Genomic DNA, 57,671 nt, shown 5'->3' with positions numbered 1-57,671 from the left:
TATGTCGGGCACGCCGAGCAGTTGCGCGCGGCGGGCATCGACGAAATCTGGTGCGTGTCCGTCAACGACGCGTTCGTAATGGGCGCGTGGGGACGCGATCAGCACGCCTCGGGCAAGGTGCGCATGATGGCGGACGGCAGCGCGGCTTTCACTCGGGCGCTTGGTCTTGAGCAGGATTTGTCGGCGCGCGGCATGGGAATCCGTTCCCAGCGCTACGCGATGGTGGTCGACGACGGCGTGGTCAAGACGTTGAACGTCGAGGCTGCCGGCAAATTCGAGGTTAGCGATGCAGGGAGTATCCTCGCAACGTTGAGCTAGTTACGCGGCGTCCCGACCTTCGCCCCGAGCGCATGTTGTGGCAGGGCAACGGTCGATAAGACGCTTTTGTGACAGGCCGTTACGCGGGCCGATGACCGGAAACGCCTCCGTTCCGGATATCGGCCCGTCACGCTTTCCCTGATTGGCGCCCCCGGGGTAATGCAGCGAAACAGATTGATACGTTCCGCGCAAAGACGCTCCATAGGGTATTGGAGTATAATTCGTGCTATGGAACAAAAAGTCCCGATTGGGATTTTCAATCGAATAGAAGATCACCATGCTGAAGCAGCGCACTATTAAACAGATCGTTAAGACCGTCGGCATCGGCGTGCATTCCGGCCGCAAGGTCGAATTGACGCTTCGCCCGGCGGCGGCAGACACCGGCATTGTGTTTTCACGCGTGGATTTGCCCACGCCGGTGGACATTCCCGCGTCGGCTTTGTCGATCGGCGATACGCGTCTGGCTTCGGTGTTGCAGAAAGACGGCGCGCGCGTTTCGACGATCGAACATTTGATGTCCGCCTGCGCCGGTCTTGGCATCGACAATCTTTACGTCGACGTCACCGCTGAAGAAATCCCGATCATGGACGGCAGCGCCGGTTCATTCGTGTTTCTGATCCAGTCGGCGGGGATTGAAGAGCAGAACGCGGCGAAGAAATTCATCAAGGTCACCAAGCCGGTCGAAATTCGTGACGGCGATAAATTCGCGCGTCTCGATCCGTACTTTGGTTTCAAGCTCAAATTCACGATCGACTTCCGTCATCCGGCGGTGGATAAAACTGGCCAGTCGCTGGAAGTGGATTTCGCCAATACGTCGTATGTGCGCGAAATCGCTCGTGCGCGTACGTTCGGCTTTGCGCATGAAGTGGAAATGATGCGTGAACTCGGCCTGGCGCGCGGCGGCAGCATGGACAACGCGATCGTGCTCGACGAATACCGCATTCTGAACAACGACGGTTTGCGCTACGACGACGAGTTCGTAAAGCACAAGATGCTCGACGCGATCGGCGATCTGTATGTGATCGGCCATCCGTTGCTGGCTTCGTACGACGCGTACAAGTCGGGCCACGGCCTGAACAACGCGCTGCTGCGCGAGTTGCTCGCGCATGAAGACGCGTACGAAATCGTCACCTTCGACGACACGCAGAAGGCGCCGCGCGGCTTCGCGTATGAAACGCAGACGGCGTTTGCATAACGCATTCCTTCGGGCCTTCGAGCCCGCAGCAGCAACGAAAAAGCGGCCCAGTGGGCCGCTTTTTTCATTTCAGCGATTTCTCCGATGCCGCGCCGCCATTTTCGCCAGTGCTTCCTGCAACGGCGACGGCGCCAGCGATTCGCTCAACGCGTGCAACGCGTCGGCGCCGACCGGCGTCATGCGCGCCTGCTTGGCCGGCGGCGGCTCCTTGGCCGGCTGCGGCCGCACGCGAATCCGCAACGCGTTGACGTGCCAGCCGCGCTGCTGCAAATCCGACAACAGCCGCGGTTCGAGATGCCGCAACCGCGCCGCAAGCGCGTTGTGCCCGGCGAACAGCGCCAGCACGCCGTCTTTGATAAAGCCCGGTTCCACGCTGGTGGCCAGATAGTCTGGCAGCAACGCGCGCAGATCCTTCTCCAGCGCCGCGATCTGCTCGACGCCCGCGCGCAGGGCCGCGAACGCATCGGTGCGATTCAGCACCTCGGCGACGGGCTGCGGACGGCGCGCCTTGAACTGCTGCGGCGGCGGCCTTGAAAAGGACGGAAAACGGCTCATGTTCGACAGTAACGGTGTGTTCGCGCCCCATGCGCGTTCACGCCGCGATTGTACCGCGCGGGATGCACGCGAGCCCGCCTCAGTGCGTACGGTCGGAGGTCGGCGCGGCGGGGCTGGAATGCCATGCCGCCGTCTCACCGCTGACACAGGCGCGGCCGGGGGCGCGTGCTAAAATGCCCGATTCGAATTCACTCTTGGACTAAGCCGCCGAGGCCCCTCCGACCCCGGAGCGCACGTGCACGAATCACGCACGGCGCGAACCAGCCGAAGCCGCGACGCAGACACCGATCCGATGACCACCGGTTTTCTACAGAAGATTTTTGGCAGCCGCAACCAGCGTCTAGTCAAGCAATATCAAAAGACCGTCACGGCGATCAATGCGCTCGAACCGCAGATCGAGCAATTGACGGACGATCAACTGCGCGCCAAAACGGGTGAATTCCGCCAGCGCGTCGCGAGCGGCGAGGCGCTCGACAAGCTCCTGCCGGAAGCATTCGCGGTTTGCCGCGAGGCCAGCAAGCGGGTGCTGAAAATGCGCCACTTCGACGTCCAGTTGATCGGCGGCATGGTCCTGCACTACGGCAAGATCGGCGAAATGCGCACCGGTGAGGGCAAGACCCTCGTCGCTACGCTGCCGGTTTACCTGAATGCGTTGTCGGGCCGCGGCGTCCACGTTGTCACGGTGAACGACTACCTGGCCCAGCGCGACGCCGAATGGATGGCGCGCCTGTACAACTTTCTCGGTCTGTCGGTCGGCATCAACCTGTCGCAGATGGATCACGACGCGAAGCAGGAAGCCTACGCGGCTGACATCACGTACGGCACCAACAACGAATTCGGCTTCGACTACCTGCGCGACAACATGGTCTACGAGACCGACGCGCGCGTGCAGCGAGCCCTGAATTTCGCGGTGGTCGACGAGGTCGACTCGATCCTGATCGACGAAGCCCGCACCCCGCTGATCATCTCCGGCCAGGCCGAAGATCACACCGAACTGTACGTGCGCATGAACGCGCTGCCGCCGCTGCTCGAGCGCCAGATCGGCGAAGAGAAAGCCGACGGCACCGGCGTCGAAAAGCCGGGTGACTACACGCTGGACGAGAAAGGCCGTCAGGTGTTCCTGACGGAATCGGGCCATGAAAAGGCCGAGCGTCTGCTCGCCGAGTGGGGCCTGATCGGAGAGGGCGAAAGCCTGTACGCGCCGCAAAACATCACGCTGATGCACCACGTGTACGCCGCGCTGCGCGCACACACGCTGTTCTTCAAGGATCAGCACTACGTGGTGCAGAACAACGAAGTGGTGATCGTCGACGAATTCACCGGCCGTCTGATGTCGGGCCGCCGCTGGTCCGACGGTCTGCATCAGGCTGTCGAGGCGAAGGAACACGTCAAGATCCAGAGCGAGAACCAGACGCTCGCGTCGATCACGTTCCAGAACTACTTCCGTATGTACGCGAAGCTGTCCGGCATGACCGGTACGGCAGACACGGAAGCGTACGAATTCAACGAGATTTACGGTCTCGAAACGGTCGTGATCCCGACCAATCGTCCGCCCAAGCGGATCGACAAGCAGGATCAGATCTACAAGACCGCCAAGGAGCGCTACGACGCGGTGATCCGCGACATTCGCGATTGCTACGAGCGCGGTCAGCCGGTGCTGGTCGGCACCACGTCGATCGAAAACTCCGAGTTGCTGTCGCATCTGCTGAAGCAGGCCGGCTTGCCGCACGAAGTGCTGAACGCCAAGCAGCACGCGCGTGAAGCCGAGATCGTCGCTGAAGCGGGCCGTCCGAAGCGCGTCACGATCGCCACGAACATGGCCGGTCGCGGTACCGACATCGTGCTCGGCGGCAACGCTGAAAAGCAGGCGTCGTTCCTCGAACTGGACGAAACGCTTTCGGACGCGGAGAAGCAAAGCCGCATCCAGAAGCTGCACGACGAATGGCAAGCGCTGCACGATCAGGTGAAGGCCGCGGGCGGCCTGCACATCATCGGCACCGAGCGTCACGAATCGCGCCGGATCGACAATCAGCTGCGCGGCCGTGCCGGCCGTCAGGGCGACCCGGGTTCGTCGCGCTTCTATCTGTCGCTGGAAGATCCGCTGCTGCGCATTTTCGCCGGCGATCGCGTACGTGCGATCATGGACCGTCTGAAAATGCCGGAAGGCGAAGCGATCGAAGCAGGCATCGTGTCGCGTTCGATCGAATCGGCGCAGCGCAAAGTGGAAGCGCGCAACTTCGACGTTCGCAAGCAATTGCTCGAATACGACGATGTGTCGAATGATCAGCGCAAGGTGATCTATCAGCAGCGCAATGAATTGCTCGAAGCGAACGACATCACCGAAACCATTGGCGCGATGCGTCAGGGCGTGATCGGCGATATCGTCCATCAGTTCGTGCCGGCCGGCAGCATCGAAGAGCAGTGGGACGTGCCCGAGCTGGAGGAAGTGCTGCGCAACGAATGGCAGCTTGACCTCGCGATCCAGGAAATGATCAACGAGTCGAACACGATCAGCGCGGACGAAATCCTCGAAGCGGTCGAAGCCGCTGCAGACGAAGCGTACGAAGCGAAGGTCGCACTGGTCGGCCGCGAGTCGTTCAGCGCGTTCGAGCGCTCGATCATGCTGCAAACGCTGGACCGTAGCTGGCGCGAACATCTGGCCGCGCTCGACCACCTGCGTCAGGGCATCCATCTGCGCGGCTATGCGCAGAAGAACCCCAAGCAGGAATACAAGCGCGAAGCGTTCGAACTGTTCGCCGCGATGCTCGACGCCGTGAAGCTCGAAGTCACCCGCGTGGTGATGAACGTGCAGATCCAGTCGCCGGAACAGTTGGAACAGGCCGCTGAGCAGATGGAAGAGCAGGGTGGCCATCTGGAAAACGTCGAGTTTCGTCATGCCGAATTCGCCGAAGCGGCGTCGGCCGCGCCGGTTGCCGCCGAAGCCGCCACCGCCGCGATGATCGGCGACGCGATGAGCCACGGCTCATCGTCGCCGGCAGCGCCGAACGTGAACCCGGACGAGGTGCCGAAGGTCGGCCGCAACGATCCGTGCCCGTGCGGTAGCGGCAAGAAGTACAAGCAGTGCCACGGCAAGATTGCCTGATGCCGAAAGCGGCGCGCTTCTGAGCGCGCCGCGTCGTTTTATGCGGGCGCTTTGTCGCTCCGTCTGGTGGTTGCGCTTCATCCAGCGCATTGTTGTAGCGAGCTTCAGAGGCGCGTTCGCTAGCGCTTTTCAGTAGCGCGTTTTAGTCGATTCCGCGGTGGTTCGGCCCTCTGCCCGAGCCATCAGTTTGCTATCCCCGATGCCGGCGCCTGCCGGCATTTTCTTCGACAGGTCGCGACCATGGCTGTCAATTTCCCCTCGATCGATCCCGCTCAACTCCATCCCATCGCCGGCGTCACGCTGGGCTGGGCGGAGGCGAATATCCGCAAGCCGAACCGCAAGGACGTGCTCGTCATTTCCGTGGGCGAAGGTGCCACGGTCGGCGGCGTGTTCACGCAGAACCGCTTTTGCGCGGCCCCTGTCACGGTGTGCCGTGAGAATCTGGAGCGCGTGCGCGCCGGCGGCAAGCCGATCCGCGCGCTGGTGATCAACACCGGCAACGCCAACGCGGGCACCGGCGAGCCGGGTATGGTGGCGGCGCGCGAAACCTGCGCGGAACTCGCGCGTCTGGCGGACATTTCGCCGGAGCAGGTGCTGCCGTTTTCGACGGGCGTGATTCTGGAACCGCTGCCGGTCGATCGTCTGAAGGCCGGCCTGCCGGCGGCGCTCGCGAACCGCAAGGAAGCGCACTGGTTCGACGCCGCGCAGGCGATCATGACTACGGACACGCTGCCCAAGGCCACTTCGCGCCAAGTCACGATCGACGGCCACACGGTCACGCTCACCGGCATCAGCAAGGGCGCCGGCATGATCAAGCCGAACATGGCGACCATGCTCGGTTTCCTCGCGTTCGACGCCGCCGTCGCCCAACCGGTGCTCGACGCGCTGGTCAGGCACGTGGCGGACCGCTCGTTCAACTGCATCACGATCGACGGCGATACGTCGACCAACGATTCGTTCATCCTGATCGCGTCGGGCCAATCGAGCCTGCCGGCGATCACCTCCACCGACTCGCCCGCTTACGCAGCGCTGCGCGACGCGGTGACCGAGGTCGCCCAGACCCTCGCGCAACTGATCGTGCGCGACGGCGAAGGCGCGACCAAATTCATGACCGTGCAGGTTGAAGGCGGCTCGAGCGTCGGCGAATGCCGCCAGATCGCGTATGCGATCGGCCACTCGCCGCTCGTGAAGACGGCCTTCTATGCATCGGACCCGAACCTTGGCCGCATTCTGGCCGCCATCGGTTATGCCGGCGTGGACGATCTCGACGTCGGCAAGATCGATCTGTATCTGGACGACGTGCTCGTCGCGACCGCCGGCGGCCGCAATCCGGCCTACCGTGAAGAAGACGGCCAGCGCGTCATGAAAAAGAGCGAGATCGGCATTCGTGTCGTACTCGGCCGCGGCAATGCGCAAGCCACGATCTGGACTTGCGATCTGTCACACGACTACGTGAGCATCAATGCCGACTATCGTTCGTAACCAGGTTCAATCAAGTTAATGATGCGGCTTCGCGGCCGCTAACTTCACAGCCATGGACAAACTCGAACAGTTTCTGACCCGCGCCGAAGCCGTACTCGGCCGCCTGGAAGCGATGCTTCCGCCCGCTGCACCCGACATCGACTGGTCGGCCGCGGTGGCGTTCCGCTGGCGCAAGCGCCAGGGGCGCGGTTACCTGCAGCCCGTGCCGGCCATTTCGGCGATCACGCTCGACGACCTGCAAAACATCGAACGCCAGAAAGGTTTGATCGAGCAGAACACGCGTCAATTCGTGCATAAGCAACCGGCCAACAACGTGCTGCTGACCGGCGCGCGCGGCACCGGCAAGTCGTCGCTGATCAAGGCCTGCCTGAACGCCTATGCGAAAGACGGCCTGCGTCTGATCGAAGTGGACAAGGACGATCTGCACGATCTCGGCGATATCGTCGACCTGATCGCGCTGCGGCCGGAGCGCTTCGTGGTGTTTTGCGACGACCTGTCGTTCGAAGACGGCGAGTCGGGCTACAAGGCGCTGAAGGTCGCGCTCGACGGCTCGATCGCCGCGCAGTCGGACAACGTGCTGATTTACGCGACGTCGAACCGCCGCCATCTGTTGCCCGAATACATGAGCGACAACGAGACGTACAAGCACACGTCCGACGGTGAGATTCACCCTGGCGAACTGGTCGAAGAAAAGATCTCGCTGTCCGAGCGTTTCGGGCTGTGGGTCAGCTTCTATCCGTTCAAACAGGACGACTACCTGTCGATCATCGGCCACTGGCTGCGGCACTTCGGTTGCGACGACGCCGAAGTCGAGGCGGCGCGCGGCGATGCGTTGGTGTGGGCGCTCGAACGCGGCTCGCGCTCGGGGCGGGTGGCGTGGCAGTTCGCGCGCGACTGGTCCGGCCGGAAGAACCCGGCATGAGCGACGCTGGCACGAACGCCGCCGGCCGCAAGGTGACGGAAGTTGCCGTTGGCGTGCTGATTCAGCCGGATGGGCGCTATCTGCTGGCGCAGCGCCCGGTCGGCAAACCGTACGAAGGCTACTGGGAGTTTCCGGGCGGCAAGCTGGAAGCGGGCGAATCGGTCGAGGCCGCGCTCGCGCGCGAGTTGCATGAGGAACTGGGGATCGACGTGAAGGCGTGCCACCTGTGGCATACGCTGGAACACGACTACCCGCATGCTTACGTGCGGCTGTTTTTCTGCAAGGTGACGCAGTGGGCCGGCGAGCCGCACGGCCGCGAAGGTCAGGCTTTTGTCTGGCAAACGCTGCCGGCGGACGTCGCGCCGTTGTTGCCGGCGACCATTCCGGTGCTGGAATGGCTCGCGGCGGAGAAGAGCTCCAGCTAGTCAGCAGGGAAAACGCTCGCGAAAGCCGGCGCTCGTAAAAAAACGCCACGACCTGAAAGTCGTGGCGTTTTTTTGTGCGCTGGCGGTGGCCGGCTCTTGCCGGCCGGGCTCAATGTGAGCTGGCGTCCCCGCCGGGCGATTCATCTGATACAGCATCCTGGTCGGTGCCGCCGATCTTGTACTTCTCAGCGGCCCAGGCGCCGAGATCGACCTGCTTGCAACGGTCCGAGCAGAACGGGCGGAAGCGGTTTTCAGAGGTCCAGAGGACGTCCTTTCCGCAAGTGGGGCATTTGACGAAAGTTGGCATACGGTCAGACGGTCAATCGTAAACGGAACAAGTAACGAATATAGGGGCTTTTCTCGCCGCTTTAAAGGCGTGCCCCCGCGGGTCGAACGGACGTTCGACTTACCCGGCGAACATTACAGGCTGCAGAGCGTGAGCTGGAACGGTACGTCAATATCCACTGCGCGCGGACGCAGATCGCCGTCCTGCACCGTGAAACGCACCCAGAGCATGTACTTGTTCGCACTGGCCTCCGGGATCACACGCAACTCGGGTACCACGCGCACCTGCATCAATTGATACGAACGACCCGACAGCATCTGCTGATAGCTGCCTTGCATGGCCATGACCTTCGATGCCTGACCGGATTCGCGCGCGAGTCGCAGCACGATGGTAGCTGCGTCACGCAGCGGCAGCAGCGGCGTGACCCATTTGGCGATGTCCTGGCGACGCTGATCCGGATGAATTTGTTGCCACGCGTAGTAAGACGGCAGGTCGAATTTGCAGGTGCCGCCCGGAATGATCGCGCGACTGCGGATGCTGGCGAGCCACTCGTTGTCGGCCAGATGCTGGCCGGTTTTGCCCTGCATCTGCGAGAGGCCCGAGAGGGTCTGTTCGATTTCGCCGAGTACCGCTTCCAGCGCGTTCTGCTCGATGCCAGGATTGCCGCGGAACGGCGCGAGCGTTTGACGCTGGCGTTCGAGTTCCTTCATCAGATCAGACTTCAGATCCGCGCGACCGGCGACCTCGGAGATTTCGAACAACGTTGTCAACGCGACGTGATGTTCCCTGGCGTCTTCCTGAGTCAGAAAGAACGTGAAGCGCTCGAACAGATCTTCGAGGCGCAATAGCGTCCGGATTCGCTCGTTGAAGGGATACTCGTAAAGGATCAAGCGGGCTCGCCTCGGGCGTGGTCGGTGACGGGAATGCAGAACATTCTAATGCCGTGAGACTACCCTAGCAATCTCGCACTTTTCCTGACAGCTTGCGCAATTTTTTTGACGTGTTCTGGGCAGTTTTCTGCGTCATTCGGCTCGCGCGATGCCGCAAAGTTCAATGGGCTTTGCGGCGGGCGTCATGCCGGGGTCATGAGGTTTTCATCTGCTGGGCCAATGCGCGCACAGGATGGGCGCTCGTTGGCATAGCTGAGCGTAGCCGCTCGGTGCCCGCGTTACGAGTCCGTGTCATCGGCTTTATCCGGCTGCGCGGCGGCGAGCGACAGATACACGCGATGCTGCGCGTCGACCTCCGTTCGCAGACTGTCGAGCGATGCGCCGTCGTTACCGATCACGTCGTCGGCTGCGGCGAGGCGTGCTTCGCGCGTGGCCTGGCGGGCGATGATCGCCAGCACCTGATCGCGGCTGAAGCCGTTGCGGGTCATCACGCGCGAGATTTGCGTCTCGACGCTGCAATCCACGCTCAGCACGCGGTTCACGCGGGTCTTCCAGCTACCTGACTCGACCAGCAGCGGCACGACGACGATCACATAAGGCCCGCGTGCCTCGCGCTGCCCGCGTTCGGTCTCGGCGCGAATCAACGGATGGGTGATGCCTTCGAGCCGCTTGCGCGCGCTGTCGTCGCTGAATACCAGCGTGCGCATGCGGGCGCGGTCGAGCGAGCCGTCCGCCGCGACGAACTCCGCGCCGAACTCAGCCGCGATTTGCGGCATCGCGATGCCGTGCGGCGCGGTGATGCGATGCGCGATCAGATCGGTATCGACGAGCGGCACGCCGTGCGCGGCGAACAGGTCCGCCACGGTCGATTTGCCACTGCCGATACCGCCAGTCAGTCCCACGACGAACATGTTTCAGCCCCCCAGCGCGAGATAGAGCGGCGTGCCCACAAACAGCGTAACAGCGCCGCCCGCCGCGAGAAACGGCCCGAACGGCAACGGTTCCTGGAAGCGCATGCGGCCGAGCCACGTGGCGGCGAGGCCGACCACCGCACCGCTGACCGCGGCGATCAACACGATCTGCGGTAGAGCCGCCCAGCCGAACCAGGCGCCGAGCGCGGCCAGCAGTTTGAAATCGCCATAGCCCATGCCTTCGACACCGCGCACCAGCTTGAACAGCCAGTGCACGGCCCACAGCGCCAGATAGCCGAAGATCGCGCCCAGCACCGCATCGTGAAGACTGGCGAACATGCCGTTGAAATTGACGATCAGGCCGGCCCACAAAAGCGGCAGCGTCATCGAATCCGGCAGCAGGTGCGTGTCGATGTCGATCGCGCTCATGGCCAGCAACGCTGCGCACAGACCGAACGCCGCGAGCGTCGTGGCGGTCGGGCCGTACAGCGCAAGCGTGCCGGCCGCGCAGGCGGCGCTGGCGATTTCGATCAGTGGATAGCGCGGACTAACGCGCGCTTTGCAGGCCGAGCAGCGTCCGCGTAACAGCAGATAGCTCAGCACCGGCAGGTTCTCCCACGCGCTGAGCACATGGCCGCAGTGCGGGCACGCGCTGCGGGGCACCCACAGGTTGTAGCGGGCGGGCAGGGTATCGTCCTCGAGCGGCGTGCCGGTCGCTTCGTGCACTTCCTCTTGCCATGCACGCTCCAGCATGATCGGCACACGATGCACGACCACGTTGAGGAAGCTGCCGATCACGAGGCCGAACACGACCGCGAAAACAAACTGCAAGCCGGTCGGCAAGCTGCCGAACGCGAAGCCCAGATCGGCGGCAAAGTGCCCGGGCAGCAAGCCCGCGAGCAAGCTGGAAGAGGTGTCTGACACGGGTGGAGGAATAGCCTGCATGGCGAGAGAGTGGATTCGGCTGCGATGCTACACCACGTTGCCGAGTTGAATAATGGGAAGATACATGGCGATGACGAGGCCGCCGACCAGCGCCCCCAGCACGACAATGACAAGCGGCTCGCACAGGCTCGCCAGCGTGGCGATCTTTTCGTCAACCTGACGATCGCTGAGCGACGCCACGTCGATCAGCATGGTGTCGAGCGTGCCCGATTCCTCGGCGACTGCGACCGGCTGCACGATCTCCGGCGCAAAACAGCGTGCCGAGCGCATGGCCGCCGCGAGCCGTTCACCGCGCCGCAGCCGCGCAGCGATATCGACGGTGGCGCGGTCGAAGAAGGCGTTGCCGGTGGCGTGCGTCAAGGAGTCGAAAGCGTCGGCGAGTGGCGTGCCGGCCGACAGCAGTGTGCCGAGCGCACGACTCCAGCGGGCTGCGCACAGGCTGCTCAACAGCGGACCGGCGACCGGTATTCTCAGCGCCACGCGTGCGAAGCGTATGCGCGCCGCTTCGGAACGTCGCATCAGAAACGTCACAGCCCAGCCCAGGGCGAACACCATGAGGACGGCCGGCACGCTCCAGCGCGTGGCACCCGCCGAGAGCGCTAGTACGAATTGGGTCGGCGCGGGCAGCTTCGCGCCGAAACCGTCGAAGATCTGTTTGAACGTCGGCACGACCCACACCAGCAGCGCAGTGGTGATTGCCATGGCCAGCAGCAGGATCGCTCCCGGATAGGTCAACGCGGCACGCACCTTGGCGCGCTGCGCGGCGGCGCGTTCGCGGTCGTCGGCGAGGCGGGCCAGCACCGCGGCTAACGCGCCGGCTGCTTCGCCCACCTCGACGAGCTGGCAATAGAACGCGCTGAACTGAGCCGGGTGCCGTTGCAGCGCCGCGGAAAACCGCAGTCCGCTCGTAATGTCGCGTGCCAGCGCGCCGACGATACGCGGCATGCCTTGCTGGCGCACGTTACCAGTTTGCGCCAGCAGATCGAGCGCGGGCGCGAGCGGCAACCCGGCGCGCAGCAGACTGGCGAGCTGGCGCGTGAACAGCGTGACGTCGGCGGCGCGGGTTTTGGGGCGGGGCGCCGCTCCATGCGCTTTGAGTTCGATGATGAACAGGTTGTCGCGCTTGTTGAGCAGCGCCCGCGCGGCGCTGGCGTCCGGTGCGATCAGCGCGCCGCGTTTGTGCGTGCCCTGCGCGTTGACGCCGTGCCACCTGAAGCGCAGTTCCGTTGCCGCTGGCCGAACCAGCACGGCGGTATTCACGCGACCTCCGTGGCGGCCAGCGCTTCTGCGAGACTCGTCGTGCCGTCGCGCACACGCGCCAATGCGGCGTCACGCAACGTGAGGACTTGCTCCGCCTGAGCGAGCCGCGCGAGTTCATGCGTGCCTGCGCTCGCCACGATCAGTTCGCGCATCGGCTCGGACACCGGCATCACCTGATGCACGCCGATCCGGCCACGGTAGCCGATGCCGTGGCACTTCGCGCAACCGGCGGCGGCGTAGGGCTGCCAGCCGTCGAGTTGAGCGTCGGCGAAACCCGCGGCTCGTAGCGCGGCGGCCGAGTGTGGCGAAGGCGTTCGGCATGCCACGCACAGTCGGCGCACCAGCCGTTGCGCCGTCACCATCCGAAGAGCTGCCGCCAGGTTGTACGGCTCGACGCCAATGTCGATCAGACGTGCGATTGCCGCGGGGGCGTCGTTCGTATGCAGCGTCGACAGCACGAGGTGACCGGTTTGCGCGGCCTTCACGGCGACGTCGGCGGTTTCGTCGTCGCGGATTTCACCGACCATGATCACGTCCGGGTCCTGCCGCAAAAACGCCCGCAGCGCCACGGCGAAGGTGAGGCCCGCCTTCTCGCGCACGCTGACCTGGTTGATGCCCGCTAGCTGGATTTCGGCCGGATCTTCAACTGAGCACAGATTGCGCGACGCGTCGTTGAGCAATTGCAGGAAGCAATACAGCGACAGCGTCTTGCCGCTGCCGGTCGGACCGGTGACCAGCATGAGGCCGTGCGGCGCACGGATCGCGGCGTCGACAGTGGCGCGCTGTTGTGGATCGAGGCCGAGCGAGTCGAGCGACAGATCCGCGGGCAATGCGTCGAGCCGGCGCAGCACCAGCTTTTCGCCGAACAGTGTAGGCAGCGAATTGACGCGATAGTCTTCGGTCCGTCCGGGCGACGTGGCGATCCGCAGCCGGCCATCTTGCGGCACGCGCCGCTCGGCGATGTCCATGCGCGCCAGCACCTTCACGCGGGTGATGAACGCGTCGCGTAGATGCGCGGGCGGCTGCGGCGTCTCATGCAGCACGCCGTCGATGCGCAAGCGTACGCGCCAGCCATGCTCCGACGGTTCGATATGCAGATCCGACGCGTTGCGGCGCGTGGCTTCCTGCAGCGTTTCGGTGAGGAGGCGAACGGCCGGCGCGGTGTCGATATCGCCGAGATTGGCGGCGGGATCGACCGCGAAGTTTGCGGGCCTGGCTTTGGCCGCGGTTTCGCTATTGAACGCTGACTGCCCTGGAGCGGGCGCAGCGGGATGACTGGATGCTTGCATGAGAGACCGGTGACGAGCCGCCTGTAGAACGTGACGGCTGCATCATCGGTCATGGCATCGCCCTAACGCCACTCGGCCATTCGGCTAATGGCGCGCGCGGCGCCGCTGTGCGAAGCTCTGTTTCGGCTTCAGATGCGCGTGGCTTTGGCGGCCTTGGCCGCACCGCGCACCGGCGGCTTGAACAGCTTGACGGTGCGGATCGCCTGATCGTCGCTGCGCATTACTTCGAGCTTGGTGTCGCCGATCTGCACGCAGACGTCGCCGTCCGGAATGTCTTCGAGGATTTCGAGGATCAGGCCGTTGAGCGTTTTGGGGCCGTCGGTGGGCAGCGTCAGTTGGAGCCAGCGGTTCAGTTCGCGCAGCGGCATGCTGCCCGCCACGATGCATTCGCCGCTCTCGTTCCAGCCGCCGCGCGTATTGGCGCTACGCGGAATCGACGTGGTGAATTCGCCGATCAGCTCTTCGATGATGTCTTCCGGCGTGACGAGGCCTTGCAGCTCGCCATACTCGTTGACGACCAGCGCGGTGCGGTGGCGGCTTTCCTGGAAGAACTGCAATTGCTGGAACACGGGCGTACCGCTCGGCACGAAGTACGGCTCGGCGAGCAATTCGCGCAGCGTCTCGCGCTCGAGCTCCTGGTTGTGCAGCGCGGCCAGGGTCTTGCGCACGTGCAGCACACCGAGCACGCGGTCAATGTCGCCTTGATAGACGATCAGCTTGTTGTGATAGCAGGTCTCGAGCTGATGCAGGATCTGTTCGAACGGCGCGTCGAAATCCAGCGCTTCGATACGGCGGCGCGGGATCATCACGTCGTCGACGGAGATGTTCTCGAGGTCGAACAGGTTCAGCAGAATGCTGCGGTGCTTGGTGGGCATGAAGCTGCCCGATTCGAGCACGATGGTGCGCAGTTCTTCGGTGGTCAGGCGTTGATCCCGCCCGCCCTTGGTGTTGATGTGCAGCACCCGCAGGATCGCGTTGGCGAACAGATTGACGAACCAGACGAGCGGCTTCGCGACGCGCATCATCGGCGCGATCAGCAGGCTGGCGGGCAGCGCGATTTTTTCCGGAAAGGTCGCGCCGACGATCTTCGGCGTGATCTCCGCGAACACGATGATCAGGAACGCGACAATGCCGGTCGCGATCGAGAGCACGACGTTGTTGCGGCCGAACGTGTGCAGCGCGATCGAGGTGGTCAGCACCGGAATGATCGTATTGAACAGGTTGTTGCCGATCAGCACCACGCTTAACAACTGGTCGGTACGCGCGAGCAGGCCTTGCGTGGTCTTTGCGCCGAGCACGTTCTGATTGGCCAGGTGCTTCAGGCGATGACGGTTGAGCGCCATCATCGCCGTTTCAGAAATGGAAAAGAAACTGGAGCAGACGAGCAGCAGACAAACTGCGCCGATCTGCGCCCATAGGGGAAGTTGTTCCACGCGTCGTGAAGGAGAGGGACAGGATGGAGAGAATATAGCAGAGGGGGCCGCCGCGGCTCTCCGCGGGATGGCCGGGCGGGATGCCGAGGGGACGGGCACCGCGAGCTTGGGAGGGATAGTTTTGGTTATGCGGCGCGCCGACCCTGATCGAGTGGGTAGTTGTTAGTTTTGGCCGGTAGGTTGTTTGAGTGTGCGGACCAGTGTTCCTAGCGTGTGCATGAATTCTGGGGTGAAGCCGGCCTCGGCTGCTGCGTCGCAGGGGACGCCGGCACCATCGAGAAAGGCGTGGGCGAGCAGGGCGGCGGATTCGATGGTTTTGCCCGCGTCGATCGGTGCCTTGTGTGGTGGGTCGTTCCTTGCATGAGTTTTACCGCCGTAATTCGGCACGGCGACACGCACGACGCAGGCCGATGCGTCGTATAAGCGGCCAAACGCGTCGGCGTAGTCGGTTCGCTGGGTGATAGCGTTATGCCGCGTCGTCTCCTCTATCGGCGTGGCGATCTTTAGCCGCAGATGGCCGTCGAATTCCGCCACATGGTCGCGGATCGTACGACCGGGCGCGTTGTCCGTACGCGATGCGTCGAACGCGCCGGGTGGTGCGGCGGCGAGGTCGGCGAACAGGTCGGGAACGTTCGCTTCGTTCCATCGGGTGTTCGACCATCTCGTAGCCGGTGGCTCGAATAGCGCGAGCGGATCGAGCGGCGTATCGAGCAGATCGTGTAACGAAGTCGAGGTTCCGGGACTGAACGGCCGGTCTTCGGAAAGGCCATACGGTCGTGGTGTTACGTAAAGCGGATTCGCTGCTGCGTTTTCGGCGGAGTCAGCCGCAGGACCGGCGCCAACGCCAGAGCCAGAGCCAGCGGCGGAACGCGCGTCGGTCAGCGTGGACCCGTCCGTCAGATTCCAGACCGGCAACTCGGGGCACGCCGCCGCCCGCAGCACATAGGCGCCGATATTGACGATATCGCCCGCGTGCAGCTCGATCTGTCCGCGCGGCTCGATCAGCTTGCCATTAACGGCGATCGCCGCATGCTCGCTGGTATTGAGCAACTGCCAGCCGTCGCCGTGCGCGCTGATCGACGCATGGCGACGCGCCACCGCGCTGCCGCCGTCATCGTCGTCGGGCAGCACCAGCGTGTTGTCCGGCGCGCGGCCGATCGAGCCGCCGGCGGCGTCGAAGACCGCGCCCGGGTCGTTCGGTAGCGCCTTGCCGTGGCAGGCGACGATCATCAACTGAAGGCGAAAAGAGGGCATGGAGCAAACGTCCTGATCTGATAGCGAGCGGCTTTACGACGGACACGAAAACGCGTCCATTTGCGGCAACCTGAACGGGTTGTAGCTGCTGTTGGCGATGACCCGCAAAGACAGCTTGCGGCCGTTGAAGTCGAAGGTGGCAACGAAGTGCTCGGGCGTCGCGCCCGGTGTAATGCGCGCCTTGTCGAGCAAACGGTGCAGCGCCCACGGTCCCTGCGTTTGCAGACCGTCGGCGCCGCCGGGTGTGCTGATCTGCAAGCTGACCTGACCGCCGCCGCCGGGGCCCGGCCATTTCACTGTGGTGGGCAGTTGCGGGCCATGGGCGTAGCGGATCGTTTGGCCGTCGACATCCAGCGTGTACTGCGCGATCCCCGGGTCCAGTTCGAGCGGTGTCAGCTCGACCTGCAGCGCCGGCGTCGTCGCATTGCCGGAGAAAAACGCGGTGCGGATGATGTCGGCATTCTGGAACGAGCCGGCCAGACGGGCATCGCCCGAGGCGGCGCCGGTCGCGTCGCGCCTGAAGCGCCAGCGGCTGCCGCTGACGTCGATTTGCGACGCCAGATTTTTTTGAAAAAAGCTGTCCATCAAGCCGCCCGTCGCGAACAGCTTCGAAAAATCGTCGAGCGCGACATCGCGGGTGGCGTTGCGCACGAATGGATAGCGCCCGTCGATCATGTGGCGGCACAGTCGGCCTATGCCGCCTTGGGCGTCTTGCGCGAGATTGGCGCGCAGCGCGCCGCCGATCTGCGCCGAACCGTTCTGCGACAGGTCGCCGAACATCTTGCGCAAGGGCATCGGCATACGTCCGGCATCGGCCTGCAGTTTGTCGAACACGCCGGTTGGCGGCGGCGCATTGCCGCTGTTGAGTGCCGCGCTCGCCGACGTCAGGTAGCTGTACAACTCGTCGACCACGCGCAGGTTGCCGTCGAACGGCGCCGTGCCGGCGGCGCCTCCGTCGGACGAGGCGACGAGGCGGCGCAGTGGTTCGAAATGCGCGTCGACGACGGCCTCGGGTCGGTCTTCGCTGGCCGCTTGCGGCACTGCGGGCGCGGCGTTGCCGAACATCGCCGCGAGCGATTGCCGCGCTTCGCCGAGGCGCTGCTGCATGCGATCCGCCGCGGGGCGCTGCTCGGACGAGGAGGCGGTTCGCGACAGATTCGTCTCACGGGCGGCGGCTTGCAGAAATTGTCTGAGCGGCGAATCCGGCGCCGATAGCGTGCGCGCGATTCGCGTGCTTTGCGCAATCGACTTGCTATCGATCAGCGTCAAGTCGTTGAGATAGGCATCCCAGACTTCGATGTAGTCGTTGAAGTACGCGCGTCGGACTTCAAGCGCGAGGCGCGCGGTGTCGCCAGTGGGCGCGGCGTCGATGCCCAGCACCCATGGTTCTTCGCTGCGCAGTTGCGCGGTGGCGTTGGCGACGCGTTTGTCGAAGATGTCCCAATAGCCTCGATACGTATACAGGCTGTCGATGCCGTCGCTGAGCGGTTTGCCGCTGATGCGCCGGAACACGAGCGCGGCCTGCGGGCCACCCGCGCTGACGACGGTGAGCGGCGCGGCGTGCGGCATGCGCAGCAGTTCGCGGCGCAACTGATGGTAAGCACGCTGAGCGAACGAATCGCGTGCGAGCCGCTCACGCACGCGGCTCACCAGGGCTGCGTTGAGCGCGAACGGCGACGCGACCGCGCGCGCTTCGAAGAGCCGCGTGAGGTGCGCTTCCAGATGTGCGCGTTGGTCGAGCGTGGTGCTCGATGGCAACGACGTCTGCGTGTCGAGGATCAGCCATGCGGCGACAAAACCGCCGTCGTAGTGAGCGGCGTCGTGAAGCATCAGATAGGCCTTGAGCGCGTCGTACGTATATTCCGGATCGTCGAGCGGGGCGTTGGACAGCAGCGCTTCAAGACGTGCGGCGGTCTGCGGCAGCAGTTTGTCGTCAAGCGCGCGGCGATAGATCGTCTCGCCGGCTTCGCCGATTTTTGCACCGGCGTAAAGACCGAGTCCGTAGCGCAAGGCCGGCGGGGCATCGATCTCGAAGTGCTCGCTGCGGGGCAGGCCTCGCACTGTGTCGAGCATCGGCGCGAGCGGCGCCAACGCAGCGGCGGGCAACGCGATCGGCGGGCGCGCGTGCAGGTTGAACGCGGCGACGTGCGCGCCGACTTCGTCGAGATAGGCACGGTTGTTCGAATAGCTGATCGTCCAGCCGGCTAGCAGTGTCAGCAACAGGGCACCGCTCGTCACCGCGAGCGCCGTGTGCGCGATCAGACGGCGCCGCAGCGACGCGCGACTCGTGCCGGCGAGGCCGGCATCGGCAAAGACGGCCTCGTGCAGCAGTTGCTTGAGAAAATAGCTTTGGCCGACGCGACTGGTTACGGGTGCCGGTGACGGCATTACGCTGTGCAACTGTTGTCTGACCGGCGTCAGTATCCGGTCGATCGTCGGCCCGCTCTGCAAGGCGCTAGTGAAGTAGATGCCGCGCGCGACCAGGTTGGCTTCCAGATGCGACGTCTGAAACAGCGTCGAACAGAAGCCGTCGAGCACCTCGCGCAGACTCGCGAACTGCTGCGGGAATAGATAGGCGAGCGCCCGGCTATCGAGATCGGGGTCGGCGCCCACGACGTCGCGCAAGCCGTCGCTCAGGCGTTGCGCGAGTTTGTCGAATGCGACGGTGAATGCGGTGGTGGCGTTGTTGCGTGCTGCGGCGTTTTCATCGAGTGGGAATGTCGCGCCCCAAACCTGCTCGCGGCCCTCGCGGTTCAGCGCGGAAAAATACTCGACGAAGCCGCTGAGGCGATCCATTCGGGTGAAACATAAGTAGATCGGGACCTGCATGTCGAGCGCCGCCCGCATCGATTGCAGCGGTTTGCGCAGACGCATCGCGTAGGCCGTGCGGTCGGCTTCGTTTAGCGCGAGCAGCGAGTCGATCGCGACTGTCAGTAGCACGCCGTTGAGCGGCTGGCGCGGCCGATGTTTGCGAAGCAGCGCGAGCAGGACGCGCCGCTCGGTGCCGCGCCGCTGGGTGTCGTCGGCGGCTTCCAGAAAGTGGCCCGGCGTATCGACGAGCACCGCGTGGTTACTGAACCACCAGTCGCATTGCTGGGTCGCCTCGACACGGCCGGCGGCAGCGCGCGCCGCTTGCTTGGCGGTCGACAGTTCGAGTCCGCCGTGGACGAGTACAGCGGTCTTGCCCGAGCCGCTGCTGCCGACCACCAAATACCACGGCGATCGATACGCGTACTGACCGGTGGCGGCATCGAGCCATGCCGTGAATTTGCCTGTGGTCGGGGTTGCGCGGCGCAGCAGATAGAGCGCATCGCGAAAACGGGCGCGTAGTTCGGCAACCAGCGCGCCGTTTTGTGTGCGGATACTTGCGCCGGTGCTTTCCGCTGTTTTTAAGGAGCTCGAATTCGACCGGTGTTCACGCCAACGCGCGACCATGCCCGCACCCGCACCCGCACCCGCACCCGCACCCGCACCCGCACCCGCACCCGCACCGCTCGCACTTCCCCGCATCCGCCAAACCAGCCGCATGCATCCGGCCAGCAGCACGAGCGCAATCAACCACGCTCGCACCGCCGCACTTTCCAACGGACGCGTCGCGCCGATCGCCAGCAGCGGCCCCACGCTCCAGATCAACGCGACGACCAGCGCGATTTCGACGCATAGCCACACACACAGCCACCACTCCCGGGACAACATCAGCTTCACTACCCGTGTTACGAACTTCATTGATCGGTCGCCTGCGAAATGCCTTGTCTGTCTGGGGGAAGCGGGACCAGTACGATCTCCACGCGGCGGTTTTGCGCGCGACCATCGGCTGTCTGATTGGTGGCCACCGGCTGTTCGTCGCCACGCCCCGTCACGGTGATGCTGCGGTTCGCGTCGAGGCCGGCCGCCAGCAGCCATTGCCTGACCGCGCTGGCACGGGCTTGCGACAGCGCGAGGTTCGACTCGAAGCGGTGATCTCGAATCGGCTGATTGTCCGTATGACCGGTAATCGCGATTTCGCCGCTCACCCGGTTCAGCACACCGGCGAGATGCACGAGCACCGGCAGATAAGCCGGATTCGCGGTGGCCGAACCGGAGTTGAACAGGCCGTCGCCGCGCATCGCGATCACGCTGCGGTCCGCCTCTTCGCGCAGCGCGAGCAGGCCGCTTTGCAGATCCGCGTCGAGCGCTTGCCGCAGCCTGTTCGACGGCGGCGCGTCGCTCGCGTGGGTGTTTAGCTCGGGCAGATGAAGCGTGACGATCGCCGCATAGACTCGATCGGCGTGCGCGGTAGTCGCCAGCAGAAACGCGGTGAAACTCGCGCTACCGCTCACACCGACGAACAGCAACCACGCCCACAACGGCAGCCCGCGGCGCACTCGCCGCACCGGCGTCCGGTCCGCGGCGCGCCATTCGGGCGACAACGGCAGCGCGTATCCGCCGCCCGTTTCATGCAGCAATTTGTGCAGCCGACGCATCAGCGTTTCGCGTTGCGCGGCACCGTTGTCGATCACGCGGTAGCGTCCCTGGAAACCGAGTATCAGGCAGAAGTACTGCAGCTCGATCATGTCGCGATGCGCGTGCGCGCTCACCGACAGGCGCGCCAGCAACTGGAAGAACTTTTCGCCGCCCCAGGTCTCGTTGTGAAAAGCCACCAGCAGACTGTGCGTCGACCACGCGCCACCGCCGCTCCACGGCGCGAGCGCTGCCGCTTCGTCGAGCGCGGTGCACAGGCAATAGCGCGCGGCGACGATCGTCTCGACGGGAATGGCCGCACGTTGCGCGCGCGCCTGAAACTGCCGGATCTGATCGAGCAGATATTCGCGCAGCTGCTGCGGCGCGAGGTCCGTGCTGGTGCGGATCGGCGCGAGCAGGTCGAGCAGCGGGTTGGCAGCGACGACAAGCGCGTTGCGGGCGTCTGATCGATGCTGCATCACCCGCGAATCGCCCAGCATTCCATCGTCAGACCCGGCAGATCGCCCGCGACGTGCAGCGCGAGTCCGCTGGATTTTTCCAGTTGCTTCCAAAGCTCGGCGCCGGTATCAAGTTCGAAGTAGTGATAGCTCGCGTGATACGGAATCTGTCGAGGCGCAACCGGCAGCGTGCGCAACGCGATGCCGGGCAGATGCAGATTCACCAGATCGGCGAGCCGCTCGGCCGGCCCGATCTTGATCTGTGCGGGAAAGCGTGCGCGCACGGTCTCGGCGGGCAGATCGGCGTGCACGGCGAGCACGAAGCCGGCGCTATGCAGCAACTCAGGGCTCGGAATCCGCGCCACCCACACGCGGTGCGCGCGTTCCTGCAACTCAATCGCGACCGCGTTCTGTTCGAGTACCGTCGACAACGCGCGCCGCAACTCGGCCATCAGCGGCGAAAAGCTGCCTTGCAGATCGTCGTGCCGGTACGCTGGACGAACCGTCGGCCGGCGCTCGTGGTTGGTGTAAGTGGCGAGGTCGAACGCGAGCCTCAACCACTGCTGAAACAGCGACTCGGGATGCACCTCGCCGAGTTCGTGTTCGTGCGAAGTATCGGCCTGCGCGCGATTGATCAGCGCGAGCAGCAGGAAGTCCGCGACTTCGGCGACGCCGCCGCGTCCCGGCCGCGACAGCCGGTTCGCCAACGCATCGCCGCGTTGCTCGAGCAGGCCGTGCAACTCGCGGATGTAGCCGGCGAGCAGCGGATGCTGGCCGGCGATCAGCATCGGCGGAATGTAGAGTTTGTCGAGCACCAGATGGTTGTCGCTACGCCGCTCGACCACGCGTAGCAGGCCGATGGCCTGCCATTCGCTGCCCAGTTCGGACGCCGGCACCAGACGCAGTCGCGCGCGGGCGATCTGCACGCTGGCCGGTCCCAGGGCGACCGCATTGCCGTCCGCGATTTCGCGGACATAGGCGCTATAGCGCGCGAGCGAATCGGCGCGTTCCTCGAAGATCGTGTCTTCGCCGCCCGGCCGCCTGAGCGGCAACGCGAGCAGCACGAGCTGATCTTTTGCGTCGACGGGAATGTCGAGCGGCGCGGGCAGTTCGTCGGGGCTCGTCAGCAGAAAGGGGGTGCCGTCAGGAAACACGCCTTGCGCCATGGTCAGCGAAACTTTCCCCAAGGCTAGCGCGTCATGATCGATTTCGACGCTCGTGAAGCCCCAGAACGCGCGCTGCAAGCCGCGACAACGCAATTGCACATAGCTCTCGACGTAACGTTCGAACTGCTGGAAATGCTGCGGGCGCAGATACATGCCTTCCGACCAGACGACCTTGCTGCGGGACGCGCCCGAGTCTTTCAACGGTAAATTCAACGGCGCGGTGGAATGCTTCATCAAGGGTTCCGATTCAGGGTTCGGACGACGATGCCGCTGTCGTCCAGTTTCACTTGCACTTGCACGACGGGTCGCTGCGGTTCGAACGGCCAGAACGAGGGGAGGCTGGACTCTTCGGCGACGGGTAACGCGATGGCGACGCGCCAGACGTGTCGGTTCAATTCGCGGTAACCGGCGACGATGCCCAGCGAGCGCATCCGCGTATTGCCTGTCCGTTCGATCGTCCGTTGTTCGCCGGGCCGCAGAATGAGCTGGTCGAACCCGACGAGGTCGTCACCCAGACTTGCCTTCGCGTGGTCCTGTAACGGCGCGAAGCCGCTCGCGGTGAAAGCGGCGGTCGATTTCAGGTCGTAGAGGCCGACGAGAATCGGCGCGGGACGTCCGAGGCTGTCTGGATTGACGGTTGGGCTGGCGTCGAGAGAGAGCGTGAAAGCGGTGTCTGCGGGTGGGCGTGTTGTTGCGCAGCCGGTGAGCAGCGTGAGCAGGATCAACTGGGGCAGCAGAGCCAGCAGCATTTGCCGCGTTAGGGGAGACGCCGTCGTCGGAAACCGCGCGCGCCATTGCATCGGGATCATGCGCGGTTCAACTCGCCAGATTAAGAATGTGCGTCTGACTGGGCGAGGTGCCCGTGCCCATCGCGTTGGTCGCATTCTGTTGCGTGGGGTCGGTCATCCGGGTAGTCGGCATGCCGTGCAGCAGTACCGTGTTGGCGCCGTTGATATGGCGCGAACTCGCGCAGACGGTGCCGGAACTGACGCCACCCATCGAGCCCGGCGCGTCGCCGGTGGTGACCGGAATGATGGTCGCGAGATTGTGAGCAGGCGCGCAGGCGACCAGGATATTGCTGACGTTCGGAATTGCCTGCACGCGTTGGGCGTTGTTGTCGTAAGCGACCGGCACGCCCAACGGCGGGGTCTTGTTGACGCTGATGGCGTCGTTGGCGCCGGCCGCGCTTGAATTGACCATGACCATGGATGCTCCTAGCCGAGGTGGATTTGTTGGGCGTCGAGTTTCGCCAGACGCTCGGCGGTCAGCAACGTGTGCTTGCCATGCAGACGTACGGCCTCCGATGCGGCGTAGTCGAGATGAGCGCAACGCAGATGATCGACCGTCTCGACCGTGCGAAAACTGGTCTTTGCGATATGCACGACGCGCTCGAAGACGCTCGCCAGGCTTTTACCGATCAACCGCAGCACACCGGTGTGGCCTTCGAACTCGGCGCAGGTGATCGATGCTTTACGCGCGACGAGCGTCGCGTTGTCCGCGTCGAGTGCGAGGTGCTTGCCGTGCAACGCCAGGTCGTTGTCCGCGTGCAGTTGAAGGCCCTGTTCGGCGCGAATATGGATACGGCTCGCCGATTCGATCAGTAGATCGCCGTCGATGCGAATGCATGCGCTGCGCCCGTGAGGCCGGTTGAGGATAGCCAACACATGGGGGCGCTGCGGCTCGACGTGGCTCACGATGACGCGGTCGCCGATCTCTGGCGCGATCAGGCAACTGAATGCGCGTCGGCACCGTAGCCGGGTGCCCGCGCAGACTACTAGCAACATGTCGTCTTGCAGCAACGCAAGTACGGTGCCGGCGGTTTCAGCGGGCGTGGTCGGCAGCGTTCTAGATTTGGCTACGGTTGATGTCATAGAGATTCAGAGGTGGAAGGCGGTGCCGCGCGATCGTTCCGACGTGCCGACCAGGCGCGCGCGGCTTGCAGTGCGGTGTCGCTGGCGGCTACGCCGGGACGGTCTTGCCAGAGGATGGGAGGGGGTTTGCAGCCGAGGTGGACGCGTGCGTCGCCAGCATGGAGTCGTGCGTCGCCGGCGTGGACGTGTTTGCCAACGACATGGGCATGTGCGCCGTCGGCGTAGGCGCAGGCGCGTGTCTCGCTGGCATGAATGCGCTCGCAGTCATCATCAACGCGCGCCCCATCAAAGCGCGTTCGCGCAAACAGCGCATCGCGAAAATCCGCCCCGTGCAGCAACGCCGACGAAAAATCCGCACTGTCGAGTCGCGTCTGCACAAAAAGCGCGCCGCTCGCATCGGCGCGATGAAACACCGCGCCGGAAAAATCCGCACCGCTGAAATCGGCGCTTGCCGCGCGAGCGTCGACCCAGATGCTGTTCGGCAGGCGCCCGCCACGGCACTGCGCGTGGTTCACGCGCGCCTCGAAGAAGTTGGCGAAGGGCGCGCCCACGTCGTCCAGCACCGCGTGGTCGAGTTCGGCGCCCTGAAAATTGCAGCACGGCAGCCGCGCCGATGTGAAGTCCACGCCCCGGAGTTCGGCGCGAATGAACTGGCATTGGTCGAATGTCTGTCCGCGAAACGTTTGTCCCGTCAGATTCGATTCGCTAAAAATGACGCGGTCGAAGCGGCTCTGCGCGAAACGCACATCGCGCAAATCCAGTCGATAGAAAAGGCTCTGGCGAATTGCGGCGGCCGACCAGTCCGCGCCATCCATTGGCGTTTCGTCAAAACAGGCGAAGTCGATTCGCGCCGAGTCGAACTGGCATCCGCTCAGCTCGCACTTAAGAAAGGCAACGTGAGTGGCGCGCGCTCGCGTGAAGCGTGTGCCGCTTGCGTGCGTGCCGGTGAAGCGGCAGTCGTCGAGCGTGCTGTCGGTGAGGTCCGTGCGCATCCACTCGCCGTTCACGATGACGCTTTTCGACAGGTCGGCACAAGTCAGATCGACGTCCGTGAAGCTGCACTCGTTGAACACGCATTCGCTGAGCCGCGCGTAAGCGAGTTGCGTGCCGCTGAACGTAACGTTCGCAAAGATGCCGCCCGACAGATCTCCGCGCGTCAAGTCGAGCGGTCCCACTGACTGCCGCTCGATGACTTCACCTCGGCGGATCATCTGTTGGAGCTGTTCGCGCGTGAGACTCATATAAGACTCATGCCGGGCTCGCCAGCGGATGGAACACGGCCTGCTCCAGATAAGTGCCGTCGAACTGCTCGCGTTCGCCGCTTCGTGAAACTTCATCCAGCAAAACTTCGGCGAGATTGGCGCGAAACAGATTCGCTTCGTGCAGGCCTGCGCCGCGCAGATCGGCGCCTCGCAGATAGCCGCCGATCAAGTCAGCGCCTGCCAGCCTCGCGCCGCGCAGATCGGTGCGAACCATGTAGCCGTTCTCGACCCGTGCGTTTTGCAGATTGGCGTCGTGCAGGCAGGCATCGGAGAAATCGCATTGGTCGATTCGCGCATGGCTGAAATCGGCGCCCTTCGCGCTGGCTTGACGCAAGTTCACTTCGCTGAGCGCGGCGTGCGAGAAGTCGGCGCGATCCAGCACGCTGTTTTTTACGAAGCAGGCCTGGCGCAACGTGGCGCGATCGAAACGGATACCGACCGCCGAGGTGTCGATGCATGCGAAGCCATGAATGTCGGCCTCGGAAAAACTGACGTGGTCGGCCGTGCACTGGATCAACGCCAGCTTGCGAATTCGCGCGCGGCTGAAGTCGACATGCTGAAAAGCCTGCTCGATGAACGCGAGATCACTCAGCGTGGCGTCGCTGAAATCGACGGAATCGAAACGACACTGACTGAAGCGAGCGCGGTCGATCGATGCGCGGCGCAGCTTGCATCGGTGCAATTGAGTGCGTTCGAACAGAGCGCCGTCGAGCGTTGCTTCGTCGAAATTGGTGTCGTCGCAGTGCGCCAGTGAAAGGTTGGCGCGGCTCAGATTCGCGCCGTGTAATGTGGCGCGAGTGAGCGTGGTGCGGACAAGCACCGCGTCGTTCAACGTGGCGCCGGTGAGATCGGCGTCGGTGAGGTCGGCGTTTTCGAGCAGCGCGGAGGATAGCAACGCGCCGCGCAAACTCAGGCCGCTTAGATCGGCACCCGTCAGGTCCAGATCGGCGAGCGATTCGCCGTTGGCATGCAGGGCTATGACGCGGTCACGTATCGCGCGAGCCGCAGCCGTACTCGCGTCGAGGCGTGGGGCGGCCTCTTGGTAGTGCGCGGTATGGCGGTAGGCTTCACGTAGTTTGAGGGTTGCCTCGCGTGTCATGTCGGCCATTTCGGCTTGCCGGGAATCAACGGGGTGAGTGGGCGGCGCGTTGTCGTGAAGCAGCGTCGGCGGCCCGCGTCGTGGTGCCGTGGGTGGACAGCGGGCGGCGTGTTCATCCTCGATACGCTGCCGCGTCTGGTCTAGCGCGGCGCGCTGTTCGCTCGCCAGTTGTTCCTGACGCTGCACGAACTCGGCCAGATCGTCGAGCCGCGGTGCGTGCGTCGGGCCAGGCGATGTTGCGAACGCATTGGCAGGGAACGGGATGCCTGCGTGCTGTGCGAATAAGGCGGCTTCGTCGGCGAGCGATCGTGCGCGGTTTAACAGGTTGCGCTGCCATACGCCGTGTGATGGATCGCCTGGCGTGCCGGCGTTGTCGCGCGTTGAGTCGGCGGCTGTCGACGCAGGCATAAGGTCGCTATCGCGCAACGCATGCAGCGCGCCGTGCTGACTGTCCATCCGCAATTCGAAAACACGCTGATAGTGCTCCGCTGATCGAGCTTGGCTGCTTGCCTCGGCGGCGATCAGCAAACAGGCGATGTCATGAGCATCGAACGTTTCGATTTCCGCGACGCCGTGAAAAATCATCACCACACGCTCGCGATGGGGAATGAACCAGGCAGTGGTCAGACGCATCGCAATTTCAGTCAGCAGCGTGGACTGACGCCGCCGGATAAAGCTGCGAGCACGCAACGCCGGCAAGACGCCCGCGATCACTTCGCGCTCCGGATGCAAGCGCTTGATCTCATAGGCCGCGCCGTCCGGCAGCGCCGCGTGTGCCGGCAATTGCTGGTCCAGCGGTGCGACGTTGAAATAGCGACGATCCATCGTGCGAGGAAAGCCGGGACGATCCTGCTCGTGCCACGCCTCGTCTAACTGACCAAAGAGCGCGCTGCGTTGCGGCCAACTCGGCGCGATCGGCGTAAAGGCGGCGGGCGCGATGTGTTGCCCACGCTGCATGAGCGCGTTCTCCGCGTATTCGATGTTGGGCAGTAGAGCCGGCGTGTCGCGGTCGTCGCCGGTTGCGCTGCTGAATCCCAGACCGACGGGATTGTCCGCATACCCGGCACCACCGTAGGCATGCAGCCAGTCGATCCGTAGCGACTCGAACGGTTTGGCCGCCGTGGCTGTGTCGCCGTTCCAGTTGCGCTCGCCCGACACGCGTAACCGCTTCTGCACGCCCGCGAAGCGGATGCCGACCTGGCAAGTGTTAGTGCGACCACCGCGGTCACCGCGTTCACAGTACGTGCCGTAGGCATTCGCGGACACCAGAAACTCGGCGTGCGATTTGGGCAGTGCCGCGTCGAGCGTATAGCCCGCCAGTTCATCACCGACCGTATTCCACAACTCGGATTCGCTCACGATTTGCGGCGTCGCGCCGAGTGTCGCCATGACCGGAATCGCGATGCCGAGGTGTTCGCGACCGTGCGCGCGGTAGGAGCGCGTGAGGATACCGAGCGGCGTGGGCTTGATGATTTTCATAACGGATGGATTCGGATGGCCGACGTCAGAACGTGACCGACAGGCCGACGGTGCTATACGACACGCCGGTCGCACTGACACTCGACCCGGTGCTGCTGACCGAAGAGCCGGTCGCGGAAACCGATGAACCGGTGGAGGAAACCGACGTTCCCGTCGTGGTGACGCTCGAGCCATTCGCCCCGACCCACGAACCGTTTGCGGACATGGCCGAACCGGTCACGCCCGCGCTTACGCCGGTCATGCTGACGCCGGTGCCGAGCACACTGATCTGGTGCGCCGTAAACGAGCGGGACGTGCCGAGCGTGATCGAGGTCGAATCGCCCTTGACCGAGACAGATGAACTGCCGCCGACTGAGGTCGACGTATTGTTCGCGACCGATTCGGTTTTGTCGCCGCCGACATCGTGCGTCGCGTCGTTTTCCACCGACAGCGCGTAGTCGCGCTCCGCGTGCAGGCTGATCTTTTCCACCCCACGCTTGTCTTCGAAACTCAGCATGTTGGCGTTCGCGCGGGTGCCGCCGGGTGTGCGCGTGACGAAGCCGCTTTGCGTCGCGGCTTCCGGCAGGCTGAAAGGCGGCATCTGATCGGCGTTGTAGACGCGGCCGGTGACGAGCGGCCGGTCGAGTTCGCCGTTCAGAAAATCGACCACGACCTCCTGACCGATTCGCGGCACGTGAATGCCGCCGAATTGGGCGCCGGCCCATGCGCTCGACACGCGCACCCAGCACGAACTGTTTTCGTCGCGCGTGCCGTAGCGGTCCCAGCGAAACTGCAATTTCACGCGGCCGTATTGATCGGTCCAAAGTTCGTGGCCGGCTGGTCCGACCACTACGGCGGTTTGCGGACCGGTCGCCCTTGGCACGCCCGTCACGCTCGGCGCGCGATAGGGCAGCGACGCGGGTTGCGCGATGAAATCGAATTCGAAGCGGGCTTTGCTGCTGCCGGTTGCGTAGCCGCCTTCCTGCAGTCGATAGCTCACGCCGACTATCAGGCAAGCGCGGTTTTCCACCTGCCGCGGACAGCCTTGCAACGTGAACAGGTAGCCCGGCGCGATCGCACGCAAACGCGTATGCGCCTGAACGCGTGCGTGCGCGGCCTGTTCCGCTTCGAGGCGCACGCGTGCGTAGTGTTCGCCCTGATCGGCTTCGATATAGCCGCCGCGCCATTGGTATTTCGCGTATTCGCCGTGCTCGGCGCTCAACGGCCTGGCGCGCACCTGCGACAGATCGGCTTGCGGTTTGCGGAAGTCGTAGTCGTCGACGGTGTAGGCGCCGGGGCTCAGTTCGACCGCCGGATGCCAGGCGTCGACGCCTTCTTCGGTGGGCAGTGCGAGGCGGTCCGCGGCGAGCCAGGGCAGCATCGCGTGGCCTGGCAGCGGATCGTGCGCGCTGAGGTCGTCGGCCAGCACCAGCACCTGCTGGTCCGCTTCGTGACGGAAAAAGTAGTAGATGCCTTCCTGCTCCATCAGCCTGCTGACGAACGCAAAATCGCTCTCCTCGTACTGCACGCAGTAGTCCCAACTGCGATACGCGGTCAGCAGACGTTCGTCGACCTGGAAACGGTATTTGTCGAACACCTGCCGCAGAATCTCCACGACCGACAGGTTCTGGAAAATCCGGCAATCCGTGCTCTGCGTGAGATACCAGAGCCACGGACGCAGCGTGACCGTGTAGACATAGCTGCGCGCCGTACTGGTTTCACGGCCGCTGAATGCACAGCGCGCGATCTGGCCGCCGAGATGGCGCAGCGCGCCGGAGCTCGTGACGATATCCAGCGAGAGCGGCTTGCCGAGCAGCGCGTTCATATCGAGCGAGGCGGAAGGGCTCACCAGTTCCACCTGAAACTCGTACAGCGACGACAGCATTTCCGTGCCGGTCAACGAACGGAACGCGAGCATGGCCGGATCGAGCGGCGTGTGTGCGGTGACGATGTGGTTCATAACAAGTTTCCTGCGTGACGGGCGTGCGGGCGTGACGGACGTGAGGGTTAGTGAGTGCGGCTTCGGGGCTGCTCAGGCAGTGGCGGTTTCCTGTTCGTATAGTTCGGGTTGGTAGACGAAATCGTCGGCGTCGACGGTGGTGGCATCGGCATCGGCGTTGGAGGTAGCGCCAGTGCGGGTGCCGAGCCAACTACCCCAGCCCAATGGCGGGTTGTTCGGGCTGTTAGCGCCCAACGTGGCGCCGCTCACCTGGTCGGCGGCCAGAACCAGCCGCAGGTCCCACGCCCATTCGACGCCGCCGTACAGACGCACCCACTGCGCGACCTGACGCGCGCGCGGCGTGCGCGGCAAGAGCGTTAAAAACTGCGCGTGCGATAACGGGCCGACCCTGAGCTCGAACTTCGACTGCACGTCGCGCACCGCGACGCCGAGCAGCGCGCCGCTGCCGAGCTTGCGGGTCGCCGCGCTGCCACGCAGTTGGGTGCGTTGTGACGCGTCGACCGGTATCCAGCTCGGTACGAACTCGACGATCGCCACCGGCACGCCGAGATACGCTTGCAGGATCTGCTGCAGTCCCGCCGGATTACGGGTTTGCCGCACCAGATGGCCGGCCATGAAATGGCAAGCGTGAGCGGGCAGGCCACCGTGCGGAGTCTGCGACGGCAAGCCCAGATGAATCAGGCTCGCGACATAAGCGTCGAAGCGCGCGCCCGCGCCACGGTCGAGGCTCACGGTAGCTTGTGCGTCGGCCCATGCGCGATAGAACAGCAGCGTCAACCGGTGATGAAACAGATCGGCGAACGCGGTCAACGCGGAGTCGTCGTGATTGCGCGCCCGGTCGCGCGCGTATTCGGTCAAATGAAGCGGCAGCGGACCGTTGGGGCCGAACAGGCCGAAGCCGAAGATCGACACGCGCGGCGGCGCGCCTTCAATCGCCGGCGTCGCGCTCGCCAGCGTGGCGGGCGCAAATACGAGAGACGGTTGCTGGCCGATGCGTAGTGGCTCGTCGCCCGGATGAATCGCGTGTCCGAGGCGCGCCGGCATACCGGAGCGGGCGTCGAGCCAGCGCAACAGCGCGTAGAGGTCGTATGCGTGCGGCGCGTTTGCGACCTGCTGCCAGAAGGTCGGCAGCGACGGATGGGCGGCGCCGTTCATGCGATCGGGCGGCAGCCGACACGCGGCGCCCACCGGTTGATCTCGCCGCGCTGCAGCGTTGCCACGGCGAGTTCGCTGAAGCTGTTCAGCGACACATGGCGGGCGAAGAATTGCTCCAGCACCGCGCCGAACAGATAAGGACTGGCGCCGGAAAAAGCGAGTTCGTCGAGCATTAGCGAAACGGCTACGCCGCGTCCGAACATCAGCGGCCCCGGCTGCGGCAACTGACGGTAGACGGGCTGAACCTGAACGCTGCGCAGCCCCTGAATCTGCGGCATCACGTTGGCTTGCGCGGCGCCCGCATAAAGTTCGAGCAACTCGCGCAGCACTTGCGCGCCTTGCGCGCCTTGCTCGCCGTCGAGATCGGTCAGCGTCAGATAGTTGAGGCCGAGGTGGCTGATCAGGCGCCAGGTGATGTCGCTATCGGCAAGCGCCGGGCGCGGCGGCGTCGGTCCGCGCAGCACCTTGATAGCGCTGACGGGCGCGGAAATACGCAAGCTGAAATCGCTGTTGCCGGCGAGCGGAATCAGTGGCGCGAGGTCGCGATTGGTGCAGAGCGCTTCCACCGACAACTGGCGCAGATCGTCGGAAAACGGGGCGTCGTTCTGGTCGACCAACGAGAGGAACACTTCGCTGCCGCTATAAGCGGCTGGCGCGTTGCCGTGCCCCTGTCCGCGCGCGGCTTTGCCGAGGCGAGGTTCGCGACGGACCGAGAAATAGCGGCCGTGGCCGCCGGGCGCGTCGGCGGAAAACGTGCCGTAGAACGGCCGGAACTCGCAGTGACTACCGGAGGACTGCCGATGCCCGGTCACTTTCTCGACGGTATGGATCTCATGGTCGAGCGGCCTCGTACGGTCCACCACCAAATGATGTTCGTGGCGTTGCAGCGTGATCGCGATACGATCCGTGCGTTTCGGAAACAGATTGATGACCGGCGTGCAGAACAGCGCAAGACTGCGGATGTCGACCGAGCGATCGAGTTCGGGCGCGGTCTTGTCAAGCAGGATGGTCAGCGAAAACGTCGTGCCTTCGATCTTGCGCAGCGCGGGGCGCAGATGCCTGATGCTGAAAAACAGGAAGCGCGCCGGGAACGCGAAGTACTCGTGCAGGAGCCGATAGCCGTGGAACGAGCGCGAACCGTAGGGCAACAGCGCCTGGGCCGCGTCGAATCCTTCGTGATGGAGGGCTTCGCTGTCGAGCAGCGAGCAACGGTTTGCGGTCTGCGCGCCGTCGCTGCAGACCACGCCGACGCAGTGTGCGAGCACCAGTTCCAGCAAGGGCAACGCCTGGTTTTCCGCGCCGCTGAGGAAAAACGTCAAGGCGTCGAGCGGCAATTGGCTCACGCTGTCGGCGCCGCAGACTTCAAGCCGTACGTGCAACGCGGCGCGTACTTCGCCTTGAACGTTGAGTCGTGACAGCGGTAATTCCGTTGGCACGCCGCGCAGCTTGACCTCCGTCACGCGTAGCGGCCAAAGCGTCAGCGCGTGAGCCGTGCGGAATTCGCAGGCGGTCTGTTCCCCCTGGCTGAGATGAGCGCGCAGCGGTGTACCGGCCGGCAACGTGTAGCCTTCATTCAGGCTGCCTTCGCGCAGATTGGGCTGCACGGCGACGATCGCCGTCGACGGCAACGGCGCCAGGTAGTTCGGGTAGACGACATCCAGCAGCCGCTGCGAAAAGCGCGGAAATTCGGCATCCATCTTCAACCGGATGCGCGCGGTCAGAAAGCAGAAACCTTCCAGTAGCCGCTCGACATACGGGTCCGGCACGGACGTGCTGTGCATGCCGAGATGGCCGGCGGTGTTCGGAAACGCTTCCGCGAACTCGGCGCCGAGTTCGCGCAGGTAGGCGAGTTCGCGGTTGTAGTAGTCGAGCAGGCGTGCGTCCATTACGCGATACCTGGCGAGTGCAAGATGACGCGGCCGTTCTCGAGATCGATTTGCGAACGCAGCACAAACGCTTGCGGCGCGCCGGCCGCCCACAACTGTCCGCTGATCTCCAGCGGCAGCGTGTGGCCGTGTCGATCCGCGTTTGATCCGGCGACGCATCGCACCTCGATGCTGTCGGCCAGAATGCGCGGCTCGAACTGCGTGATCGCTTCGCGAATCGCGCCTTCGATGTGAGTCCAACCGTTGGCCGGCAAACACGAGCCGGCCAACGCGTTCATGCCGAAATTGATCACCGAGCGGCGTACGTGCGGATAGGCGTCGAGGTTATCCGTCACGTCAAGCGGGACACTGTTCATGAGCCAGCCAAGATCGCGCAGAATCGATTCGCGCAATGCCGTGCGCGACGCCGTATGCGGCGGCACGTGGCGTTCGCCCGACTCGTTCCATACGGGCGAACGGTGCGCGGTCAGGCGATCCAGCAGCATGGGCTGAACGTCGATACGCGGTCCACGGCGCGGCGCCGCGGAATCCCACGGCTCGCGCAAGAAAGAAGGCTCGTTCACAGATAGTCTCGCTGGCAGGTGAGCCATGCGGGCAATCGCGTTGGTTTGCCCGTACAACTCGCTGAAGAAGGAAGGCTGGCTTAAACCTCGCGGTTCTGCTTGACGTCCCAGGCGAGCACGCTTTCGCCGCCGCGATTGCCCTGGTCGGTCTGCTCCCAATATTGTTTCCTCACCTTGGCTGCCTGGAATGCGTAAGTCACCTGCACCGCCTCGGACGTTCTCGCGGCGCCCTGCAGGACGGACGTGACCAGAACCTCGGAGAGTGTGATTCGCAGATACTCGATCTGTGCCCCGCCCGCTTTGCACACCGAGACTTCGACCTGTGGCAAATGCCTGCCGTTGGCGCAGTACTTGAGGATCGCCGGCGCGGCTTTATCCATGAAGGTTTCGACCTCCAGATCCTGGAAACTGGCTTTGCCGATGCCGCCGCCACTTCCCGTCGCCATATTGCCGGGCTGCGCCGCGCCCCACGAATAGGACTGGATGTCGATCCACCCTTTATGGTTGGCGTCTTTCGATTCGCCGGTGACGCCGTCTACCCGCATGTACATATCCACTGACATTTTTCCGTTCCCTGTTCAATGAAGCGAAACTGATGACTTGATGTTTAGAGCCGTTGCGCTGATGTCGCGCTGTCTTTCAGCGCCGGCAACTTCGACACCAGCCGCAATGACACGGTGAGGCCTTCGAGTTGATAGTGCGGACGCAAGAAAAATTTGGCGCGGTAGTAGCCGGGGTTGTCGTCCAGGTCCTCAACCACGATTTGGGCCGCCGCCAGTGGTTTTCTTGCCTTGGTGTCCTGCGACGAGTTGACCGGGTCGCCGTCTACGTAATTCATGATCCAGTTGTTCAGCCACGCTTCCATGTCGCCGCGTTCCCTGAATGAACCGATCTTGTCGCGCACGATGCACTTTAGATAGTGAGCAAAGCGGCAGCACGCGAACAGATAGGGCAGACGCGCGGCCAGTTGCGCGTTGTCGGTGGCGGTGGCGTCGTGATATTCGGCTGGCCGTTGCAGCGATTGCGCACCGATGAACGTTGCGCTATTGGAGTTCTTGCGATGCACGAACGGCATGAAGCCGTTTTTAGCGAGTTCCGCCTCGCGCCGATCGCTAATGGCGATTTCAGTCGGACACTTGATGTCGACGCCGCCGTCGTCGGTGGGAAATGTGTGGGTGGGCAGATCCTGCACCGTGCCGCCCGATTCGACGCCGCGAATCGACGTGCACCAGCCGTAATACTTGAACGAGCGATTGACGTTGAACGCCATCGCGTACGCGGAGTTGATCCACGTGTAGCGCTCGTGATTGGCGCCTTCCGTGTCTTCCTCGAAATCGAAAGCATCGACAGGATTCTCGCGTGCGCCATACGGCAGGCGCGCGAGAAAACGCGGCATGGTCAGGCCGAGATAGCGCGAGTCGTCCGACTCACGCAAATGGCGCCACGCGGCGTATTCGCTGTTCTGAAAAATCTTGCTGAGGTCGCGCGGATTCGACAACTCCTGCCACGACGCCATTTGCATGACCGCGGGCGAGGCGCCGGTAATGAACGGGCAGTGCGCGGCGGCGGCGATCCTGGCAATTTCGCCGAGGGTTTCGACATCAGGCGGGCTGTGGTCGAAGTAGTAGTCACCGACCAGGCAGCCGAGCGGTTCGCCGCCGAACTGGCCGTATTCTTCCTCGTAGACCTTCTTGAACAGTGGACTCTGATCCCACGCGACGCCCTTGTGCCGTTTCAGCATACGGCTCAGTTCCGTCTTGCTGATCGGCATGCAGCGGATCTTCAGCAATTCGTCCGTTTCGCTGTGGTTGACCAGATAGTGCAGTCCGCGCCACGCCGATTCCAACTGCTGGAAATCGGGGTGATGAATGATCGAGTTGATCTGCTGTGACAGCTTGCGATCGATTTCGGCAATCACCGTCTGGATCGTCTGATACGCGTCGTCCGACATAACGACCGCGTTTTCCAGCGCCTGCAAAGCGAGCGTTCTGACCGCGCCGTCAATGGCCTGCTGCGTTTGCTCGGTGCGCGGATTGAATTCCCGCATCAGTGCGGCTGAAAAATGTTCAGCCGTGAACGTCGGGCTGGCTGATTGCTGGGTGATGGACTGTGCGAGAGTCATGGTGATCTCCGAAAGCGATCCTTGAGTCGATGTCATGCACGGTGGTCGTGCCTATCTTTGTCAGCGGTCTCAATGGCGGTGTCTAGGTCGCATTTTTTGTTTCGAGAGGGACCGATGTACCGGCAAGCGCTTTCAGCAACGCTGGGTTCTTCAATGCCTCGGTGAGCAAGGCTTCCGCGCCGCTTTTGCCGTCCATATAAGACAGCAGGTTCGACAATTGCGAGCGCGCCTGCAGCAACTGGTCGAGCGCGGGCACCTGGTGCGCGATCCTGGCGGGCGAGAAATCTGCCATGCATTCGAAGGTGAGCTCGGCGGCGAGCATGCCTTGGCCGGCAATGTCGTTCGACACTTGAAGCGCCACCCGAGGCTGGACCGACTTGAGCCGTTCGTCGAAATTGTCGACGTCGATTTCCATGAATTTGCGCACCTCGAAACCAGGTAGAGGGCGGGCGGATTTGCCGGCAAGATCGGCGATGACACCCATCACGAATGGGATTTCCACTTTGCGCTCGCTGCCGTACACCTCGACGTCGTATTCGATCTGCACGCGCGGCGCCCGATTTCGCGCGATGAATTTCTGCCCGGTTGCTTTTGCTTTCGATGCGTTCGAATGGATCATGTTGACTTGCGCTCCCTATGGGTTTCGGCTGCTCGCAGCTCGTGGGTTGGATCAGTTGCCGGAACTAGCCGCTGGTTGCTGGGGCTCGCCCGCGAGGGCCTCGATTTGCGGCAATGCGCCGGGCAGCATGTCGCGCACGATTTCGCGGAAGTTCATGTGCATCAGCCGCTGTGCGCGACGTACCAGCAGAGGCGCGGGATGGCCCGGCTCCGTGCGCTCCAGATAACGGCATACGCTTTCGAGCGCGAGCATGGCGTCCTGGCGTGAACCGAGCGCGATGGGGCTGCTGGACGGTTCGAGGACGCCGGCAACGTGCCGCGCTGATGGCGATGCCGATGCCGGATCGAATTGCTGAACCTGCCCGGTTTTAACGGACGGCTGGGTGAACCGTTCTTCCTGGACAGACTCCCGGCGCCAGTGCGTCTCTTCACCGTGTTCGGTTCGGGTATTCGGCCCGCGTTGGAACTCGGGATGATCGGTGATCGACGACAGGTTCGCGCTCCCGGGTTTCTGCGCTGCCTGCAAAACCACGGTCAGTGGATGTTCGACAGCGCTTGAATCCGACCCCCACGCGTAGTCCAGATTCATCGAGATGTGCGCTGAGATGCGTTCAATGGCGTGGAGCACTTGCCGCGCGACAGCGACTTCTTCGGGTGCGCCGTGTAGCACCGAGCGCAACTCCGCTTGCAGGTCGGCGTTCGACGACGAACCCATATTCGCGGCTGAAGCCGGTCTTCCTTCGAGAATGGCCGCCGCGTCCCGCAGCGACAGCGGGCCCAGCCGCCAGTGCAGCAACGTGGCGCTGCGGGCCGCGTGTCCGAGGGCCTCGCGATCCGTGAACGCGGCTAATGCGTTGAGCCGCGGAAGTGGATCGAATTCTCCGGCTGCCTGAAGCTGAGGATGAATGGGCTCCCAAAATTGATCGAGCGCGTCTGCGGCGAGCGAGATGCCCTTCGCGTAGCCTTCCAGGCCGTCAATGGCAGTCCAGGCTAGCGTCAACAGTGCGAAGAGGCGCAAGTCGATCGATCTGTCGAGCAACGCGATCGCCAACGCCGCCACTTGCCGCCAGTCCGGTGCGACGGCTGGAATCAGCGTGTCGCCGAATTGTTGTTCGCGACGGCCGGTTGCGACTTGCTGCAACGCGATGAATTCAGCGTCATATTCCAGATCGGCGCCACAAGGGTGCTCGAAACTGATGGGGCTAACCGGATAGACGGGAGCGAAGTTGATGGAATGCATTGACTAAATAACAGGCGGATTTTGTTCCAGTGAAACCAATTGAGCGCGAGTCTTAATTCGCGCGACTGCTAATAAGAATTTCTCGGATAATCAGGTGATTTTTTCGGACGGCCTGAATCTCCTGGTATTAACGTGGGTTGACTCAACCAAACTCCGCTCACGGATTGCCAAAAGCCAAGCGCTACGGGCGTGCCGAACCAACGACGGTGCGGGCCCTTCGTGACTAGGCTGTTAGTTGGGTTTGATTGGCATGCCGAAATATATCGGACAAACGTTTGGTTCGAGTCAATATTATTCCGGGTTTATTCATCGCGCAAGCTTGTTCGTCTATCTTTTAATGACTTGAATTTATTCCTATTATTAAGATGAGGCGAGAGCGCGCGGCCGAGATTAACAATCACGCGGCACTGATATTGATCGGATTGCGTTTGCTTATTGCAGAGACGCGCGCCGTTATTTCGTGCGCGGCACGGCACTGCACTGCACCGAAGCCGGCTGCCACGACTGATTCAGGTGGACGTTGTGAGTGACCCGGCGGCAGAGTGCGCGACGCATCGTCGCGTGCGGGATAGCGAGATCCGCCGGTGTCTGGCGGATGCCGATCGAGTGCGGCGCGCCTACATGGCAACGGGGGCGCTGCCGGCGATGTTGGTGGAGCGGTTCAAACAGCGTCCACTGGACGATTCGACAAACCGCCGACCCAAAACAAAAAACCGCCGAGCAAGCTGGGCGGTTTTTCGAGCCTTCAACATCAAGGCAAATCTGGTCGGGGTGAGAGGATTCGAACCTCCGGCCTCTACGTCCCGAACGTAGCGCTCTACCAGGCTAAGCTACACCCCGATTTTATACTGCTGGACTCTTACGGTGTTTCAGTCTCGTTCAAGACTGTCTTGCCGTCGAGTAAGAACATAATTCTAGCAGGCTATCTTTGAAAATGGAATCGGGAAATGAAGAAATTGCTGCTGCGGCGGCCTGAGCTTCCTGCTTCGCACAGTCCAGCGTGTGGTCCAGCGCGCCGGAGCGCGTGATGGCTTCGAAAATCGTGTCGAACCGGGCGGTGCCGCCTTGCTCGATCGCTTCCCGGGCGAGCGCAGATTGTTCTGGCGTGCCGCGTTCGATCAGATAGATCAGCGGGAGGGTCGGTTTGCCCTCGCGCAGATCGTCGCCGGCATTCTTGCCCATTGATTCGGCCGTGCCTGTGTAGTCGAGCCAGTCGTCCATGATCTGGAACGCGGTGCCGATGCGCCGGCCGAACTCCGCAGCGGCGGCTTCAGTTTTCGCGTCTGAGCCGGCGAGCACGGCGCCGAGCTGGGCGGCCGCCTCGAACAGCTTGGCCGTTTTGTAGCGGATCACCTGCATGTAGCGGGCTTCGTCCACGTCCGCATCATGCATGTTCAGCAACTGCAGCACTTCGCCTTCGGAGATGATGTTGGTCGCCTCCGACAGAATCTCCATGACCCGCATCTTGCCGACGCCAACCATCATCTGGAACGAGCGCGAGTAGAGGAAATCGCCGACCAGCACGCTCGCGGCGTTGCCGAACAGCGCGTTGGCAGTCTGGCGGCCGCGCCGCAGATCGGATTCGTCCACGACGTCATCGTGCAGCAGCGTGGCGGTGTGGATGAACTCGACGACCGCCGCCAGTTCATGCCGGTGCCCCGTGGTTTCACCCAGCGCGCCCGCCACCAGCAACAGCAGCGCGGGCCGAAGCCGCTTGCCGCCGGCACTGATGATGTACTCGGAGATCTGATTGATCAGCATCACGTCCGACGCTAGACGGTGCCTGATGACGCGATTGACCTGCTGCATGTCTTCGGCGATCGGAGCGAGCAGGCTGGCGGCGTTGGAGGAGGGGGTGGCAGTCGACGACATGATGGCTGAATTGGGTAGTGCCGCGAATTATAAGGCGAATCGCGGCAGTTCCGTGTCGCGGGCTGCCGTGCGGCGCGTTCGGCAGCGACGGGGCCGTGCGCTGGGGCGCGGCCGCGAGGCGCTGCGCACCTTGCACGGTATCTCTCAATGAGTTTTGACCGCGTAGCTAACTCTATGTATAATCACGGGTTTCCGCGCGCGGTGCGTGGGAAAAATGAACACAGAGTGAGGTTCTCAATGTACGCGGTCATAAAAACCGGTGGCAAGCAGTATAAAGTTGCCGTCGGCGAAAAACTTAAAGTAGAACAGATACCGGCAGACATTGACGCTGAAATCACGCTCGACCAGGTTCTCGCAGTGGGCGAAGGCGAATCGATTAAGTTCGGTACGCCGCTGGTCAGTGGGGCTTCCGTCAAGGCTACCGTCGTGTCGCAAGGTCGTCACAAGAAAGTGACCATCTTCAAGATGCGTCGCCGGAAGCACTACCAGAAGCATGGCGGCCACCGCCAGAACTATACCGAACTGCGCATCGACGCGATCAACGCGTAAGCGCAACGGTTAAGGAGCAAATCAAATGGCACACAAAAAGGCAGGCGGATCATCCCGCAACGGCCGCGACTCCGAATCGAAGCGCCTCGGCGTGAAGGTTTACGGCGGTCAGGCTATCAACGCTGGCGGCATCATTGTTCGTCAACGTGGTACGCGCATGCACCCGGGCGAAAACGTCGGTATCGGCAAGGATCACACCTTGTTCGCGCTGACGGACGGCCACGTCAATTTTTCGACGAAAGGCGCAGCGAAGAAGCACATGGTCAACGTCGTCCCGGCAGCAGTCTGAGCTTACTCAGGCACGGGCTTCAGGACCGGTAAAAGGCCTCGCGAAGTTAGCGGGGCTTTTTTTATTCCGGCGGCTTTTGCCGGACGAATGGGCGTGAACGCGCCGCTCATGCCGTCAGTCCTATGCCGTTCGGCCGATTGATCGGCACCCGGCTGGCGCGGCAAAATAGCAGCATCGAGTACATCCAGTAGCATTAAATCTAGCAGCACCATCTGGCAGCACACCACGGGACGGAGTTACGCATGAAGTTCATTGACGAAGCGAGGATTGAAGTCATCGCCGGCGACGGAGGGGATGGCAGCGCGTCGATGCGCCGCGAGAAATTCGTTCCGTTCGGCGGCCCGGATGGCGGCGACGGCGGCCGGGGCGGCAGCGTGGTTGCGGTCGCGGACCGCAATATCAACACGCTGATCGACTACCGCTACGCGAAAAAACACCTGGCGCGCAACGGCGAAAACGGTCGTGGCGCCGACTGCTACGGCAAGGGCGGCGACGACATCACGCTGCGCATGCCGGTCGGCACGACCATTTCCGACATGGAAACCGGCGAGCTGATCGCCGATCTGACCGAGCACAACCAGAGCGTGCAAATCGCGCAGGGCGGTGCGGGCGGTCTCGGTAACCTGCATTTCAAATCCAGTACCAACCGCGCACCGCGTCAGAAGACCGACGGCAAGCCGGGCGAGCGCCGCATGGTGCGCCTCGAACTGAAGGTGCTGGCTGACGTCGGTCTGCTCGGCATGCCGAACGCTGGCAAGTCGACCTTTATTTCGTCGGTGTCGAACGCGCGGCCGAAGATCGCCGACTACCCGTTCACTACGCTCGCGCCGAACCTTGGCGTAGTGCGCGTCGGTCCGAGCCGCAGCTTCGTGATCGCGGACATTCCCGGTCTGATTGAAGGTGCCGCGGAAGGCGCCGGCCTTGGTCACCAGTTCCTGCGTCACCTGCAGCGCACCGGCTTGTTGCTGCATATCGTCGACCTCGCACCGTTCGACGAAGCGGTCGACCCGGTCGCGGAAGCCAAGGCGATCGTCAACGAGCTGCGCAAATACGACGAGCTGCTGTATGAGAAGAAGCGCTGGCTGGTCCTCAACAAGCTCGACATGGTGCCCGAAGACGAACGCGAAGCGCGCGTTTCGGCGTTCCTCGAAGGCTTCGGTTGGGACGGCCCAGTGTTCGAAATCTCGGCGCTGACCGGTCAGGGTTGCGAGAACCTTTGCTACGCGGTGTTCGACCACATTGCCTCGCACTCGGACGCGCAGCGTGCGGCCGAAGCCGAAGATCTCGCCGCCGACGTGCGTTTCCGCGAAAAGCCGTCCGCGCCGCCCGTCGCGGACGAATCCAGCGTCGACCCGCAAGAATAAGAAAGCACGAGCGCCGGCGCGCCTGGATGGGCTGCCGGCTTGCATCACGCGTCAATTTGGAGACTGCGCACAATGCGTTCCGTCATCGCAGATTCACGGCGATTGGTAGTGAAAGTCGGTTCAAGCCTCGTCACGAATGACGGGCGCGGCCTCGACCATGCGGCGATCGGCCGCTGGGCGGCGCAAATCGCGGCTCTGCGCGCGCAAGGCAAAGAGGTCGTGCTGGTTAGTTCCGGCGCGATTGCCGAAGGTATGCAGCGGCTCGGCTGGACCAAACGTCCGCGCGAAATCGACGAATTGCAGGCGGCCGCGGCCGTCGGTCAGATGGGGCTCGCGCAGGTCTACGAAAGCCGCTTTGCCGAGCATTCGATCCAGACCGCGCAGATTCTGCTGACACACGCCGACCTGGCCGATCGCGAGCGCTATCTGAACGCGCGTTCCACGTTGTTGACGCTGTTGCGTCTTGGCGTGGTGCCGATCATCAACGAGAACGACACGGTCGTCACCGACGAAATCAAGTTCGGCGACAACGACACGCTCGGTGCCCTGGTCGCGAATCTGATCGAGGGCGACGCGCTCATCATTCTCACCGATCAGCAAGGGCTCTTCACCGCTGACCCGCGCAAGGACCCGAACGCCACGCTCGTGCAGCAGGCCGATGCCGGTGCGCTGGAACTTGAGGCGATGGCTGGCGGCGCCGGCTCCAGCCTGGGGCGCGGCGGCATGCTGACCAAGATTCTCGCCGCCAAGCGCGCGGCTCACAGCGGCGCTAATACGGTGATCGCGAGCGGGCGCGAGGCGGACGTGCTGTCGCGGCTGGCGTCGGGCGAAGCGATCGGCACGCAGTTGATCGCACGCACGGCGCGCATGGCGGCCCGCAAGCAATGGATGGCGGACCACCTGCAAGTGCGCGGCCATGTCGTAATCGACGACGGCGCGGTCGAAAAGCTGACCGAAGGTGGCAAGAGCTTGCTGCCGATCGGCATCGTCGGTGTGCAGGGCGCGTTCGCGCGCGGCGAGGTGATTGCTTGCCTGAGCGCTGCGGGGCGAGAAGTGGCGCGTGGTTTGACGAACTACAGCAGCGCGGAAACCAAGCTGATTCAGCGCCGCCCGAGTGGCGAAATCGAATCCGTGCTCGGCTACATGCTCGAACCCGAGCTGATTCACCGCGACAATCTGGTCCTGGTCTGAGCCTGGCGCCGGTTCGCAGCAGATCCGGACCAGCCGCACAGCGCACACAAAAAAGCCGTTTCAGCACAAGCTGAAACGGCTTTTTTCACATCCACGACCCGTTGCGACTTCGAACAACTTGCTCAGGAACAACTCACCCTTAACGGATCAACGAGGCCGCAGTGCGCTTGTAGCGGATATTCTCAAGAATCCGCTGAGCGTTGCCCGTAGGCATCTTGCTCGCGCACAGATAATCCTGATACAGCGCCGACTGATACGCGTTCAGCGCACCATCTTCAATACGCGTGAAATTGTTCGCGACCGTGGTGTCCCAACCGTCGTGATCCGCATTCAGGCCTGCGTACTGGCGCCATTCGTACGTGTCGCAGCGAATGCCTTCGTAGATCACATTACGTGCGCCGCTCGGGCTCGTCACGACGACGGTAAGGCGAACCACACCGTCGGTACCGACAGTGAGCGAATTCTTGTCGACCGCGAACTGCAGCGGGGTATTGCCCGAAACTGCGAACGGCAGCAGATTCGCGTCTTGCGGCAGCGGCGGCAACGTGTCCACCTTGTTTTCGACCCAGCTACCCTGGCGGTCCAGCAGGTAGACGAACGCGCTGTCGTCTTTATTCGTGGGTTTGCCGGCGCTCGAGCAACCAGCCAGCAGGGCGCCGGTGGCGACGCACGCCACGACGAGAGCAAGTGCTTTCAATATGATTTCCTCGAAACACCGGCGCGGCTCAGTGAGCCGCGCCGGTTGAGGCGGCCAGGACAGCCGCACAGCGTTGTTAATTGCGCGCGCCCGGGCGGAATAGCGAGCCGGCGGTTTCGCGAGCGGATTCGCCCTCGTCCTCATGCTCCGGCGCGGCGCCCAACTCGGGCTCCGATCCGGAACCCGAACCGCAATCGGACGCGATCGTGGTGTGAACCGATGTTTCGATGCTGACAGATGTCACCGTGGTCACGGAGGTCACCGTCATTATCGTGGAATCCGGCGGACTCTCCATTGACGACGCTATCCGGGGATAACGCGGCACGTGGTGCCCGACAGGTTTTTCCGCACGCGGCACAGCCCGGCGCATGAAGCGGGATAGCTCCGTCAGCGCCAACTGATACACATCCCGCTTGAACTCGATCACACAGTCGAGGGGCACCCAGTACTCGTTCCAGCGCCACGCATCGAACTCAGGGTGGTCGGTGGCGCGCAAGCAGATGTCGCAATCGCGTCCAACCATCCGGAGCAAAAACCAGATTTGTTTCTGGCCGCGGTAATGACCGCGTACTTCGCGCTTGATGAACTTGTCAGGCACCTCGTAACGCAACCAGTCGCGCGTGCGACCGATCACCTTGACGTGCTCAGGAAGCAGCCCGGTTTCTTCGTGTAACTCCCGATACATCGCTTGCACGGGGGTCTCTCCGTACTTGATGCCCCCTTGCGGAAACTGCCAGGAATGTTCACGGAGCCGTTTGCCCCAAAACACCTCGTTGTGCGCGTTCAAGAGGATGATGCCGACGTTCGGGCGAAAGCCTTCACGATCCAGCATACAACCACCTTCGAATCCTTTAAAATTGCTTTGATTATAAACAGATAACGGACCCGACGCACCGATTCGCACCAGATTGGAACGATTCGCCGCAAAAGGCCCCGCGTTTGCGGTAGCCTGTCAGTCTTTCCGTGCCTTATCCCGTGTGTGAAGGCTTTGCGCGGCAGCTTCGGCGGCGTGCGAAAGCGTGTCGAGGCGCCTTAGGCGTGAGCACGCGGCGCTGTGCCAGGCGTCGGGCGAACCGGGCTGACAGAGCGCCGTGTCTGTGTCGATTCCCTACCGTTTTCACCTTTCGGGCGGTCCTTCCGGAGCCGCCGCTTTTGGAAAATCTGAATGAAAGCTTCCCGTTTCTTTATCGGCACGCTGAAAGAAGCGCCCGCCGACGCCGAGATCGTCAGCCACAAGCTCATGGTGCGCGCCGGCATGATCCGTCGCGTGGCCGGCGGTATTTATAACTACCTGCCGGTCGGCCTGCGTTCGATCCGCAAGGTGGAAGCCATCGTGCGTGAAGAAATGAACCGGGCCGGCGGGATCGAACTGCTGATGCCGGCCGTGCAACCGGCCGAGTTGTGGCAGGAATCGGGCCGCTGGGAAAAATACGGCCCCGAGCTGCTCCGTTTCAAAGACCGCAAGCAAACCGATTTCGTGATCGGACCGACCCACGAAGAAGTGGTCACGGACATCGCGCGTAATCAGATCAAGAGCTACCGTCAGTTGCCGGTGAATTTCTACCAGATCCAGACGAAGTTCCGCGACGAGATCCGTCCGCGTTTCGGCGTGATGCGCGGTCGCGAATTCATCATGAAAGACGCGTACTCGTTCGACAAAGACGCCGAAGGTCTGCGCGAGTCGTATCGCAAGATGTACGACGCGTACGTGCGCATCTTCACGCGTCTCGGTCTGGACTTCCGCGCGGTGGCGGCGGACAACGGTTCGATCGGCGGCAGCGGTTCGCACGAATTCCACGTGATCGCCGACACAGGTGAAGACGCGATCGCTTATTGCCCGACCTCCGAGTTCGCGGCGAACGTCGAAGCGGCCGAAGCGCTGCCGCTGTACGCGGAACGCGCGGCGCCTGCCGAAGCGCTGACGAAAACCGCCACGCCGGGCAAGGCGAAGTGCGAGGCCGTCGCCGAACTGCTGAACATTCCGCTCGAGCGCACCATCAAGTCGATCATTCTCGCGACCGAAAACGAAGGCGCCGAGCCGACCATCTGGTTGCTGATGCTGCGCGGCGATCACGACCTGAACGAAATCAAGGCGAGCAAGCTGCCGGGTCTGGCTGAATTCCGCATGGCAACCGAGGCTGAAATCGTCGAGACCTTCGGCACGCCGCCCGGCTACCTCGGTCCGATCAATACGAAGAAGCCGGTCAAGGTCGTCGCGGATCGCACCGTCGCGAACATGAGCGACTTCGTCGTCGGCGCGAACGAGGTGGATTTCCACATCGCCGGTGTGAACTGGGGCCGCGATCTGCCGGAGCCGGTCGTCGCCGATATTCGCAACGTGAAGAAGGGCGATCCGTCGCCGGACGGCAAGGGCGTGATCGACATCTGCCGCGGGATCGAAGTGGGCCACGTGTTCCAGCTCGGCAAGAAGTATTCGGAAGCCATGAACGCGACCTGCCTCGACGAAAACGGCAAGCCGCAGCCGATGGAAATGGGCTGCTACGGTATTGGCGTGACGCGTATCCTGGGCGCGGCGATCGAACAGAATTTCGACGACAAGGGCATCATCTGGCCGGAATCGATCGCGCCGTTCGAAGTCGTGCTGTGCCCGATGGGCTATGACCGCAGCGACGCCGTGCGCGAGCAGGCCGACAAGCTGTACGCGGCATTGGTCGAAGCGGGTATCGACGTGATTCTCGACGACCGTGGCGAGCGCCCGGGCGTGATGTTCGCCGACTGGGAGCTGATCGGCGTGCCGCATCGTCTGGTGATCGGCGACCGTGGCCTGAAAGAAGGCAAGCTCGAATACCAAGGCCGCCGCGACGCCGAAGCGACGCTGCTGCCGGTCGAAGACGCCGCGCAAACGGTGATCGGGAAGATTCGCGCCGCGTTGGCGAGCTAAGCGGAGCGGACGGTGGAGTACACCTTCCTGTCCGCGACTATCCTGCTGATTCTGATCACTGATCCGCTCGGCAACATTCCGCTCTTTATTAGTTGTCTACGCGGAGTGTCGCCGCAGCGGCGCACAGTCGTGATTCTCCGTGAAGTGGCGATCGCGTTTGCGATCCTGCTGGTCTTCATGGTGGTCGGGCAGGGTTTTCTGCGCATGATGAGCCTGACCGATCAGTCGTTGCGGATCGGCGGCGGCATCGTGTTGTTCCTGATAGCGCTCAGAATGGTGTTCCCGCATCCGGATGGACCGTTCGGCGGCGACACGCGCGGCGGCGAGCCGCTGATCGTGCCGCTCGCGATTCCGGCGCTGGCGGGGCCGTCGGCGTTGGCCACGGTGATGCGCTGACGTCGCAGGCGCCGGGCAAGATGTTCGAATGGATCGGCGCGCTGACTGTCACGATGATCGTCTGCGCGATCGTGCTGATGCTGGCCGAGCGCATTCAGGCCTGGCTCGGCGAGCGCGCGATGATGGCGTTTGAACGCCTGATGGGTTTGGTGCTGGTGGCGATTTCGGTCGAGATGATGTTGGGCGGCATCCGGTCGTTCGTGCATCAGCTTTGACGCCCGGTGCCATTCAAGTCCACTCGATTCGACAAGCAGCGACCAACAAAAAAGCGACCCGCGGGTCGCTTTTCTTTCGCCGGTACGCCGCGTGATCACGGCGTAGTCAGAGGAACTGGAGTCTCAAGCCCCTTCGGTCAGCGCACGAATGGTCGGCAGGTTGCGCCAGTAACCTTTCGCGTCCATCCCGCAGCCGAACACATAGCGGTCCGGCACTTCGAACCCGCAGTAATCCGGGCGCAGCGGTTTAGCTTTCGGAATGATCTTCTCGCACAGCACCGCGCTCAGGAAACGCTTCGCGCCCATCGCGAGAATGCGGTCGCGGATCGCGGCCATCGTCTCGCCTTCGTCGAGAATGTCGTCGAGCACCAGCACCACGCGATCTTTCACCGACTCGGCCGGCGCGACGCGCCACTGCATCTCGTTGCCGCCCTTGGTGGTGTTGCGGTAGCGGGTCAGGTGGATGTAGTCGAACTCGAGCGGAAAATCGAGGTGCGGCAGCAGCATGCCGGTGAACACCGCCGCGCCGCCCATGACCGACAGCACGAGCGGGAAGTCCTCGCTCATCTCGCTGCGGATGGCGTCCGCCATGCCGCTGATCGACGCGTTGACGTCGTTGGCCGAAACGATTTCTTCGGAGTGGCTAAAAATATGCAGGGCTTCTTCGCGGTTCATGACGTCTGACGGGCAATAACTGTATACATAGTGTGGGTGAGATCGGCGGCGCGCGGTACAGAATAAACCCGCACAAATCGGAAGTCAGCGCTTTCCGACGTTCGCGCGCGAAAAGCACGCGCCCGCCATCTTGAACAAGCTTAGCGCATGCCGGGCAACATGCCCTTCATGCCGCGCATCATCTTCTGCAGATTGCCGCCCTTGAGCTTCTTCATCATGGTGCGCATCTGGTCGTACTGATTCAGCATGCGGTTGACTTCCTGCACCTGCACGCCCGCGCCCGCCGCAATGCGCCGCTTGCGGGTGGCCTTGATGAGATCCGGCTTGGCGCGCTCGAGCGGTGTCATCGAATTGATGATGCCTTCCATGCGACGCATCTGCGATTCGGCCATGCCCATGTTGGCGCCGGCCGCGGCCTGCTGGAATTGCGCGGGCAGCTTGTCCATCAGCGACGACAGGCCGCCCATGCTCTTCATTTGCGTAAGCTGCGCGCGGAAATCGTTGAGGTCGAAGTCGCCGCCTTTCTTGACCTTGTCGGCGAGCTTCTGCGCGGCCTGAACATCCACGCCTTTCTGCGCTTCTTCGACGAGGGCGAGAATGTCGCCCATGCCGAGAATCCGGTTCGCCATGCGATCCGGGTAGAACACTTCGAGGCCGTCGAGCTTTTCGGCGACGCCGACGAACTTGATCGGCTTGCCGGTCACATGACGCACGGACAGCGCCGCGCCACCGCGCGAGTCGCCGTCGAGCTTGGTGAGCACCACGCCGGTGAGCGGCAATGCGTCGCTAAAAGCTTTGGCGGTGTTGACCGCGTCCTGGCCCAGCATCGCGTCGACCACGAACAGCGTTTCCGCCGGTTTCAGTTCGGTGTGCAGCGCGGTGATTTCCGCCATCATTACTTCGTCGATACCGAGACGGCCGGCCGTGTCGACGAGCAGCACGTCATGGTAGTGACGCTTGGCCCAGTCCACCGCGGCGCGCGCGATGTCGACCGGCTTCTGATCGGGTTCCGACGGGAAGAAGTCCGCGCCGACCTGCTCGGTCACCATCTTCAACTGCGCGATAGCAGCGGGACGGTAGACGTCGCACGAAACGGTGAGGACCTTCTTCTTGTACTTTTCGCGCAGCAGCTTGGCGAGCTTGCCGACCGTGGTGGTCTTACCCGCGCCCTGCAGACCCGCCATCAGGATGATGGCCGGCGGCGTGACGGCGAGGTTGAGTTCGACCGCCTTGCCTTCGTAGTCGCCGCCGATGATCGCGGTCAGCTCGCGCTGCACCACGCCGACGAGCGCCTGACCCGGCGACAGGCTGCTGATGACTTCTTCGCCGAGCGCCTTCTCCTTCACCTTGGCGATGAACTCGCGCACGACGGGCAGCGCCACGTCGGCCTCGAGCAGCGCCAGGCGAACCTCGCGCAGCATTTCCTGGGTGTTCGCCTCGGTGAGCCGGGCTTCGCCGCGCAGCGTCTTGACGACGCGCGCCATCCGTTGAGTCAGATTGTCGAGCATGGGGAGCGATGAACAGTGCGGCCCGGGCAGCGCGCGAAGTGGAAGACGTCGCGGAGTAGGGGCCTAGTGTAAACTTCGAATATGGATATTGTACTGTATGCCCTCACTGCGCTCCTCTACGGCGGTTTAGCCGTGGCCGGCTGGCGCTCGCACCGGCACGCCGCCGTGCGCCCCATGCTCGAGAGCGTGCCGCCGGTGCCCGCCGCGGCCAGCGCGCCGGCCGCCTCGGGCATGAGCTCGGCTGGCCGCGCGCTGCTTGGCGTGGCGCTGGCCGCGCACGGCGTGCTGCTGCACACCACCATCTTCCCGCAGAACGCGATGGTGTTCGGCTTCGCGTTCGCGCTGTCGGCCATGTTCTGGCTCGGCGCCGGCATCTACTGGATAGAGAGTTTTTTCTTTCCGCTCGACGGGCTGCGTCTGCTGGTGTTGCCGCTCGCCTGCGTCGCTTCGCTGATGCCGTTGGCGTTCGGCGGCGTGCGCGTGCTGCCGTATTCGGCCGCGCCGTTGTTCAAGCTGCACTTCCTGATCGCCAACATCGCGTATGGTCTGTTTGCGATCGCGGCGCTGCACGCCATTCTGATGCTGCTGGTCGAGCGGCGTTTGCACGCCATGCGCGGCGGCGGCGTCGCGCAGCGGCATGCGGCCGCGGCCGGCAACGGCTGGCTGTCGAGTTGGCTCGACACGCTGCCGCCGCTTCTGACGTTGGAAAAGCTGTTGTTCCGTCTGATCGGCGCGGGTTTTGTGCTGCTCACGCTGACCTTGCTGTCGGGCATTCTGTTTAGCGAGCAACTGGTCGACCGTGCATTGCGGCTCGATCACAAGACCGTGTTCGCGATTCTTTCGTGGGTGATGTTCGGCGCGCTGCTGACCGCGCGCAAGGTGTCGGGTTGGCGCGGTCGCGCGGCCCTGCGCTGGGTGCTGGCGTCGTTCGTCGCGCTGTTGCTGGCGTACGTCGGCAGCCGTTTCGTCTTCGAGGTGCTGTTGCACCGTGCTGTAGTGTGAGCGTATTCCATGCGACAAATATTTCTGCTGATCCTGTTGTTCGTCGTCGGCCAATGGCTGGTCAAGGCGCTGCGTCGTCATGACGCGCAAACCACGCAGCGCACCGGCGGCGCCGGCGCGGGAGCGAACGGTGCGCCAGGCCAGCAAGCCGGTGCCAATGGCGCGGCCCGTCCGGCGGGTCAAGCGCAAGCGCGGCCGCAACTCGCCGAGCCGATGATCCGCTGCGTCGAGTGCGGCGTGCATGCGCCGAAGAGCGATTCCGTGGTGGTGGCGGGGCAGCCGTTCTGCAGCGCCGCGCACGCGCAGCGGCACAGCGCGCGTCCGTCGGGCCGCGACGCTCGATGAGCGGCGCGTTCACCGTCGATGCCGACGGTTGGGTCGCCGCCGCCAGTCAACTCCGTTCGCCGAATTTCGAAGCGCGGCCCGACGGCGCCGTGCCGACCCTGATCGTCGTTCACAACATCAGCCTGCCGCCGAACGAGTTCGGCGGCACGGCGATCGCGGAGCTGTTCCTCAACACGCTCGACTGCGACGCGCACCCGTACTACGACACTCACCTGCGCGGCGTGCGGGTCTCGGCGCATTTCGTGATTCATCGCGACGGCGCGCTCGAGCAATTCGTGTCGTGCAACGAGCGCGCGTGGCACGCAGGGCCGTCGAATTTTTTCGGCCGCGAGCGCTGCAATGATTTCTCGATCGGTATCGAGCTGGAGGGCAGTGACACCGCTGCTTTCGAGGCGGCGCAATACCGCACGCTCGGCGCTCTCGTGAGCGCGCTGAAGGCCCGCTATCCGGTCGAGGCGCTCGCCGGTCACTCGGACATTGCCCCGGGTCGCAAGACCGATCCGGGTCCGCATTTCGAGTGGCAACGTCTGCAGCGCGACACCGCGCTCGACGCTCGGTATTTCCCCTATCTCAAGTTTTCCGCGAACTCGTAACGCCTCTTTGCGCGACCTTGCGTGATGCGAGGAGAGCAAGGCACAGCCTTGTTCTCCGGTGAAGTGCGCCGCGCCGCGCTATCCAAAAGTCAACCCATTCAAAGCAAATAAAACGATTTGACCTGTCTCGAATCTCCACTATACTTGGTGCCAGAAATTCGGTTTCACACCATATCTTGTGTTGGCTGTGTATAACTGTGTGGATAACCGAGTGCATAAATCAGCGGCGCCCCGCTCTCCGAGCACGGCGCCGCAAGCATTCCGGGCAGTGAAAAAATTCCTGTGGCGCGGCCGGTCAAGACCAACCGGCGGCATCCAGAAGCATTCAGGGAAGGGGCATAGCCAGTGATCGCGACGCATACGACGAAGACCGTTTTCAATTCGAATCAGGCTTCGTCGCCGTCGCATCCCGCCAACCGGCTCAGCCAGCCTCTTTTCTGCACCCTATCGCTTGCGCACGCGGCGGCGCAGCGTTCGTTTTAATCCGCGGCAATCACCGCACCATTTCCAGGACCAGGAGCTTTGCACATGCAAACCACCGACAACGCGACGACCCGCTATGAGGGTTCACCGACCGGCCAGGCCTTCGGCCAGGCACAAGGCGCACAGGCGCTCGCGCCGCAAGCGACGCTCGCCGACTACAAGGTGATCCGCCGCAACGGCGGCGTCGTGTCGTTCGAGCCGTCGAAAATCGCCATCGCCGTGACGAAGGCATTTCTGGCTGTCAACGGTGGTCAAGGCGCGGCTTCGGCGCGCGTGCGCGAACTGGTCGAGCAACTTACGCAGAGCGTGGTGCGTGCGTTGGTGCGCAGCCGCCCGAACGGCGGCACGTTCCATATTGAAGACATTCAGGATCAGGTCGAACTCGCGCTGATGCGCGGCGGCGAGCACAACGTTGCGCGCGCTTACGTGCTGTATCGCGAGAAGCGCACCCAGGCGCGCGGTCATGACGACCAGATCGTCGCCAACACGCCGGGTCTGAACGTGACCGACAACGGCGTCACGCGTCCGCTCGACATGGCTGCGCTGCGCGGCGTCATCGAATCCGCTTGCGCGAATCTGGGCGACGCCGTGAGCGCCGACCCGATCATCGCGGAAACGGTCAAGAATCTGTACGACGGCGTGCCGATGACCCAGGTCTACGACTCGGCGATTCTGGCTGCCCGCACGATGATCGAAAAAGATCCGGCGTATAGCCAGGTCACCGCGCGCATCCTGCTGCACACGATCCGCCGCGAGATCCTCGAAGACGAAGTCACGCAAGGCGAAATGGCCGAGCGTTACGCTGAGTACTTCCCGCAGTTCATCAAGCGCGGCATCGGCGCCGGCCTGCTCGACGACAAGCTCCAGCAGTTCGACCTGAAGCGCCTGGGCGCCGCGCTCGACAACAGCCGCGACCTGCAATTCGGTTACCTCGGTCTGCAAACGCTGTACGACCGCTACTTCCTGCATCACGACGGCGTGCGGATCGAAATGCCGCAGGCATTCTTTATGCGTGTCGCGATGGGCCTGTCGCTGAACGAGATCGACCGCGAAGCGCGCGCCATCGAGTTCTACAACATTCTGTCGAGCTTCGACTTCATGTCGTCCACGCCGACGCTGTTCAACTCGGGCACGCATCGCTCGCAACTGTCGTCGTGCTACCTGACCACGGTCGACGACGACCTCGACGGTATCTACGAAGCGCTGAAGGAAAACGCGCTGCTGTCGAAGTTCGCCGGCGGTCTGGGCAACGACTGGACGCGCGTGCGTGCGCTCGGTTCGCACATCAAGGGCACCAACGGCAAATCGCAAGGCGTCGTTCCCTTCCTGAAGGTCGTCAACGACACGGCCGTCGCCGTGAACCAGGGCGGCAAGCGCAAGGGCGCGGTGTGCGCGTACCTGGAAACGTGGCACCTGGACATCGAGGAATTCCTCGAGCTGCGTAAGAACACCGGCGACGACCGTCGTCGCACGCACGACATGAACACGGCGAACTGGATTCCCGACCTGTTCATGAAGCGCGTGATGGAAGGCGGCGACTGGACGCTGTTCTCGCCGTCCACCTGCCCGGACCTGCACGACCTGTTCGGCGCGGAATTCGAAACGGCTTACACGGCTTACGAAGCGAAGGTCGCGCGCGGCGAGATCAAGCTGTTCAAGACGCTGCCGGCGGCGCAACTGTGGCGCAAGATGCTGGGCATGCTGTTCGAAACCGGCCACCCGTGGATCACGTTCAAGGATCCGTGCAATGTGCGCTCGCCGCAACAGCACGTCGGTGTCGTCCACTCGTCGAACCTGTGCACGGAAATCACGCTGAACACCAGCGACGCCGAAATCGCCGTCTGCAACCTGGGCTCGGTGAACCTCGTCGCCCACCTGAAGGAACAGGCCGACGGCACGCTCGTGCTCGACCACGACAAGCTCAAGCGCACCATCAGCGTCGCGATGCGCATGCTCGACAACGTGATCGACATCAACTACTACGCGGTCGCCAAGGCGCGTAACTCGAACCTGAAGCACCGTCCGGTCGGTCTCGGCATCATGGGCTTCCAGGACTGCCTGCATCTGCTGCGCACGCCGTACGCGTCGCAAGAGGCGGTGGCGTTCGCCGATACGTCGATGGAAGCGGTCTGCTACTACGCTTACTACGCGTCGACGGAACTGGCGCAAGAGCGCGGCCGTTACTCGAGCTACCGCGGCTCGCTGTGGGATCGCGGCATCCTGCCGCAAGACTCGGTGAAGCTGCTGGCCGACGCGCGTGGCGGTTACGTGGAAGTCGACTCGAGCGAGTCGATGGACTGGACCGAACTGCGTTCGCGGGTCGCCCAGTACGGCATGCGCAACTCGAACTGCGTCGCGATCGCGCCGACGGCGACGATCTCGAACATCATCGGCGTGTCGGCTTGCATCGAACCGACGTTCCAGAACCTGTATGTGAAGTCGAATCTGTCGGGCGAATTCACGGTGGTCAACGACTACCTGGTGCGCGACCTGAAGGCGCGCGGTCTGTGGGACGAAGTGATGGTCGCCGACCTGAAGTACTTCGACGGCACGTTGTCGCGCATCGACCGGATTCCGGCGGACCTGCGCGCGATCTACGCGACCGCGTTCGAACTCGATCCGGTGTGGCTGGTTGAAGCGGCTTCGCGTCGTCAGAAGTGGATCGACCAGGCGCAATCGCTGAACATTTACATGGGCGGCGCGTCGGGTAAGAAGCTCGACGAGGTCTACAAGCTCGCCTGGGTGCGCGGTCTGAAGACGACCTACTACCTCCGCACGATGGCGGCGACGCACGTCGAGAAGTCGACGGTGGCGCACGGTCAACTGAACGCGGTGAGTTCGGGCGGCGGCGAAGGTTCGGGTGGCGCGGCTGGCGGCGCAGCGGGTGGCTTCGGCGCGAACGGAGGCGGCGCAACGCCGGGCGGCTTTCAGGCTGCAGCGGCCACGGCAGCAGTCGTCGAAGCAGCGCCGGAAGCGGATGGTCCGGTCTGCATGATGCGTCCGGGCGACGCAGGTTTCGACGAGTGCGAAGCTTGCCAGTAAGCGTTGCCAACAAGCGCTGCGGGTGAGCGCGAAGCAGATAGCGGGAGCGTTGCTTGCTGACGGGTTGTAGGTAGTCACCCGAATGCGGCGAGCAACGCAGCTCGATGCGATGAAGCGGTAGTGACGCAGACGAGTGAAGTCGACGAGCGGTGCGGTGAAAGAAGTCGAAGTCGCGCCGCTCGTCGACGGGCAGTGAAGCAGGGCAGGCGACTGAAGTCGCGAGGCGCCGGGTCGGTGGAAACTCGGAGAGGCCTCAGTGGTAGATCAGCAGCCAGTAGTCAGCAGTCGGCAACACCCGACGAAGCGCGCGGCACAGCGCGCTTGAGCAAACGCTTCGATCGATGGGCCGATCAACGCAGCCGGCCCGATGCATCGCTCGACACGACATTGAACTTCACTTCGCTTGCGCTGACGAACAGACAGACGCGGGCGCGGACGCAAGCAGAGATAGACGAACGCAAGCGAAACGCAGACGCGCGTAGCAGAGAGTCGCAGCAGCACCGCGAGACCTCTGCCGAGCGACGCGAAAAGCAACGCAACGAGCAACGCAGATAGCAACGCAACGAGCAACGCGACACAGCAAAACGCAACCGCAAGATGCCGCAAACGCACTCCGCAATACAGATAGATAGAGCAGCGAAACGTCGCATCGACACGTTGCTCTTCGAGCTCGCGAAGCACCTCGACGACACACGTTCAACACGCTTCACGCGAGGCGACTCACACAGTCTGTTGAACAAAGTGTTGTATGAACGTAGCAACGCGAATCGAAAACAGGATTTTTCATCAGCGAACTCTTTTATCGCTCGTGAAAAGATGGTACAAACCGTTCTAAATTGATGGTGACATTTATGCTTAACTGGGATGACGAGATCACTGCCGTACCTCCCTCGAGCGGCGCGCAACAAGATGTGTTGCGCAGCGCTGCGGGATCGGCTGTCGGTTCGCAAGCCGGAATGCGTTCCGCTCCTCATGCTCCCTCGGATCGAAACGTCTTCGCTCCTCAAGATATTTTCGAAAGCGGTATCGCCGCGGCTCATGCTGCTGGAACGGCTGCCGTTTCCGAAGCGCGGGTCAACGTCGCCGACAAGCGCATCATCAACGGCCAGACCGACGTCAATCAGTTGGTGCCGTTCAAATACAAGTGGGCCTGGGAAAAATACCTGGCGGGTTGCGCCAACCACTGGATGCCGCAAGAAGTGAACATGTCGCGCGACATCGCCTTGTGGAAAGACCCGAACGGTCTGACCGAAGACGAGCGCCGCATCGTCAAGCGCAACCTGGGCTTCTTCGTGACAGCGGATTCGCTGGCCGCCAATAACATCGTGCTGGGCACCTACCGCCACATCACGGCGCCCGAATGCCGCCAGTTCCTGCTGCGCCAGGCGTTCGAAGAGGCGATCCACACGCACGCTTATCAGTACATCGTCGAATCGCTGGGCCTCGACGAAGGCGAAATCTTCAACGCGTATCACGAAGTTGCCTCGATCCGCGCGAAAGACGAATTCCTGATTCCGTACATCAATGTGCTGACCGATCCGGGCTTCAAGACCGGTACGCTCGAGACAGACCAGACGCTGCTGCGCTCGCTGATCGTGTTCGCCTGTGTGATGGAAGGCCTGTTCTTCTACGTCGGCTTCACGCAAATCCTGGCGCTCGGCCGTCAGAACAAGATGACCGGCGCGGCGGAACAGTACCAATACATCCTGCGCGACGAGTCGATGCACTGCAATTTCGGCATCGACCTGATCAACCAGATCAAACTCGAAAACCCGCAACTCTGGACGGCTGAGTTCCGCGCGGACATCCGCGAGATCTTCAAGCAAGCGGTCGAACTCGAATATCGTTACGCGGAAGACACGATGCCGCGCGGGGTGCTCGGCCTCAACGCGTCGATGTTCAAGAGCTATCTGCGCTTCATCTGCAACCGCCGTTGCCAGCAGATCGGTCTCGATCCGCTGTACCCGAACGAGGAAAACCCGTTCCCGTGGATGAGCGAAATGATCGACCTGAAGAAGGAACGCAACTTCTTCGAGACGCGAGTGATCGAATATCAGACTGGCGGCGCGCTGACCTGGGAGTGATCCGGGTTCGTGCTGCAGATGCATTCATTGATGGGGATGCCGCAGGCCTTCGCCGCGGCAATTTTGGTTAGGAGCAGAACCGCCTGATGCAAAGCTTGCCCGGTGCGCCGCGTGCCTTCGCGGCCCACAAACATGACTGGCACTTTGCGAACCCTTCAGTGGGATGGGCAAACTTCCCCCCGGAAAAAGCCGTCGGCGTGATCGCCGGCGGCCCGATCAAGCAATTGCCGGCGTTGAGTTTCAACGCCGAACAGATCTGGCGCGCGGTGCCTTTCGGCACGGCGCGCCTTACCGCATTCATTAGCGTAAGCGCGCAGCACCTGCGTACGCCGATGAATAGCTCGCTTCGTAGCGCGCGCCCTGAGAAGCGTCCGCGGGAAGCGGGTTTTGACGAAGGGTGGTGTTTGAACTGACTCTCATCTGAAAACCTGAAGGAGAAAATGATGGCAACTATCAAGAAAGCAGTCGCTAAGAAACCCGCAGCCAAGAAGGTTGTAGCAAAGAAGGCTGCGCCGGCTAAGAAGGCTGCTCCGGCGAAGAAAGTCGCTGTTAAGAAAGTCGCAGTGAAGAAGGTTGCAGCGAAGAAGGCAGCACCGGCGAAGAAGGTTGCAGCGAAGAAAGCTGCTCCGGCCAAGAAGGTTGCTGCAAAGAAAGTCGCAGTGAAGAAGGTTGCAGCAAAGAAGGCAGCGCCGGCGAAGAAAGCAGCACCGGCAAAGAAAGTCGCAGTGAAGAAGGTTGCAGCGAAGAAGGCAGCGCCGGCCAAGAAGGCCGCAGCGAAGAAGGCTGCGCCTGCCAAGAAGGCTGCCGCGAAGAAGGCAGCGCCTGCTGCGAAGAAGGCTGTTGCCAAGAAGGCTGCGCCTGCTGCGAAGAAGGCTGCTCCCGCTGCCAAGAAGGCCGC

48 protein-coding genes, 1 tRNA gene and 1 pseudogene (1 of these 50 running past the window's edge) are annotated in these 57,671 nt (G+C 63.1%); 20 read left to right on the top strand and 30 right to left on the bottom strand.

From position 1 onward, the window contains the following. Positions 1-318, top strand: partial view of a peroxiredoxin gene (locus tag HWY05_RS36915; RefSeq protein ID WP_035548832.1) — the 3' portion only. Its footprint begins 186 nt before the window's first position; 318 of the gene's 504 nt are visible here — the last part of the coding sequence; its start codon lies beyond the left edge, outside the window; its stop codon occupies positions 316-318. 277 nt (positions 319-595) lie between these two features. Next, positions 596-1,513: a UDP-3-O-acyl-N-acetylglucosamine deacetylase gene (gene lpxC / locus HWY05_RS36910; RefSeq protein WP_035548829.1), complete on the top strand. Its 918-nt coding sequence runs from the start codon at positions 596-598 to the stop codon at positions 1,511-1,513. A gap of 69 nt (positions 1,514-1,582) precedes the next feature. On the opposite strand, the gene HWY05_RS36905 is transcribed toward lpxC, so the two are convergent. After that, positions 1,583-2,068, bottom strand: coding sequence for a DciA family protein (locus HWY05_RS36905; RefSeq protein ID WP_035548825.1), 486 nt, complete (start codon positions 2,066-2,068; stop codon positions 1,583-1,585). 292 nt (positions 2,069-2,360) lie between these two features. Here HWY05_RS36905 and secA point away from each other — a divergent pair, with 292 nt between their 5' ends. The 4 genes from secA (at position 2,361) to HWY05_RS36885 (ending at position 8,000) form a co-directional block, all read left to right on the top strand. Next, the gene (gene secA / locus HWY05_RS36900) at positions 2,361-5,171 is read left to right on the top strand and encodes a preprotein translocase subunit SecA (RefSeq protein ID WP_176061410.1); all 2,811 of its coding nucleotides are present in this window, start codon (positions 2,361-2,363) and stop codon (positions 5,169-5,171) included. 240 nt (positions 5,172-5,411) lie between these two features. Then, on the top strand, positions 5,412-6,653 hold the full coding sequence (gene argJ / locus HWY05_RS36895; protein WP_035548822.1) for a bifunctional glutamate N-acetyltransferase/amino-acid acetyltransferase ArgJ: 1,242 nt from the start codon (positions 5,412-5,414) through the stop codon (positions 6,651-6,653). Between the two features lie 52 nt (positions 6,654-6,705). Next, positions 6,706-7,575 carry an ATP-binding protein gene (locus tag HWY05_RS36890; protein ID WP_035548820.1) on the top strand — a complete coding sequence of 290 codons (870 nt, stop codon included), beginning with the start codon at positions 6,706-6,708 and terminating at the stop codon, positions 7,573-7,575. Further along, positions 7,572-8,000, top strand: coding sequence for an NUDIX domain-containing protein (locus tag HWY05_RS36885; RefSeq protein ID WP_035548817.1), 429 nt, complete (start codon positions 7,572-7,574; stop codon positions 7,998-8,000). The genes HWY05_RS36890 and HWY05_RS36885 overlap by 4 nt, the downstream gene beginning before the upstream one ends. 109 nt (positions 8,001-8,109) lie before the next feature. Here HWY05_RS36885 and HWY05_RS36880 read toward each other — a convergent pair whose 3' ends face one another. The 14 genes from HWY05_RS36880 to HWY05_RS36815 all read right to left on the bottom strand — a co-directional run bounded on the left by HWY05_RS36880 (position 8,110) and on the right by HWY05_RS36815 (position 24,203). Further along, a complete protein-coding gene (locus HWY05_RS36880) occupies positions 8,110-8,307 on the bottom strand; it encodes a DNA gyrase inhibitor YacG (protein WP_081935777.1) in 198 nt (65 codons plus the stop codon). A 113-nt stretch (positions 8,308-8,420) separates the two neighbouring features. Continuing rightward, a complete protein-coding gene (gene zapD / locus HWY05_RS36875) occupies positions 8,421-9,176 on the bottom strand; it encodes a cell division protein ZapD (RefSeq protein WP_035548814.1) in 756 nt (251 codons plus the stop codon). A gap of 278 nt (positions 9,177-9,454) precedes the next feature. Next, on the bottom strand, positions 9,455-10,087 hold the full coding sequence (gene coaE / locus HWY05_RS36870; RefSeq protein ID WP_176061400.1) for a dephospho-CoA kinase: 633 nt from the start codon (positions 10,085-10,087) through the stop codon (positions 9,455-9,457). A gap of 3 nt (positions 10,088-10,090) precedes the next feature. Then, positions 10,091-11,032 carry an A24 family peptidase gene (locus tag HWY05_RS36865; RefSeq protein ID WP_035548809.1) on the bottom strand — a complete coding sequence of 314 codons (942 nt, stop codon included), beginning with the start codon at positions 11,030-11,032 and terminating at the stop codon, positions 10,091-10,093. A gap of 27 nt (positions 11,033-11,059) precedes the next feature. Continuing rightward, the gene (locus tag HWY05_RS36860; protein ID WP_244146801.1) at positions 11,060-12,292 is read right to left on the bottom strand and encodes a type II secretion system F family protein; all 1,233 of its coding nucleotides are present in this window, start codon (positions 12,290-12,292) and stop codon (positions 11,060-11,062) included. Continuing rightward, positions 12,289-13,581, bottom strand: a complete 1,293-nt coding sequence (locus tag HWY05_RS36855) for an ATPase, T2SS/T4P/T4SS family (RefSeq protein WP_035548803.1) — start codon at positions 13,579-13,581, stop codon at positions 12,289-12,291. Before HWY05_RS36855 ends, HWY05_RS36860 begins: the two co-directional genes overlap by 4 nt. A gap of 128 nt (positions 13,582-13,709) precedes the next feature. Beyond that, positions 13,710-15,014, bottom strand: a complete 1,305-nt coding sequence (locus HWY05_RS36850) for an HlyC/CorC family transporter (protein WP_081935775.1) — start codon at positions 15,012-15,014, stop codon at positions 13,710-13,712. Between the two features lie 162 nt (positions 15,015-15,176). Continuing rightward, on the bottom strand, positions 15,177-16,268 hold the full coding sequence (locus HWY05_RS36845) for an FHA domain-containing protein (RefSeq protein ID WP_176061399.1): 1,092 nt from the start codon (positions 16,266-16,268) through the stop codon (positions 15,177-15,179). Between the two features lie 33 nt (positions 16,269-16,301). Next, a complete protein-coding gene (gene tssM, locus HWY05_RS36840) occupies positions 16,302-19,994 on the bottom strand; it encodes a type VI secretion system membrane subunit TssM (protein WP_176061398.1) in 3,693 nt (1,230 codons plus the stop codon). Continuing rightward, positions 19,991-21,208, bottom strand: a complete 1,218-nt coding sequence (tssL, locus tag HWY05_RS36835; protein WP_176061397.1) for a type VI secretion system protein TssL, long form — start codon at positions 21,206-21,208, stop codon at positions 19,991-19,993. The genes tssM and tssL overlap by 4 nt, the downstream gene beginning before the upstream one ends. Then, positions 21,187-22,566, bottom strand: coding sequence for a type VI secretion system baseplate subunit TssK (gene tssK / locus HWY05_RS36830; protein ID WP_176061396.1), 1,380 nt, complete (start codon positions 22,564-22,566; stop codon positions 21,187-21,189). Before tssK ends, tssL begins: the two co-directional genes overlap by 22 nt. Further along, a complete protein-coding gene (tssJ, locus tag HWY05_RS36825; RefSeq protein WP_176061395.1) occupies positions 22,566-23,081 on the bottom strand; it encodes a type VI secretion system lipoprotein TssJ in 516 nt (171 codons plus the stop codon). The genes tssK and tssJ overlap by 1 nt, the downstream gene beginning before the upstream one ends. Positions 23,082-23,148: 67 nt before the next feature. Beyond that, positions 23,149-23,538, bottom strand: coding sequence for a DUF4150 domain-containing protein (locus HWY05_RS36820; protein WP_176061394.1), 390 nt, complete (start codon positions 23,536-23,538; stop codon positions 23,149-23,151). A gap of 8 nt (positions 23,539-23,546) precedes the next feature. Further along, positions 23,547-24,203 (bottom strand): DUF3540 domain-containing protein, encoded by a 657-nt coding sequence (locus HWY05_RS36815; RefSeq protein WP_176061393.1) that lies wholly within the window; start codon positions 24,201-24,203, stop codon positions 23,547-23,549. A 185-nt stretch (positions 24,204-24,388) separates the two neighbouring features. On the opposite strand from HWY05_RS36815, the gene HWY05_RS38535 reads away from it, so the two are divergent. Beyond that, on the top strand, positions 24,389-25,381 hold the full coding sequence (locus tag HWY05_RS38535; RefSeq protein WP_244146800.1) for a hypothetical protein: 993 nt from the start codon (positions 24,389-24,391) through the stop codon (positions 25,379-25,381). A 70-nt stretch (positions 25,382-25,451) separates the two neighbouring features. Here HWY05_RS38535 and HWY05_RS36805 read toward each other — a convergent pair whose 3' ends face one another. From HWY05_RS36805 to HWY05_RS36755, 11 genes are all read right to left on the bottom strand, one after another. Then, positions 25,452-28,043, bottom strand: coding sequence for a DUF2169 domain-containing protein (locus HWY05_RS36805; RefSeq protein WP_176061391.1), 2,592 nt, complete (start codon positions 28,041-28,043; stop codon positions 25,452-25,454). 25 nt (positions 28,044-28,068) lie between these two features. After that, positions 28,069-29,982 (bottom strand): type VI secretion system tip protein TssI/VgrG, encoded by a 1,914-nt coding sequence (gene tssI, locus HWY05_RS36800; protein WP_176061390.1) that lies wholly within the window; start codon positions 29,980-29,982, stop codon positions 28,069-28,071. Between the two features lie 72 nt (positions 29,983-30,054). Beyond that, entirely contained in the window at positions 30,055-31,137 is a 1,083-nt protein-coding gene (gene tssG, locus HWY05_RS36795) for a type VI secretion system baseplate subunit TssG (protein WP_176061389.1), read from the bottom strand. Further along, positions 31,134-33,023: a type VI secretion system baseplate subunit TssF gene (gene tssF, locus HWY05_RS36790; protein WP_176061388.1), complete on the bottom strand. Its 1,890-nt coding sequence runs from the start codon at positions 33,021-33,023 to the stop codon at positions 31,134-31,136. Before tssF ends, tssG begins: the two co-directional genes overlap by 4 nt. Next, a complete protein-coding gene (gene tssE / locus HWY05_RS36785) occupies positions 33,023-33,586 on the bottom strand; it encodes a type VI secretion system baseplate subunit TssE (RefSeq protein WP_176061387.1) in 564 nt (187 codons plus the stop codon). Before tssE ends, tssF begins: the two co-directional genes overlap by 1 nt. 80 nt (positions 33,587-33,666) lie before the next feature. Continuing rightward, complete coding sequence (locus tag HWY05_RS36780) at positions 33,667-34,149, bottom strand: type VI secretion system tube protein Hcp (RefSeq protein ID WP_035548776.1); 483 nt, start codon at positions 34,147-34,149, stop codon at positions 33,667-33,669. Positions 34,150-34,193: 44 nt separating this feature from the next. Continuing rightward, positions 34,194-35,708 (bottom strand): type VI secretion system contractile sheath large subunit, encoded by a 1,515-nt coding sequence (gene tssC, locus HWY05_RS36775; protein ID WP_035548773.1) that lies wholly within the window; start codon positions 35,706-35,708, stop codon positions 34,194-34,196. Between the two features lie 82 nt (positions 35,709-35,790). Then, complete coding sequence (tssB, locus tag HWY05_RS36770; protein ID WP_051980413.1) at positions 35,791-36,327, bottom strand: type VI secretion system contractile sheath small subunit; 537 nt, start codon at positions 36,325-36,327, stop codon at positions 35,791-35,793. A 51-nt stretch (positions 36,328-36,378) separates the two neighbouring features. Further along, positions 36,379-37,566 (bottom strand): type VI secretion system protein TssA, encoded by a 1,188-nt coding sequence (gene tssA, locus HWY05_RS36765; protein ID WP_176061386.1) that lies wholly within the window; start codon positions 37,564-37,566, stop codon positions 36,379-36,381. A 763-nt stretch (positions 37,567-38,329) separates the two neighbouring features. Next, positions 38,330-38,406 (bottom strand) — tRNA-Pro (locus HWY05_RS36760). 39 nt (positions 38,407-38,445) lie between these two features. After that, entirely contained in the window at positions 38,446-39,438 is a 993-nt protein-coding gene (locus HWY05_RS36755) for a polyprenyl synthetase family protein (protein ID WP_035548769.1), read from the bottom strand. A 237-nt stretch (positions 39,439-39,675) separates the two neighbouring features. Here HWY05_RS36755 and rplU point away from each other — a divergent pair, with 237 nt between their 5' ends. The 4 genes from rplU (at position 39,676) to proB (ending at position 42,831) form a co-directional block, all read left to right on the top strand. Further along, entirely contained in the window at positions 39,676-39,987 is a 312-nt protein-coding gene (gene rplU / locus HWY05_RS36750; RefSeq protein ID WP_007747161.1) for a 50S ribosomal protein L21, read from the top strand. 25 nt (positions 39,988-40,012) lie between these two features. Then, on the top strand, positions 40,013-40,276 hold the full coding sequence (gene rpmA, locus HWY05_RS36745) for a 50S ribosomal protein L27 (protein ID WP_007180330.1): 264 nt from the start codon (positions 40,013-40,015) through the stop codon (positions 40,274-40,276). 242 nt (positions 40,277-40,518) lie between these two features. Then, entirely contained in the window at positions 40,519-41,640 is a 1,122-nt protein-coding gene (cgtA, locus tag HWY05_RS36740) for an Obg family GTPase CgtA (RefSeq protein WP_176061385.1), read from the top strand. Positions 41,641-41,712: 72 nt separating this feature from the next. Beyond that, positions 41,713-42,831, top strand: a complete 1,119-nt coding sequence (proB, locus tag HWY05_RS36735) for a glutamate 5-kinase (RefSeq protein ID WP_035548763.1) — start codon at positions 41,713-41,715, stop codon at positions 42,829-42,831. Positions 42,832-42,970: 139 nt separating this feature from the next. On the opposite strand, the gene HWY05_RS36730 is transcribed toward proB, so the two are convergent. Both HWY05_RS36730 and HWY05_RS36725 read right to left on the bottom strand, forming a co-directional pair. Beyond that, positions 42,971-43,528, bottom strand: a complete 558-nt coding sequence (locus HWY05_RS36730) for a CNP1-like family protein (RefSeq protein ID WP_035548761.1) — start codon at positions 43,526-43,528, stop codon at positions 42,971-42,973. Between the two features lie 76 nt (positions 43,529-43,604). Continuing rightward, positions 43,605-44,360, bottom strand: a complete 756-nt coding sequence (locus tag HWY05_RS36725) for an RNA pyrophosphohydrolase (RefSeq protein WP_035548758.1) — start codon at positions 44,358-44,360, stop codon at positions 43,605-43,607. A gap of 333 nt (positions 44,361-44,693) precedes the next feature. Here HWY05_RS36725 and HWY05_RS36720 point away from each other — a divergent pair, with 333 nt between their 5' ends. Both HWY05_RS36720 and HWY05_RS36715 read left to right on the top strand, forming a co-directional pair. Then, positions 44,694-46,430, top strand: coding sequence for a proline--tRNA ligase (locus tag HWY05_RS36720; RefSeq protein WP_035548756.1), 1,737 nt, complete (start codon positions 44,694-44,696; stop codon positions 46,428-46,430). A 12-nt stretch (positions 46,431-46,442) separates the two neighbouring features. Continuing rightward, a pseudogene (locus tag HWY05_RS36715) lies at positions 46,443-47,041 on the top strand (MarC family protein). A 123-nt stretch (positions 47,042-47,164) separates the two neighbouring features. Here the strand turns inward: HWY05_RS36715 and HWY05_RS36710 are convergent. Together HWY05_RS36710 and ffh are read right to left on the bottom strand one after the other, a co-directional pair. Next, positions 47,165-47,716, bottom strand: a complete 552-nt coding sequence (locus tag HWY05_RS36710) for a hypoxanthine-guanine phosphoribosyltransferase (RefSeq protein ID WP_035548752.1) — start codon at positions 47,714-47,716, stop codon at positions 47,165-47,167. 140 nt (positions 47,717-47,856) lie between these two features. Further along, the gene (ffh, locus tag HWY05_RS36705) at positions 47,857-49,224 is read right to left on the bottom strand and encodes a signal recognition particle protein (RefSeq protein ID WP_176061384.1); all 1,368 of its coding nucleotides are present in this window, start codon (positions 49,222-49,224) and stop codon (positions 47,857-47,859) included. An 81-nt stretch (positions 49,225-49,305) separates the two neighbouring features. On the opposite strand from ffh, the gene ccsA reads away from it, so the two are divergent. The 7 genes from ccsA to HWY05_RS36670 form a co-directional block, all read left to right on the top strand. Next, positions 49,306-50,226, top strand: coding sequence for a cytochrome c biogenesis protein CcsA (gene ccsA / locus HWY05_RS36700; protein ID WP_035548747.1), 921 nt, complete (start codon positions 49,306-49,308; stop codon positions 50,224-50,226). A gap of 9 nt (positions 50,227-50,235) precedes the next feature. Then, positions 50,236-50,571, top strand: coding sequence for a PP0621 family protein (locus HWY05_RS36695; protein ID WP_035548744.1), 336 nt, complete (start codon positions 50,236-50,238; stop codon positions 50,569-50,571). Next, complete coding sequence (gene ampD / locus HWY05_RS36690) at positions 50,568-51,164, top strand: 1,6-anhydro-N-acetylmuramyl-L-alanine amidase AmpD (protein WP_176061383.1); 597 nt, start codon at positions 50,568-50,570, stop codon at positions 51,162-51,164. The genes HWY05_RS36695 and ampD overlap by 4 nt, the downstream gene beginning before the upstream one ends. 528 nt (positions 51,165-51,692) lie before the next feature. Then, positions 51,693-54,689: a ribonucleoside-diphosphate reductase subunit alpha gene (locus tag HWY05_RS36685; protein WP_176061382.1), complete on the top strand. Its 2,997-nt coding sequence runs from the start codon at positions 51,693-51,695 to the stop codon at positions 54,687-54,689. A gap of 851 nt (positions 54,690-55,540) precedes the next feature. Continuing rightward, a complete protein-coding gene (locus tag HWY05_RS36680; protein WP_176061381.1) occupies positions 55,541-56,773 on the top strand; it encodes a ribonucleotide-diphosphate reductase subunit beta in 1,233 nt (410 codons plus the stop codon). Between the two features lie 86 nt (positions 56,774-56,859). Further along, complete coding sequence (locus HWY05_RS36675; RefSeq protein WP_035548732.1) at positions 56,860-57,186, top strand: hypothetical protein; 327 nt, start codon at positions 56,860-56,862, stop codon at positions 57,184-57,186. A gap of 27 nt (positions 57,187-57,213) precedes the next feature. Beyond that, on the top strand, positions 57,214-57,671 hold a 458-nt coding region (locus HWY05_RS36670), incomplete at its 3' end, for a histone H1-like repetitive region-containing protein (RefSeq protein WP_176061380.1).

The sequence above is a fragment of the Paraburkholderia sp. BCC1876 genome (assembly GCF_902833695.1).
Classification (GTDB): domain Bacteria; phylum Pseudomonadota; class Gammaproteobacteria; order Burkholderiales; family Burkholderiaceae; genus Paraburkholderia.
Note: the sequence above shows the minus strand (reverse complement) of the source record. Positions and strands in the feature narration are given on the sequence as shown.

Coding starts and splice junctions, on each gene's coding strand:
- lpxC (WP_035548829.1), top strand. CDS start 596: ATGCTGAAGCAGCGCACTATTAAACAGATCGTTAAGACCGTCGGCATC.
- HWY05_RS36905 (WP_035548825.1), bottom strand. CDS start 2,068: ATGAGCCGTTTTCCGTCCTTTTCAAGGCCGCCGCCGCAGCAGTTCAAG.
- secA (WP_176061410.1), top strand. CDS start 2,361: ATGACCACCGGTTTTCTACAGAAGATTTTTGGCAGCCGCAACCAGCGT.
- argJ (WP_035548822.1), top strand. CDS start 5,412: ATGGCTGTCAATTTCCCCTCGATCGATCCCGCTCAACTCCATCCCATC.
- HWY05_RS36890 (WP_035548820.1), top strand. CDS start 6,706: ATGGACAAACTCGAACAGTTTCTGACCCGCGCCGAAGCCGTACTCGGC.
- HWY05_RS36885 (WP_035548817.1), top strand. CDS start 7,572: ATGAGCGACGCTGGCACGAACGCCGCCGGCCGCAAGGTGACGGAAGTT.
- HWY05_RS36880 (WP_081935777.1), bottom strand. CDS start 8,307: ATGCCAACTTTCGTCAAATGCCCCACTTGCGGAAAGGACGTCCTCTGG.
- coaE (WP_176061400.1), bottom strand. CDS start 10,087: ATGTTCGTCGTGGGACTGACTGGCGGTATCGGCAGTGGCAAATCGACC.
- HWY05_RS36865 (WP_035548809.1), bottom strand. CDS start 11,032: ATGCAGGCTATTCCTCCACCCGTGTCAGACACCTCTTCCAGCTTGCTC.
- HWY05_RS36855 (WP_035548803.1), bottom strand. CDS start 13,581: ATGCAAGCATCCAGTCATCCCGCTGCGCCCGCTCCAGGGCAGTCAGCG.
- HWY05_RS36845 (WP_176061399.1), bottom strand. CDS start 16,268: ATGCCCTCTTTTCGCCTTCAGTTGATGATCGTCGCCTGCCACGGCAAG.
- tssM (WP_176061398.1), bottom strand. CDS start 19,994: ATGAAGTTCGTAACACGGGTAGTGAAGCTGATGTTGTCCCGGGAGTGG.
- tssL (WP_176061397.1), bottom strand. CDS start 21,208: ATGCTGGGCGATTCGCGGGTGATGCAGCATCGATCAGACGCCCGCAAC.
- tssK (WP_176061396.1), bottom strand. CDS start 22,566: ATGAAGCATTCCACCGCGCCGTTGAATTTACCGTTGAAAGACTCGGGC.
- tssJ (WP_176061395.1), bottom strand. CDS start 23,081: ATGCTGCTGGCTCTGCTGCCCCAGTTGATCCTGCTCACGCTGCTCACC.
- HWY05_RS36820 (WP_176061394.1), bottom strand. CDS start 23,538: ATGGTCATGGTCAATTCAAGCGCGGCCGGCGCCAACGACGCCATCAGC.
- HWY05_RS36815 (WP_176061393.1), bottom strand. CDS start 24,203: ATGACATCAACCGTAGCCAAATCTAGAACGCTGCCGACCACGCCCGCT.
- HWY05_RS36805 (WP_176061391.1), bottom strand. CDS start 28,043: ATGAAAATCATCAAGCCCACGCCGCTCGGTATCCTCACGCGCTCCTAC.
- tssI (WP_176061390.1), bottom strand. CDS start 29,982: ATGAACCACATCGTCACCGCACACACGCCGCTCGATCCGGCCATGCTC.
- tssG (WP_176061389.1), bottom strand. CDS start 31,137: ATGAACGGCGCCGCCCATCCGTCGCTGCCGACCTTCTGGCAGCAGGTC.
- tssF (WP_176061388.1), bottom strand. CDS start 33,023: ATGGACGCACGCCTGCTCGACTACTACAACCGCGAACTCGCCTACCTG.
- HWY05_RS36780 (WP_035548776.1), bottom strand. CDS start 34,149: ATGTCAGTGGATATGTACATGCGGGTAGACGGCGTCACCGGCGAATCG.
- tssC (WP_035548773.1), bottom strand. CDS start 35,708: ATGACTCTCGCACAGTCCATCACCCAGCAATCAGCCAGCCCGACGTTC.
- tssB (WP_051980413.1), bottom strand. CDS start 36,327: ATGATCCATTCGAACGCATCGAAAGCAAAAGCAACCGGGCAGAAATTC.
- tssA (WP_176061386.1), bottom strand. CDS start 37,566: ATGCATTCCATCAACTTCGCTCCCGTCTATCCGGTTAGCCCCATCAGT.
- HWY05_RS36755 (WP_035548769.1), bottom strand. CDS start 39,438: ATGTCGTCGACTGCCACCCCCTCCTCCAACGCCGCCAGCCTGCTCGCT.
- rplU (WP_007747161.1), top strand. CDS start 39,676: ATGTACGCGGTCATAAAAACCGGTGGCAAGCAGTATAAAGTTGCCGTC.
- rpmA (WP_007180330.1), top strand. CDS start 40,013: ATGGCACACAAAAAGGCAGGCGGATCATCCCGCAACGGCCGCGACTCC.
- cgtA (WP_176061385.1), top strand. CDS start 40,519: ATGAAGTTCATTGACGAAGCGAGGATTGAAGTCATCGCCGGCGACGGA.
- proB (WP_035548763.1), top strand. CDS start 41,713: ATGCGTTCCGTCATCGCAGATTCACGGCGATTGGTAGTGAAAGTCGGT.
- HWY05_RS36725 (WP_035548758.1), bottom strand. CDS start 44,360: ATGCTGGATCGTGAAGGCTTTCGCCCGAACGTCGGCATCATCCTCTTG.
- HWY05_RS36720 (WP_035548756.1), top strand. CDS start 44,694: ATGAAAGCTTCCCGTTTCTTTATCGGCACGCTGAAAGAAGCGCCCGCC.
- HWY05_RS36710 (WP_035548752.1), bottom strand. CDS start 47,716: ATGAACCGCGAAGAAGCCCTGCATATTTTTAGCCACTCCGAAGAAATC.
- ffh (WP_176061384.1), bottom strand. CDS start 49,224: ATGCTCGACAATCTGACTCAACGGATGGCGCGCGTCGTCAAGACGCTG.
- ccsA (WP_035548747.1), top strand. CDS start 49,306: ATGGATATTGTACTGTATGCCCTCACTGCGCTCCTCTACGGCGGTTTA.
- HWY05_RS36695 (WP_035548744.1), top strand. CDS start 50,236: ATGCGACAAATATTTCTGCTGATCCTGTTGTTCGTCGTCGGCCAATGG.
- ampD (WP_176061383.1), top strand. CDS start 50,568: ATGAGCGGCGCGTTCACCGTCGATGCCGACGGTTGGGTCGCCGCCGCC.
- HWY05_RS36685 (WP_176061382.1), top strand. CDS start 51,693: ATGCAAACCACCGACAACGCGACGACCCGCTATGAGGGTTCACCGACC.
- HWY05_RS36680 (WP_176061381.1), top strand. CDS start 55,541: ATGCTTAACTGGGATGACGAGATCACTGCCGTACCTCCCTCGAGCGGC.
- HWY05_RS36675 (WP_035548732.1), top strand. CDS start 56,860: ATGCAAAGCTTGCCCGGTGCGCCGCGTGCCTTCGCGGCCCACAAACAT.